Annotated in this window: 46 protein-coding genes and 1 pseudogene (2 of these 47 cut by a window edge); 25 read left to right on the top strand and 22 right to left on the bottom strand. The window is 71.6% G+C overall.

Annotation, left to right across the window (positions count from 1 at the left end; all coding sequences use genetic code 11):
• From WMF36_RS15835 to WMF36_RS15845, 3 genes are all read right to left on the bottom strand, one after another.
• Window positions 1-428, bottom strand: the 5' portion of a protein-coding gene (locus tag WMF36_RS15835) for a hypothetical protein (protein ID WP_437580439.1). 301 nt of this gene lie to the left of the window's left edge; the window shows 428 of its 729 coding nt (coding positions 1-428); it begins with the start codon at window positions 426-428; its stop codon lies beyond the left edge, outside the window.
• 224 nt (window positions 429-652) lie between these two features.
• Complete coding sequence (locus tag WMF36_RS15840) at window positions 653-1,987, bottom strand: NAD(P)/FAD-dependent oxidoreductase (RefSeq protein ID WP_437580440.1); 1,335 nt, start codon at window positions 1,985-1,987, stop codon at window positions 653-655.
• 232 nt (window positions 1,988-2,219) lie between these two features.
• A complete protein-coding gene (locus tag WMF36_RS15845; RefSeq protein ID WP_437580441.1) occupies window positions 2,220-2,726 on the bottom strand; it encodes a DUF2505 domain-containing protein in 507 nt (168 codons plus the stop codon).
• A gap of 349 nt (window positions 2,727-3,075) precedes the next feature.
• Between WMF36_RS15845 and WMF36_RS15850 the strand changes: the two genes are divergently transcribed.
• Window positions 3,076-3,546, top strand: coding sequence for a response regulator (locus WMF36_RS15850; protein ID WP_437580442.1), 471 nt, complete (start codon window positions 3,076-3,078; stop codon window positions 3,544-3,546).
• A 91-nt stretch (window positions 3,547-3,637) separates the two neighbouring features.
• Here WMF36_RS15850 and WMF36_RS15855 read toward each other — a convergent pair whose 3' ends face one another.
• From WMF36_RS15855 to WMF36_RS15865, 3 genes are all read right to left on the bottom strand, one after another.
• Window positions 3,638-5,815: a protein kinase domain-containing protein gene (locus WMF36_RS15855; RefSeq protein ID WP_437580443.1), complete on the bottom strand. Its 2,178-nt coding sequence runs from the start codon at window positions 5,813-5,815 to the stop codon at window positions 3,638-3,640.
• 90 nt (window positions 5,816-5,905) lie between these two features.
• Window positions 5,906-7,297: a pyridoxal phosphate-dependent aminotransferase gene (locus WMF36_RS15860; RefSeq protein ID WP_437580444.1), complete on the bottom strand. Its 1,392-nt coding sequence runs from the start codon at window positions 7,295-7,297 to the stop codon at window positions 5,906-5,908.
• 74 nt (window positions 7,298-7,371) lie between these two features.
• On the bottom strand, window positions 7,372-9,192 hold the full coding sequence (locus WMF36_RS15865) for a hypothetical protein (RefSeq protein WP_437580445.1): 1,821 nt from the start codon (window positions 9,190-9,192) through the stop codon (window positions 7,372-7,374).
• Between the two features lie 508 nt (window positions 9,193-9,700).
• Here WMF36_RS15865 and WMF36_RS15870 point away from each other — a divergent pair.
• From WMF36_RS15870 to aroA, 4 genes are all read left to right on the top strand, one after another.
• Window positions 9,701-10,201: a hypothetical protein gene (locus WMF36_RS15870; RefSeq protein ID WP_437491411.1), complete on the top strand. Its 501-nt coding sequence runs from the start codon at window positions 9,701-9,703 to the stop codon at window positions 10,199-10,201.
• 978 nt (window positions 10,202-11,179) lie between these two features.
• Window positions 11,180-11,731 (top strand): hypothetical protein, encoded by a 552-nt coding sequence (locus WMF36_RS15875; protein WP_437580446.1) that lies wholly within the window; start codon window positions 11,180-11,182, stop codon window positions 11,729-11,731.
• Window positions 11,732-11,787: 56 nt separating this feature from the next.
• Window positions 11,788-12,702 carry an isoaspartyl peptidase/L-asparaginase gene (locus WMF36_RS15880; RefSeq protein WP_437581919.1) on the top strand — a complete coding sequence of 305 codons (915 nt, stop codon included), beginning with the start codon at window positions 11,788-11,790 and terminating at the stop codon, window positions 12,700-12,702.
• A 73-nt stretch (window positions 12,703-12,775) separates the two neighbouring features.
• Window positions 12,776-14,074, top strand: a complete 1,299-nt coding sequence (gene aroA, locus WMF36_RS15885; RefSeq protein WP_437580447.1) for a 3-phosphoshikimate 1-carboxyvinyltransferase — start codon at window positions 12,776-12,778, stop codon at window positions 14,072-14,074.
• 112 nt (window positions 14,075-14,186) lie between these two features.
• Here aroA and WMF36_RS15890 read toward each other — a convergent pair whose 3' ends face one another.
• The 3 genes from WMF36_RS15890 to WMF36_RS15900 are packed head-to-tail and all read right to left on the bottom strand — an operon-like array spanning window position 14,187 to window position 16,333.
• A complete protein-coding gene (locus WMF36_RS15890) occupies window positions 14,187-14,558 on the bottom strand; it encodes a RidA family protein (protein WP_437580448.1) in 372 nt (123 codons plus the stop codon).
• 33 nt (window positions 14,559-14,591) lie between these two features.
• Complete coding sequence (locus WMF36_RS15895) at window positions 14,592-15,533, bottom strand: hypothetical protein (RefSeq protein WP_437580449.1); 942 nt, start codon at window positions 15,531-15,533, stop codon at window positions 14,592-14,594.
• Between the two features lie 35 nt (window positions 15,534-15,568).
• On the bottom strand, window positions 15,569-16,333 hold the full coding sequence (locus WMF36_RS15900; protein ID WP_437580450.1) for an alpha/beta hydrolase: 765 nt from the start codon (window positions 16,331-16,333) through the stop codon (window positions 15,569-15,571).
• Between the two features lie 284 nt (window positions 16,334-16,617).
• Between WMF36_RS15900 and WMF36_RS15905 the strand changes: the two genes are divergently transcribed.
• The 6 genes from WMF36_RS15905 to WMF36_RS15930 all read left to right on the top strand — a co-directional run bounded on the left by WMF36_RS15905 (window position 16,618) and on the right by WMF36_RS15930 (window position 23,244).
• Window positions 16,618-17,448 (top strand): NADPH-dependent oxidoreductase, encoded by an 831-nt coding sequence (locus tag WMF36_RS15905; RefSeq protein WP_437580451.1) that lies wholly within the window; start codon window positions 16,618-16,620, stop codon window positions 17,446-17,448.
• Between the two features lie 251 nt (window positions 17,449-17,699).
• Window positions 17,700-19,361: an FAD-binding protein gene (locus WMF36_RS15910; RefSeq protein ID WP_437580452.1), complete on the top strand. Its 1,662-nt coding sequence runs from the start codon at window positions 17,700-17,702 to the stop codon at window positions 19,359-19,361.
• Window positions 19,358-19,693, top strand: a complete 336-nt coding sequence (locus tag WMF36_RS15915; RefSeq protein ID WP_437580453.1) for a 4Fe-4S binding protein — start codon at window positions 19,358-19,360, stop codon at window positions 19,691-19,693. The genes WMF36_RS15910 and WMF36_RS15915 overlap by 4 nt, the downstream gene beginning before the upstream one ends.
• A 656-nt stretch (window positions 19,694-20,349) precedes the next feature.
• Complete coding sequence (locus WMF36_RS15920; RefSeq protein WP_437580454.1) at window positions 20,350-20,913, top strand: RNA polymerase sigma factor; 564 nt, start codon at window positions 20,350-20,352, stop codon at window positions 20,911-20,913.
• Window positions 20,903-22,186 (top strand): FecR domain-containing protein, encoded by a 1,284-nt coding sequence (locus WMF36_RS15925; protein WP_437580455.1) that lies wholly within the window; start codon window positions 20,903-20,905, stop codon window positions 22,184-22,186. The genes WMF36_RS15920 and WMF36_RS15925 overlap by 11 nt, the downstream gene beginning before the upstream one ends.
• Window positions 22,187-22,275: 89 nt before the next feature.
• On the top strand, window positions 22,276-23,244 hold the full coding sequence (locus WMF36_RS15930; RefSeq protein ID WP_437580456.1) for a hypothetical protein: 969 nt from the start codon (window positions 22,276-22,278) through the stop codon (window positions 23,242-23,244).
• A 139-nt stretch (window positions 23,245-23,383) separates the two neighbouring features.
• Here the strand turns inward: WMF36_RS15930 and WMF36_RS15935 are convergent, their stop codons facing one another.
• A complete protein-coding gene (locus WMF36_RS15935) occupies window positions 23,384-24,688 on the bottom strand; it encodes an RICIN domain-containing protein (protein ID WP_437580457.1) in 1,305 nt (434 codons plus the stop codon).
• A 272-nt stretch (window positions 24,689-24,960) separates the two neighbouring features.
• Here WMF36_RS15935 and WMF36_RS15940 point away from each other — a divergent pair, with 272 nt between their 5' ends.
• Window positions 24,961-27,000 carry a rhamnogalacturonan lyase gene (locus tag WMF36_RS15940; protein ID WP_437580458.1) on the top strand — a complete coding sequence of 680 codons (2,040 nt, stop codon included), beginning with the start codon at window positions 24,961-24,963 and terminating at the stop codon, window positions 26,998-27,000.
• A 121-nt stretch (window positions 27,001-27,121) separates the two neighbouring features.
• Here the strand turns inward: WMF36_RS15940 and WMF36_RS15945 are convergent, their stop codons facing one another.
• From WMF36_RS15945 to WMF36_RS15960, 4 genes are all read right to left on the bottom strand, one after another.
• The gene (locus tag WMF36_RS15945; RefSeq protein ID WP_437580459.1) at window positions 27,122-27,892 is read right to left on the bottom strand and encodes a hypothetical protein; all 771 of its coding nucleotides are present in this window, start codon (window positions 27,890-27,892) and stop codon (window positions 27,122-27,124) included.
• 98 nt (window positions 27,893-27,990) lie between these two features.
• Window positions 27,991-29,337: a DUF1552 domain-containing protein gene (locus tag WMF36_RS15950; RefSeq protein WP_437581920.1), complete on the bottom strand. Its 1,347-nt coding sequence runs from the start codon at window positions 29,335-29,337 to the stop codon at window positions 27,991-27,993.
• A gap of 41 nt (window positions 29,338-29,378) precedes the next feature.
• Entirely contained in the window at window positions 29,379-30,995 is a 1,617-nt protein-coding gene (locus tag WMF36_RS15955) for a DUF1592 domain-containing protein (RefSeq protein ID WP_437580460.1), read from the bottom strand.
• Between the two features lie 850 nt (window positions 30,996-31,845).
• Entirely contained in the window at window positions 31,846-33,015 is a 1,170-nt protein-coding gene (locus tag WMF36_RS15960; protein WP_437580461.1) for a hypothetical protein, read from the bottom strand.
• 413 nt (window positions 33,016-33,428) lie between these two features.
• On the opposite strand from WMF36_RS15960, the gene WMF36_RS15965 reads away from it, so the two are divergent.
• Complete coding sequence (locus tag WMF36_RS15965; protein ID WP_437580462.1) at window positions 33,429-34,004, top strand: c-type cytochrome; 576 nt, start codon at window positions 33,429-33,431, stop codon at window positions 34,002-34,004.
• 141 nt (window positions 34,005-34,145) lie between these two features.
• Here WMF36_RS15965 and WMF36_RS15970 read toward each other — a convergent pair whose 3' ends face one another.
• Window positions 34,146-36,395, bottom strand: a complete 2,250-nt coding sequence (locus tag WMF36_RS15970) for a hypothetical protein (RefSeq protein WP_437580463.1) — start codon at window positions 36,393-36,395, stop codon at window positions 34,146-34,148.
• Window positions 36,392-38,197 (bottom strand): hypothetical protein, encoded by a 1,806-nt coding sequence (locus WMF36_RS15975; protein ID WP_437580464.1) that lies wholly within the window; start codon window positions 38,195-38,197, stop codon window positions 36,392-36,394. Before WMF36_RS15975 ends, WMF36_RS15970 begins: the two co-directional genes overlap by 4 nt.
• 223 nt (window positions 38,198-38,420) lie before the next feature.
• On the opposite strand from WMF36_RS15975, the gene WMF36_RS15980 reads away from it, so the two are divergent.
• Together WMF36_RS15980 and WMF36_RS15985 are read left to right on the top strand one after the other, a co-directional pair.
• Entirely contained in the window at window positions 38,421-39,584 is a 1,164-nt protein-coding gene (locus tag WMF36_RS15980) for a ferritin-like domain-containing protein (protein WP_437580465.1), read from the top strand.
• Between the two features lie 86 nt (window positions 39,585-39,670).
• Window positions 39,671-40,081 (top strand): VOC family protein, encoded by a 411-nt coding sequence (locus WMF36_RS15985; protein WP_437580466.1) that lies wholly within the window; start codon window positions 39,671-39,673, stop codon window positions 40,079-40,081.
• Between the two features lie 48 nt (window positions 40,082-40,129).
• Here the strand turns inward: WMF36_RS15985 and WMF36_RS15990 are convergent, their stop codons facing one another.
• A complete protein-coding gene (locus WMF36_RS15990) occupies window positions 40,130-40,783 on the bottom strand; it encodes a TetR/AcrR family transcriptional regulator (RefSeq protein WP_437580467.1) in 654 nt (217 codons plus the stop codon).
• Window positions 40,784-40,865: 82 nt separating this feature from the next.
• Here WMF36_RS15990 and WMF36_RS15995 point away from each other — a divergent pair, with 82 nt between their 5' ends.
• Window positions 40,866-42,407, top strand: coding sequence for an FAD-dependent oxidoreductase (locus WMF36_RS15995; RefSeq protein WP_437580468.1), 1,542 nt, complete (start codon window positions 40,866-40,868; stop codon window positions 42,405-42,407).
• A gap of 258 nt (window positions 42,408-42,665) precedes the next feature.
• On the opposite strand, the pseudogene WMF36_RS16000 reads toward WMF36_RS15995, so the two are convergent.
• The 4 genes and pseudogenes from WMF36_RS16000 to WMF36_RS16015 all read right to left on the bottom strand — a co-directional run.
• Window positions 42,666-42,812 (bottom strand): annotated as a pseudogene (locus WMF36_RS16000) (O-methyltransferase); the annotation flags it as partial.
• 15 nt (window positions 42,813-42,827) lie between these two features.
• Window positions 42,828-44,267, bottom strand: coding sequence for a cytochrome P450 (locus tag WMF36_RS16005; RefSeq protein ID WP_437580469.1), 1,440 nt, complete (start codon window positions 44,265-44,267; stop codon window positions 42,828-42,830).
• Window positions 44,268-44,339: 72 nt separating this feature from the next.
• Complete coding sequence (locus WMF36_RS16010; protein WP_437580470.1) at window positions 44,340-45,518, bottom strand: hypothetical protein; 1,179 nt, start codon at window positions 45,516-45,518, stop codon at window positions 44,340-44,342.
• Window positions 45,519-45,751: 233 nt separating this feature from the next.
• Entirely contained in the window at window positions 45,752-46,357 is a 606-nt protein-coding gene (locus WMF36_RS16015; RefSeq protein ID WP_437580471.1) for a polysaccharide biosynthesis/export family protein, read from the bottom strand.
• A 204-nt stretch (window positions 46,358-46,561) separates the two neighbouring features.
• On the opposite strand from WMF36_RS16015, the gene WMF36_RS16020 reads away from it, so the two are divergent.
• From WMF36_RS16020 to rpsD, 8 genes are all read left to right on the top strand, one after another.
• Entirely contained in the window at window positions 46,562-48,115 is a 1,554-nt protein-coding gene (locus tag WMF36_RS16020) for an O-antigen ligase family protein (RefSeq protein WP_437580472.1), read from the top strand.
• A gap of 29 nt (window positions 48,116-48,144) precedes the next feature.
• Entirely contained in the window at window positions 48,145-49,074 is a 930-nt protein-coding gene (locus WMF36_RS16025) for a Uma2 family endonuclease (protein ID WP_437580473.1), read from the top strand.
• Between the two features lie 156 nt (window positions 49,075-49,230).
• Entirely contained in the window at window positions 49,231-49,860 is a 630-nt protein-coding gene (locus tag WMF36_RS16030; RefSeq protein ID WP_437491489.1) for a glutathione S-transferase family protein, read from the top strand.
• Between the two features lie 217 nt (window positions 49,861-50,077).
• The gene (locus tag WMF36_RS16035; protein WP_437580474.1) at window positions 50,078-51,214 is read left to right on the top strand and encodes a UTP--glucose-1-phosphate uridylyltransferase; all 1,137 of its coding nucleotides are present in this window, start codon (window positions 50,078-50,080) and stop codon (window positions 51,212-51,214) included.
• A 14-nt stretch (window positions 51,215-51,228) separates the two neighbouring features.
• Window positions 51,229-51,819: a ferritin-like domain-containing protein gene (locus tag WMF36_RS16040; protein ID WP_437580475.1), complete on the top strand. Its 591-nt coding sequence runs from the start codon at window positions 51,229-51,231 to the stop codon at window positions 51,817-51,819.
• Between the two features lie 564 nt (window positions 51,820-52,383).
• The gene (locus WMF36_RS16045; RefSeq protein ID WP_437580476.1) at window positions 52,384-53,064 is read left to right on the top strand and encodes a hypothetical protein; all 681 of its coding nucleotides are present in this window, start codon (window positions 52,384-52,386) and stop codon (window positions 53,062-53,064) included.
• A 210-nt stretch (window positions 53,065-53,274) separates the two neighbouring features.
• Window positions 53,275-54,069, top strand: a complete 795-nt coding sequence (locus WMF36_RS16050) for a class I SAM-dependent methyltransferase (RefSeq protein WP_437580477.1) — start codon at window positions 53,275-53,277, stop codon at window positions 54,067-54,069.
• A 133-nt stretch (window positions 54,070-54,202) separates the two neighbouring features.
• Window positions 54,203-54,814 carry a 30S ribosomal protein S4 gene (gene rpsD, locus WMF36_RS16055; protein ID WP_437580478.1) on the top strand — a complete coding sequence of 204 codons (612 nt, stop codon included), beginning with the start codon at window positions 54,203-54,205 and terminating at the stop codon, window positions 54,812-54,814.
• A 228-nt stretch (window positions 54,815-55,042) separates the two neighbouring features.
• Here rpsD and WMF36_RS16060 read toward each other — a convergent pair whose 3' ends face one another.
• Complete coding sequence (locus WMF36_RS16060) at window positions 55,043-55,675, bottom strand: PadR family transcriptional regulator (RefSeq protein WP_437580479.1); 633 nt, start codon at window positions 55,673-55,675, stop codon at window positions 55,043-55,045.
• A 405-nt stretch (window positions 55,676-56,080) separates the two neighbouring features.
• On the opposite strand from WMF36_RS16060, the gene WMF36_RS16065 reads away from it, so the two are divergent.
• A protein-coding gene (locus WMF36_RS16065) for a hypothetical protein (RefSeq protein WP_437580480.1) crosses the window boundary here: on the top strand, window positions 56,081-57,671 show its 5' portion. 1,073 nt of this gene lie beyond the right edge of the window; 1,591 of the gene's 2,664 nt are visible here — the first part of the coding sequence; it begins with the start codon at window positions 56,081-56,083; its stop codon lies off the right edge, out of view.

The following is a 57,671-nucleotide window of genomic DNA, read 5'->3' on the forward strand; positions in this document are numbered from 1 at the left end:
GAGAGGATGTACGTGACGCCGAACGTCACGGCGCCGCCGATGATCAGGCCGCGGCGCGCCCTCTCCTCGACGCGGTAGCCCTCGGGGACCGCCTGCCCTTCCTCGTAGTTCATGATCCTCGGGCCGACGGGATACGTGCCGGAAGGCTGGGCGTAGCCGGGCGGCGGGCTATACCCAGGAGGGGGGGCGTAGCCGGGCGGCGGGTAGTAACCGGGCTGCTGCCCGTAGGGGGCGGGTGCGCCGTACGGCGGGGGAGATCCATAGGGCGCGGCCTGCGGCTGCGCTCCGGCAGGCGCGGACTCAGCCGGAGGGGGCGCCTGCGCGAAGGCGGAGGATGCGCCGAGCAGGACTGCGGCGAGAGATGCTGCGCTGGCGAAGAGGGCTCGGGATGGGTGCGCCGAGGCGCCCTGTCCGGGATAGATGTGCATGGTCTACGACGCTAACGCAGCTCGCGCGCAAAGGTCCAGACGAGCGCAGGACGCCGCTCTGCCACATATGTGCTCTCGGGCGCCGCGCGGCCTCCATCCCGAGCCCGGTCCGAGCGACGCCGCGAGCGACGCCCGGGCCCGCGGTGGTCGAGCGAGGCGCCCTGCCGGGCCTTGCGCGCGGTCGACCGGCGGAACGGGCCACGCAGCGGCGCGTCCGGCGGCGCCTACGCGCGCGTGCGCGCGTGCTCCAGCGGCTGGCTCGCGAGCGCGCCGCCGTCCTTGCGCGGATCGAGCGCCGGCGCGTGGTGGTCCTCCAGGAGCCGCGGGGTCTCTCCCGTGATCAGCCGCGAGGCGCGCTCGTAGGTCAGGTACGACAGGGCCCACGAGAACAGCACGAGGAACCGGCTGCGGAAGCCGATCAGGAACAGGACGTGGACGAAGAGCCACGCGAGCCACGCCGGGAACCCCGAGAGCTTCACCTTGCCGAAGTCGGCGACCGCCGCGGCCCGCCCGATCGTCGCCATCGAGCCCTTGTCGCGGTACCGGAACGGCAGCCGCGGCAGCCCCCGCACGGTGCGCGCGATGTTGCGCGCGGCGTGGCGGCCTGCCTGGATCGCCGCGGGCGCCACGCCCGGCACGGGCGTCCCGTCCTCCTGCTTCAGCGACGCGAGATCGCCGACGACGTAGACGTCCTCGTGGCCGGGCACGGTCAGGTCCGGCGCAACCAGCACGCGCCCTGCCCGGTCGAGCGGCACGCCGAGGCTGCGGGCGAGGGGGGACGCTGCGACGCCGGCCCCCCAGAGCACGGTCTTGGCCTCGATCCGCTTGTCGCCGATCGAGACCCCCTCGTCGTCGATCTCGGTGACGAGGCAGCGCGTATGCACCTCCACCTTGAGCGCCGCCAGCTGCTCTCGCGCCTTCTCGCCGAGCTCCGGGACGTACGATGGCAGGACCTGCCCTGCGCCCTCCACGAGGAGGATGCGCGCGTCGCGCGGGTTGATGCGCCGGAACTCGTGCACGAGCGTGTGCCGCGCGAGCTCCGAGAGGGCCCCGGCGAGCTCGACGCCCGTCGGGCCCCCGCCGACCACCACGAACGTCATCCAGGCGCGCCGCCGCGCCGGATCGGGCTCGCGCTCGGCCGCCTCGAAGGCGAGGAGGACGCGCCGGCGTATCTCCAGCGCATCCTCGACGGTCTTCAGCCCGGGCGCGAACGGCGCCCACTCGTCGTGCCCGAAGTAGGAGTGCGACGCCCCGGCCGCCATGATCAGCTTGTCGTAGCCGAGCTCGCCGTCCTCGAAGATCACCCGCTTCCGCGCCGGGTCGATCGCCGTCACCTCGGCGAGGAGCACGCTCGCGTTCTTCTGCTTGCGGAGCACGCGCCGGATGGGCGCGGCGATGTCGCTCGCGTTCAGGCCTGCGGTGGCGACCTGATACAGGAGGGGCTGGAACGTATGGTGGTTGCGCCGGTCGATCACGGTCACCCGCACCGGCTCGCGCCGGAGCGCCTTCGCCGCGTAGAGACCGCCAAAGCCGGCGCCGAGGATGACCACGTGCTCCATGCCGTGGCCCTGTTCCCTGTGAGCTGCTTCAGCAAGCGGGATTACATAAAATAGCGCGCTTTGACCTTGGACGAGCAGGTCGCGTCCATCAACCGGGCGCGGGATGGGCGGAAAGACGGCCGCTCGCGCTCCTCGCCCGGCGACATTGCCCGCCACTCGCCTGGCGGTGCTCGCTTCCGGCTGCCTGGCGGCAGGCGAGCGGGGTCCGGCCGACCGGCGGATGCCTGGGCGGCTAGATCGCTCTGCCCTGGGCGATCCACTTGTTCATGAAGACGGCGCTTTCCTCCCACCCTTGCCGCAGCTCCTTCTCGGCGCTGCTCTCGAGCAAGCCGCCGATTCCGAACACCTTCGCTTCGATGATGAGCTCGGCGATCCGACGCACCTTGCTGTCGCCGATCGCCTCGACGCGCACCACGCCCTCGTTGCGCATCTTGTCGGCCAGGGTGCTGGGCGTCAGCTTGAAGCTCCACACCTTCGTGGCTTTGTTCAGCCTGCCCTCCTCGGTATAGCGGAAGCCCGAGCCGAGCAGCTTCTCCACGGGGCCGGGCAGGTTCATCTTCGGCTTCCCGGCCGACTTCCGGATGATCTCCGTCTCCGTCTCGACCTGCTCCGTGATGGTGTACTCGGGGAAACCGAGCTCCTTCCGGTAGAGCTCCTCGTTGAAGGTCTTGTCCAGGAACAGCTTCCAAAAGGTGTCGACGTTGCAGTTGATCTCGTTCGTGACGGTGAACTTGCCCATGGATCGTTCCTTTGCGGTGCGGATGAGGTCTTGCTCCGCGTCTACCGCGGCCCGTCCGTGGCGTCCACGTCTCGCCAGGGGCCGCTGAACACAGGACATGCGATGACGAGGCGTCCGTCTTCGCTGTGCGGACCTCGCACTCACTGCATCGAGCGCGAGGTCCGGCCGAGCGTTTTCCTGCGAGCGAAGGCGCGAAGCGGACGCGGGATCCGGGTGGCGCCGAGACGACGCCGGCGACGTCCCGAATGGAGATCCGCGGCGTGCGGCCTTGTGGACGCTCGCTCCGCGCGATGCGGAGACCGGCGGCGGGCTTCCAGCGCTTCCGTATCCATGCAAACATCGTCATGCTGTGACGTGCATCCTCGTCATCGATGACGACACCGCGATCCGAGGCATGTTTGGGCGCGCGCTCCGTACGCTCGGGGACATCGAGGAGGCGAACGGCGGGGCGCCGGCGCTGCGCCGGCTCGCCGCGCGCAAATTCGATCTCGTGGTGCTCGACCTGCACATGCCGCTGGTCGATGGCTTCAGCGTGCTCGACTCGCTCTCGGCCAAGGGGGCGCTGAACCGGGACACGCCCGTCTTCGTCGTGACCGCCGATGAGTCGCAGCAGGCCCGCATCCGCGCGCTGCGGCGGCATGCGATCTTCCTGCTCTCGAAGCCGGTGAACCTCGCAATGCTTGTGTCGCTCGCGGAGTCGTCCCTGAAGAAATCTGCGTCTCGCGCCACCCCGCTGCCCGAGAAGCCGCTGCCCGAGAAGCCGCAGGCCGAGAAGCCGCAGGCCGAGAAGCCGCAGGCCGAGAGGCCGAAGAAGGACTGAGCGCGCCCGCGGCGGCGAAGCTCGCGGCGATGCACCGGTGCTGCGCGGAGGGCTGCGGAGACCGCTGCCGCACGCGGTCCGACGGCGCTCGCTACCGCGGCGCCAGGTCGAGGGGGGGCGGCGAGGCAGGCCCGGGCGAGCGCCGTGGAGCCTGGCTGGGCGCGGGGGCGCGCGGCGGAGGCGGCGGGGGGCGGGGCGGGTTCGACGGCCATCCAGGCCGCAGTACAGGCGCGCCGGTGACGGGCGGCGCCGGCAAGGGCCCCGGGACGCGCGGCACGGGGGCGATCGGGGGCGCCGGGTACGGCGTCCCCGGCGCGGGCGCGGCGCTGCCGGGCACATACGCCGGCTGTCCGCTCGGGAGAGCCGCGGCTGCGTCGGCGGGGACCGCGGCGTCGGCGCCTGCGTCGGCCGGGGTGGCCGCGTCGGCGGCCAGCTCAGCCGCGGCTGCGTCGGCCGGGGCCGCGGCGTCAGCGATGGCGTCGATCGTGGTCGTCACGGCCACGGCTGCGTCCTGCGCCGCGGCTGCGTCCTGCGTCACCCCGGCGTCGGGCGGAGCCAGCGTCGGCCCGGACGCGCCTGGACGCGCGAAGGGCAACCCCAGCGAGCCGAACGGCAGGCCGCCGGAACGCCGGACCAGCAGGAACGCTGCCGCCGCCGCCAGACCCAGAACGATCAGCGTGATCAGCGCCACGCGGACGAACGACCCCTTCGCCCAAGCCGGGCGCGCGCGCTGCTCGGGCATCGACGCGACCGTGCTCGTGGGCCCGTTCGCGTGCACCGCTGGACCCGCGTGCGCCGCCCCGACGTGCAGCGGACCGACGTGCGCCGCCGGCCGGCCCGCAGGCAGCGGCGGCGGGCCCATCGGCAGGGGCGGCAGCCCTGCCGCGAACTCGAGCGGCGAGCTCGTCGCGTCCGGATGCGACTTGCGGGTCGCGTCCGGGTTCGACTTGCGCATCGGATCCGGGTTCGAGCGGCGCGAGCTGGTCGGCCCCGACATGCGCGAGCTGGCCGGCCCCGACATGCGCGAGCTCGCGGGGCCCGACATGCGCGAGCTGGCCGGGCCCGACATGCGTGAGCTCGCGGGGCCCGCTCCGGCGGAGGGCGGCGCCGCGTCGGCCGGGTCCTCCGGCGCCTCCGGCCCGTCCTGCAGGATCGGCAGCATGGAGATGCGCCGGAGCATCACCTCGGTCGCGTCCTCGGGGCGCGCTGCCTGCGGCTTGTGCGGGTGGGCGCGCTCGGCGAGGATCCGATCGAGCTCGTCGATCGCCTGGTCGATCCGTTCCTTGCGCGCCTCGGCGACCCCGGGGAGCAGCTCGCGGACGAGCTGGCCCACCTGCTTGTCGTTGTAGCTGTTGCGGATGGCGATGCTCACCTGCTCGAGATCGCGGCGCAGCTCAGCGGCCGTCTGGTACCGCTCGTTCGGGTTCTTGGCGAGCGCCCGCATGATGATGCGATCGAGCTCCGGGTGGACCTCGGGCATGATCTCGCGCGGCGGCTGCGGGTTGCGGTTGGCGATCTGCTGCATCGCCTCGAGCGGGCCCTTGCCGCGGAACGGCGTGTGGCCCGTCACGAGCAGGTAGAGCAGCACGCCCATGGAGAACAGATCGCTGCGGCGATCGAGCGCGCCGCCCATCACCTGCTCGGGCGAGAAGTACCCCGTCTTGCCCTTGATCGCGCCGACGCGGCTGATCTGCGCGCGCGCCCGCGTCTTCGCGACGCCGAAGTCGACGACCTTGACCATGCCGTCGAAGGTCACCATCACGTTCTCGGGCGTGACGTCGCGGTGGATGAGGTTGAGCAGCTCCCCCGTGTCGTCGCGGACCTCGTGCGCGGCGTGCAGGCCGGCGCACGCGTCGATCATCACGTGGAGCACCCAGCTGAGCGGCAGGAGCGCGCGCTTCGCCTTCTGGTTCGAGAAGATCTTCGCGATCGGGGCGCCGTCGATCCACTCCATCGCGAGGTACGGCCGATCGCGGACCTCGCCGTACGCGAGGATGTGCACCACGTTCGGGTGGAGGATGCGCGACGCGGTGCACGCCTCGTCGAGGAACATCGCGCGCGCGTCGTCGTCCCCGCGCATCGCGTCCGACAGCAGCTTGACGGCGACGATCTGGACGGTGCCGTTGGGCCGCCTGAGCCGCCCAGCCCACACGGCGGCCATGCCGCCCACGGCCGCAGGAAACAGCAGCTCGTAGGGGCCGATGGTATCCCCCGGCTGGAAGTTACCGGGGTCGTCGTCGTTCCAATCACTCCACGGATCTTTGGCCACGCGCTCCCCCACCATGTCGGAAGACGTGCAGCGCGACAAGACCTGGCGCTCGGCCCCGTCTTCCCGCTCCGCTGCGCGGCGCCTCCGGTGTCAGGCCCGGCGACGCTCGCCTACCATGCGCTCGAGCCGCCCGAGCGCCCGGACGAGGACGTCCTCGCTCGGGCCGAACGAAAAGCGGACGTGGTGACGGAACCGTGACGGCCGGCCCGCCCGGCGCTTGCCCGGGTTGACGTCGAAGAACTCGCCCGGCACGACGATGATCCGCTCCCCGAGCGCCGCCCGGAAAAAGCCGTGGCCGTCCGAGAGCCCCGGCGGCAGGTCGGCGACCGAGCCCCAGACGTAGAACGTGCCCTCGGGCGCCACGTCGATGGTAACGCCGATCTTGCGCAGCCCCGCGAGCAAGAGCTCGCGCTTGCGCGAAAACGCGCCGTGGATGGCCGTCGTCTCGGCGCGGGTGTGCTCGATGGTAAGCAACTCTGCCGCGGCGCGCTGCATCGGCTTCGAGCCGCCGCCGTCGAGGAAGCTGCCGGCGCTCGCCACCGCCTCGATGACCTCGCGCGGCCCCAGGGTCCAGGTGACGCGCCAGCCGGGGTAGCGCCAGTTCTTCGTCAGGCCGTCGAAGAGCACCACCGGATCGCGGTCGACCTCCTCGACGTAGCGCGCGGCGCTCTCCATCGGGGCGACGTCGCCCATCCCGTAGACGTAGTGCGAGTAGAACTCGTCGAGCAAGAGCGCGCAATCGAGCTCCTTCGCGGTGCGGACCCAGGCGGCGAGCTCCTCGCCGCGCACGTGCTTTCCGGTCGGGTTGCATGGGTTCGAGGCGAGGATCGCGCTCAGGCCGCGGCCGAGGATCTCGCGCCGGAGGTCGCCGACCGAGAACGAGTAGCCCCGCTCGCCCTCGAGCAGGATCGGGATCGGTGAGAACAGCCGGAAGACGTCGAGCAGCTCCTCGTACGCGGTGTAGTCGGGCAGGAAGTGGCCGAGGTTGATCTGGCCGAGCGCGGCCGCGGCGCGGGTGAGGGCGATGCGGCCCCCGCCCGACACGGCGACGTTCTCGGCCGTGTAGCGCGACGGCATGCCTCGCCGGTACGCACGGTTGTACAGCGAGGCGACCGCCTCGCGCAGCTCCCACAGCCCGGCCACCGGCGCGTACTCCTGGTCGTCGCCGGCGATCGGCACCGCCGAGCAGCGCTCGGGCGCGCCAGGCAGCGGCCCCGTCTCCGGCTGACCTTGCCCGAGGTTGCACCAGCCGTCCGCCGCCCCCTCGTCGACGCCCGGCTTGAACCCGAGGCGCGCGGCCTCGGTCGTAACGTAGATGACGCCCGTCCGCGGGACCTTCCGGAAGGCGTGGACCGCCCGCTCCTCGCCGCGCTGGGGGGGCCTGTGCTCCCGTTCCGCCGGCGCCCCGGGGTCGCTCGGGCGGGCCTCGTCTCCCTGGATGTCGCCGGGCTCTTCAGGATGCTCTCGCTCTACGTCCGTCATCGTTCGCTTCCAGGCGTCTCTCCAGGCATCGTTGGGGGCGGTGTCGAGGGGGGGCAGCGCGGGCGGGCGGCGCCTCAGGCCTTCTGGGCCGCCGGCTTCGCCTCGTCGACGCTCGCCGGCTCGTGGCGCCGCGCCCACGGCATCGGCTTACCCGAGAAGAGGCAGAGCAGGTAACAGCAGAAGGCGAGTGAGACCGCGGTGAGCGCCGTGTACTTGTCGTCGTTGTAGTGGAACGTGATCCAGATGAACTGGCTGAGCGCTGCCAGGCCGAACAGGGGCACCTCGATCTGCCGTTTCAGCCGCGTGAGCGGCGCGCTCAGGATCATGAACGAATAGTAATAACAGGTGAGCTGCGAGAGCAGAATGACGAAGATCTGGGCCAGGCACTGGGCCACCCACAGCGAGCGGATCCGCCGGCACACGTACACGAAGCCGGCGAAGCTGGCGGCGATGATCCCGTAGGCGATCCACCGGTATTTCGCGTAGCGCTCGTTGCGCATCCGCTTCCAGACCTCGAACGGATCGACGAGCTTCGTGTCCTTCGTGTACTTCATCCGGCCGGACTCGACGCCGGTCCCGGGCTTGTGGCCGACGAGGACGCGGAGGCCCATGTGGTTCGTCAGCGGCGTCTGGTCGTGCACCTTGAGGGTGTGCTCGTAGAACTGCACGTACGAGTCCTTGCCGGAGACCTTCATGCTCACCGGGATGAGCACGGCGGCCGCGAGGACGCCGCCGATCAGGACCTGCACGTGCGATCGCGCCATCCGCTTGTGGCGGACGAGGTAAATCCCCGCGACGGTCAGCCAGCCGATCACGGGCAGGCCGGGGAAGATGCGCAGGAGGCCGGCGTAGACCATGCTCGCGCCGGCGAGCTTGAAGTAGCGCTTGCGGATGAGGCAGGCCGAGAGGACGAGGTAGAAGAGCCAGTCCTGCCGGAGGAACGCGCCGCCGGTCCAGTAGAACGGCGCCGACGACTGGCAGCCCCAGAAGATCGCCGCGACGGCGAAGACCCGCCACCCGAAGGCCCAGTAGATGGCGGCGAACATGCCGAGCAGGTAGAAAATATCGAAGCTGGCGAGGAACTGGAGGTAGCCGGTGCTGGCCGGCTGGAGGTCCCCCCAGAATTTGCCCATGATCGTCCAGACCGGCGGCGGGTTGTAGCCGTGGTCCTTCTGCATGTCCTCCCAGTAGCCCTTGTCGGAGGACGTCCGGAAGAACTGCACGTCGGCCTTGAACTTCTCCCAGCGCTCCGGGGCGAAGTGCGCCTTGCAGATCTCGGGTTGGCCGAGCACCTCGCTCGCCGGCATGAGGAGGTTGTCGCCGCCGAGGTTCCGGATCTTCTTGTCCGGGTGGCGGACCTCCTTCGCCATGTCCAGCTTGACAGGCCGCCCGGTGTCCTCGTTCGTGTACGTGACGAGCCCGAGCTCGTCCTGCGCGATCAGCGCGCACTTGTAGAGGCCGTCGTACCCCATCTCGGGGAAGTACTTGGCCCCCATGTAGTAATGGAACTGATCCCATCGGTGGTAATACTTGGCATAGCCGAAGCGGAAGCCGTTGAAGTAGGCGACGATGGCGGCGACCCCGAGGGCCACGCCGACGTACCGCTTCCAGCGCTCCGCGATCGGCCGGCGCATCCCCTCGCGCTGCGTCTCGTAGAAGACGCAGAGCGCGGCGCCCATCGCGATCAGCACCTTCGCCAGGTCCACGGCGCGGGCGTGCTCGTCGATGTACCGGTGCAGGCCATAGAAGAACAGCGCGACGCCAGCGGCGACCGCGCCGTACCGCGCGAGCACGCGAAGGCGAGGCGGCGCGAAGGCGTTGAGCGCGTACGCGGCGCCGAAGTAGGCGCAGAACGCGGTGACGATCTCGATGATTTCTTGTGACGTGAGCTTCATTGCCTGCGGTTCGGGATCGGGATCGAGGTGACGTGGGGGGCGCGCCGGCGGGCCTCTGCGCCGGCCTGCCGCGACAGCGCGCCCGGCGACGAGCGCTGCTGCCGCCGCCCCGACCCGCCGCTGCGGGCTGGAGCCCGTCGGCCGGGGCGACGCCGTAGGTGCAGAACGCACCCCGTCCCGGACGGGCTCCACGGGGGAGGCGGGGGCCACCTTAGCCGAAATCCAGGGAGTGTGGCGTTCTCGTTGTGGGAACCGTGCCAGGGGAGGGAAGCGCAGGAATCCGACGGGAAGCAGGGGAAGCACGGGAGGCGATGGGAAGCAGGGGAAGCACGGGAGGCGATGGGAAGCAGGGCAAGCACGGGAGGTGATGGGAAGCAGGGGAAGCAAAGGGAGGCGGTGAGCGCACCCAGGCGCCGCGTGTGACCTGGGCGGAGCCTTGGCGGTTCGACGTGCTGCGCAATTGAGCGGGCTTCCTCCGCCGAGCAGAGCTCGTGTATCGTCTCCCTTCGTGTCGAACGACAGTTTCTCTTCCGCTTCTTCGGGGGGCTCCGAGCGAGAGGGGGCTCGCGGCCCCTACGGTTTCCTCGTCCGGGTGGACGGCGCGCCGCCGCTCTGGTGCCGGGAGGTGCGGGGCTTCCACCGCGCCGCGGTGGCCGCGGCCGATCCCGACGCGATGCCCCCCGCTCAGCTCGTGCTCGTCGGCCTCGACGAAGCGACGCGCGCGTGGCTCGCGTCGTGGGCCGAGGACAGCGAGCGCGTGCGGCGCACGATGACGATCCGCAGGCTGCTCGACGACCGGGAAGCCACCGCGGTCGTGACGCTGGCGTCCTACGGTTACGGGGTCGAGACGGCGCTCGCCGTCGAGTCGGTCGTGGTGCCGGCGGGCGAGGGGCCCGCGGCCATCCTGCGCAGCGGCGTGCATACGAAGGAAGAGATCGACGCGATGCTCGCGGTCCTCGCCACGGCGCTGCCGGAGGCCGAGGAGCCGAGCTGGTTCATGCACGTCTAGCCGGCGCGCGCTGGAGCCACGCGCGCACCGCGGCGCCTCCGGCGAGCTCGCCGCGCGCCGCGCCCACGCCCGCCGCTGCCGTCCGCGCTGCTGTTCCGCTCCGCCGGGACACGTTCCGTCGGATGTGCTCCCGTGTTCGGACGCGCTCCGTCCGCTGCTCGCCCGCGCTCTGCGCGTAGCCCCCCGGAAGCACGCTTTGCGCCGTGCGCCTTGCGCCGTGCGCCGTGTGCCTTGCGCCATGCGACGACGGGCGCTGCGCCTTGTCCGGCCTGGTCGCTCCGAGCGCTCTGCGCGCTGCGCCGGCGCGCGAAGCGAGGAATGAATGGAAGCGAATCGCTTTCGATGTTTCGGTGCGTGAGCCCCTTGCTCGCCTGAACAGCGGTGATAGGCTGGTCCTCGGCCTCGGACGGAGCATCAGCTCCAGGATGGTCCTGCCGTGGAGCACCACGGTGCTGGGGTCGACACCAGATCGGCGGGCTCTCCGCTGATCCGCATCGAACACCCTTGCCATGCCGGACGATCTCTTTCGATCCGGCGCGGGGTGCCGGCACGCCGGAGGAGGGATGGACACCATGCACAGTACCAGTGGCTCTTCTATACCGGAGGCTGGGAACAGCTGACCCTCGTGGAGCGTGACGCAGGGTCATCGGGGCCTTGCGAGACGCCTCCGCGCTCGGCCAGGTCCGGTGCCTAACAACCTGTTGATTGCCATCGCGACCTCCGCGAGACCGGCAGAGAGGGAATCGAGGGAGACTCAGGTCTTCCGGAAACGATTCTCACCGGTGCTCCGGGGTCGATCGCTCGTCGCGATGGGGCAGGGGAGGCGCCGCACAGGCGGGATCAAGCGGGGTCCAGAAGGCCTCCGGTAGAGGCCCACGGGACGGGTCGGGTGCAAGCGAAGCACCCGACCCGTTTTTTATTTCCATTGCCAGGGGCGCTTTTTTGTCCCTCGCCGCGCCCCTCTGGTAGGCGGGCTCGATGCGGATGCTGCTGCTCGCGTTGCTGCCGGCTGTGCTCCCGGCGTGCGTCGACGCCTTCGGGGACGAGACCGCGGCGCAGGGGACCGCGCTCGGCACCTTCCACGTGGTCGGGACGCAGACGGCGAACACGTGCGGTGAGGGGGCGCTCGGGGCGACGCGCCTGTGGGAGTTCGATGTCGAGCTCGCGCGCGGCGAGGGCGCGCTGTTCTGGGACAACGGCGCCAGCGTCACCGAGGGCGTCCTCGCCGAGGACAAGGTGAGCTTCTCGATCGAGGGGCGCGTGCTCGTGGACATGCGCACCGGCGACGCGCCGCCGGGGCCGCCGTGCTCCGTCGAGCGGCGCGACCGGGCGAGCGGGGAGCTCGGCGACGCCGGCGACGACGTCGCGCGGTTCAAGGCGCGGATGTCCTACGCGTTCACGCCCACGGCGGGATCGCACTGCGAGAATCTCGTGGCCGGCGAGCTCAGCTTCGCTCCGGTGTTCGCCGCGCTGCCGTGCGGGATGGACTACGATCTCACGGCCAAGAAGAGCGCGTCTCCGCCCGAGTGAGCGCCGGGTGGGCGTGGACCTCCGGGCGCGCGCCGCGGTAGGGTGCCGCGAGCGTGATGCACGTCATCCATCATCTGGGCGGGCGCGGAGGGGGGCGATCCATCCTGGTGCACGGCGGCGCGGGGAACGTCGCCCCCAAGCGGCGGCCGCTGCACGCGGCGGGGTGTCTCCGCGCGGCGCGCGAGGGGGCGCGCGTGCTCGCCGAGGGCGGGAGCGCGCTCGACGCGGTCGAGCGCGCGGTGCGCGTCCTCGAGGACGATCCGCTCTTCAACGCGGGTACGGGGGCGGTCCTCAACGAGGAGGGCCACGTCGAGCTCGACGCGTCGATCATGGAGGGCCGCGGGCTGCGGGCCGGCGCGGTCTGCGCGCTCTCGGATTTCGCCGAGCCGATCGCGATCGCGCGCGCGGCGCTGGAGGACGGCAGGCACGTGCTCTACGCCGCCCACGGCGCCGCGAGGTTCGCGCGAGCGATGGGGTTCTCGCCCGTGGGCGAGGCGGCGCTCATCACCGAGGCCGCGCGGGAGGCGCTCGCCGCGGTCCAGCAGGGCGCGGGACGCGCGACCTCCTGGGCGGGCAGCACGGTCGGCGCGGTCGCGCGCGACGCGAGCGGGCTCACCGCTGCGGCCACGAGCACGGGCGGCACGGCGAACAAGCGGGTCGGGCGGGTGGGGGACTCGCCGCTCATCGGGGCCGGGACGTACGCCGACGACGAGGCCGGGGCCGTGTCGACGACCGGCTACGGAGAGGGGATGATCCGGCTCGCGTCGGCGCACTCCGCCGTGGAGCGGATGCGCGCCGGCTGCAGCGCCGAAGAAGCCGCAAGGGGGATCATCGCGCACCTGGCAGAGCGGCTCGACGTGACCGGGGGCGTCATCGCCATCGACCGGTGCGGGCGGTTCGGGCTGGCGCGGTCGACTGAGACGATGTCGTGGGCGGCGGCCGGGGACTGGGGTGAAGAGAGCGGTGTGTAGCACGCCGGGGGATCCGAGGGCCACGCTGCCGCACGTAGCCAGCGCTGCCACGAGGATCTAGTCTGCCGGCCCCATGATCCCTGCCGGTCCCTTGCCCGTCGTCCCGCTCTCCTCGCCGCCTGACCTGATCTGGCGTGTCCCCGGCTCGAAGAGCATCACGAACCGCGCGCTCGTGCTGGCGGCGCTGGCAGAGGGCGAGAGCACGCTGGAGGGGGTGCTCCACAGCGACGACACGCGGCACATGCGGTCCGCCCTGGAAGCGATGGGGATCGGGATCCAGGACGCCGGGCCGGAGACGCTCGTGGTGCAGGGGGGGCGGCGCCGGCTGCGCGCGCCGGAGCGCGAGCTGTTCATCGGGAACAGCGGCACCACGGTGCGCTTCCTGGCGGCGCTCGCGTGCCTGGTGCCCGGCGAGGTGGTGCTGGTCGGCGACGAGCACATGGCCAAGCGCCCGATCGCCGATCTTGTCGACGGCCTGAGGCAGCTCGGCGCGGACGTGGCGTGCGCGACCGGATGCCCGCCGCTCCGGATCCGGGGCGGCCGGCTGAAGGGCGGCACCCTGACGATGCGCGGGGACCGCTCCAGCCAGTACTTCTCGGCGGTGATGATGGCCGGCCCCTTCGCCGAATCCGCCATCGATCTGCGCATCGCCGGCGAGCTGGTGAGCCGCCCGTACGTCGAGATCACGCGCCGCATGGTCGCGGATTTCGGCGGTCGAATCGACGAGGCCACGGGCGGGTTCACCGTCCATCCCTCCAGCGGGTACCGCCCGCGGAGGTACCCGATCGAGCCTGACGCGTCGTCCGCGAGCTACCCGTTCGCGCTCGCCGCGGCCGCGGGCGGCGCCATCACCGTGCCCGGCCTCGGGGAGGGGGCGCTGCAAGGGGACTACCGGTTCGTCGAGCTCCTGGAGCAGGCCGGCGCGCGCGTGAGCCAGCAGGCGGATGCCACCACGGTGCGCAGCGACGGGCGCCTGCGCGGCATCGACGTCGACATGCACCACATCTCGGACACGGTGATGACGCTGGCGGCGATCGCGCCGCTCTTCGAGGGGCCGACGACGATCCGGAACGTGGCGAACATCCGGATCAAGGAGACGGACCGCCTCGCCGCCACGGTCGCGGAGCTCCGCCGCCTGGGGCAGGAGGTGACCCACGGCGACGACTGGCTCCGAATCGAGCCGCGCCCGCTGACGCCCGCGCTGGTGCATAGCTACAGCGACCACCGCATGGCGATGAGCTTCGCGATCCTGGGGCTGTGCCGGCCCGGGATCACGATCGAGAACCCGGCCTGCGTCGCGAAGACGTATCCGACGTTCTGGGAGGACGTCGAGCGGTGCCGCGGCGCGGTCGACGCGGCGCCTCGGGGATAATCGCTGGATCACGGGCCCTCGCCTCACCGGTTTGGCCGAGGAGCCTCAGCGTGCGCGTGGGCTGCAGCGGCTCGATGCGCGGGAGGATCGAGCAGAAGCCGGAGCCTGGAGCTCACGAGATTGCGAGCACGGCCTCCACCTCGATCCTCAGATCCGAGGAGAAAAGCCCAGCCACTCGGACCAAGGAGCTGGCCGGCAGCGCGGCGCCATAGATCCGAAACAGCGTTTCTCTCAGCGCCGCGATGTCGTCGAAGCTCGTGACGAAGATCGTCACCTTGGCTATCGCCTCCAGGCTGACCTGCTCGGCGCGCGCGATGCTCGCGATCTGCGAGAAGATCGCCTCTGCCTGCTCGGCGACGCTGCCCTTCTGAGCGGGTGAGCCGAACGCCGTCAGCCCTGAAAGGAACAGAAAGCCGTTGTGCTTGACGGCATGAACGTACGGCCCCACCGGGTCACCCAGCGCAGAATAGTTCTTTCTCTCCACAGCGGCTCTCCTCGTCCACCGGCGGCCTGACCCTCATTCTCCGGCCCTGGATTGTACCGGCGGCGCCGGTTCCTTGTGAAACATCCCGGCGAGGATCCGCTCGGCCGCGTCGGCCAGGATGTCGCGCGCGAGCCGGGTCTCCTCGCCGAAGAAGCGCGTGGCCACGCCGGCGTCGAGCGCGTGCGTGGCGAGGAGCGCGAACGCCTCCGCCTCGTCGAACGTCGCCTCGGCGGTCAGCACGCGCTTCCCCGGCCGGAGGCCCTCCTGGTCGAAGCGGCCTCGCCAGGTCTCTCCCAGGGTGACCGAGAAGTACTGCGCGGCCACGTTCCCCGGGCGGGCCATGTGCGAGACCGCGACCACGGCCCGGAGCCGCTCGCGCTCCTCGGGGGTCATGTCCCGCTTCCAGGCCTCGACCGTGGCATGCATCGTCTCGATCTGGTCGCGCGCCGCGTCCTCGGCGTTGAGGAGGACGTCCGGGGTCTGCGCGCGGGTGAAGGCGGACAGCGCCTCGGGCGCGACGCTGCCCGCCGCGCTCGCCTCGTCGAGGAGCGCGAGCGACGCGTCGAGGATCCGGCGCTGGCGGGCGAGCTGCTCCGGGGTGAAGCCGCGGCCGTCGAGGTCGGCCGCGGCCGCGGCGATGCGCTGCCGGAGCTCGGCCAGCCGGCCCTGCGCGTCGCCGTCGAGCGCGCCTCGCCGGCCCGAGAGGAGCGTGTGGACGGCGAGCGGGGCGTGGGCGACCACCTTGAGCTCGTGGTAGCGCCGGGTGCGCGCGGGGCCCTCGAACCGCTGGCCGCCGCGCCGCAGGATGAGGCTGTCGTCGATCTGGGCGATGATCGGCTCGATGCTGGCGAGGACGGCCTCCCGGCGCGCGGCGTAGGCGTCGAGGAAGGCCTGGTTGAGGGCGCCGAGCGGGTCGGTGGGGGCCAGCGCCGCGCTCACCTCCCGCGGCGCCCCGGAGGACGCGCGCTCGACCATTGCGCGAGCTCCATAGCACCCGCGCGGGCCCGATCTCAGGGGCGTGGCCGCGCGTTCGCGTCGAGCGCGTCGAGCCAGTCGAGCGCCTCATCCATGACCCGCTCGGCGTCCGGCATCTCTCCGTGGCGCGCTCCGGGCATCTCCCGATAGACCGCCGGGATCTTCGCCGCCATGAGGCCGCCCGCGCCCTCCTTCATGCGGTACCTCGCGTCGAGCTCGCCGCTGATCATCACCGCCCCCCGGATGTCCCGGAGGCGAGCGGCCGAGGGCGTCGTGGGCGCGCCGAGCAGCACGAGCCGCGCGTACCGCTCCGGCCAGCGCTCCGCGAGCCGCTCGGCGATGTAGGCCCCCTGCGAGTAGCCGATGACGACGAGGTCCTCCGCCTCGCCCCCGCACGCTGCCAGCGCGTTCCGGATGCGCCGGTCCTGCGCCTCGGGGTCGGGCGAGTACTTGCTGAACACGCCGTCGCCTCCGCAGGGCACGTCGCCCTGGAGCCCGAGCACCCCGCCGTGCTCGCGCGCCGCGCCCTGGAACGCCTGCACGTAGCCGAGCCCGTGCCCGCACATGCCGTGGAGGAAGACCATCCGCGGGCACGCGCCGCCCCGTCCGGTGACCACGAACGCCGGCAGATCGCCGGGCACGGCCATCTCGGTCGCCACGAGCGGCGGATCGACCGCGCGCGGATCCATGGCCGTCGCCTGCTCCGGGCGCTCCTGCGCGAGCGCACGCTCCTCCTTCCCACACCCCGCCGCGAGCACGGCGAGGCTCAGCCCTGCGATGGCTACAGAGGAAAATTTCATAAATCTGGCGTTGTGCCAGGACCGGCCGACCGCAAGAGGTCCACCGCGAAGCGGTTGACATGTCTGTTTTAACGGATTATTTATCCGTTTTATTGGATTTGGCTGGCTGGTCGCGTTCCCACGAGCGTCACGCCATCGGGGCGCGCCCGGGGCTCGCCGGCAGCGCCTGGGGCGCCTCGAGGTCGAGGGGGGATTCTCCGCTTCAACCTGTTGTGCACGCTCTTGTGCACGGAGTTGCACGGAGCGCGCCCGGAGAGATCGATGGGACAGGAGGAGCACGATCGATGAGCAACCGCGCCCTGGAGTACTTTGGCGAGCGATACGGCAGCGAGGGGGCGGCGCCCCGCTTCGCGCAGTGGAACGAGGTAATCGAGAGCCTGCTCGGGCACCGCTCGGTGCGCCGGTACGCGCAGCGGCCGCTCCCGGAGGGCACGCTCGAGCTCCTCGTGGCCGCCGCGCAGTCGGCGCCGAGCTCCTCGAACCTCCAGCTCTGGAGCGTGCTCTCGGTGCAGGATGCCGAGCGGCGGAGGCGCCTCGCGGAGCTCGCCGGCGGCCAGGCGCACGTGCGCGACTGCGGGCTGTTCCTTGTCTGGCTCGCCGACCTGCGGCGGCTCGGCGACCTCGCGGAGCGCCGCGGCGTCGGGCACGAGGGGCTCGACTACCTCGAGATGTTCGTCATGGCGGTGGTCGACGCGGCGCTCGCCGCCCAGAACGCGCTCGTCGCGGCCGAGTCGCTCGGCCTCGGCACGGTCTACATCGGCGCGCTGCGGAACCACCCGGAGGCGGTCGCGGCCGAGCTCGGCCTGCCTCCCCAGGTGTTCGCGACGTTCGGCCTGTGCGTGGGCTGGCCCGACCCGGCAGCCCAGGCGAGCATCAAGCCGCGGCTCCCGCAGGAGGTCGTCCTGCACCACGAGCAGTACGGCGCGTTCGAGCGAAGGGTAGGCGCCCTCGACGCCTACGATCAGCTCATGGAGCGCTTCTACGCGAGGGAGCGCATGGGCGTGCAGGGGAGCTGGAGCCACCACTCGGCCGCGCGCGTCGCGTCGGCCCAGGCGCTGCGCGGGCGCGACCTGCTGCGCGCTGCGCTCTCCGCGATGGGGTTCCGGCTGCAGTAGCCGGTGCCCCGGCGATCGCGCTCGGCGGCGGAGATGCACCAGGAGCAGCACCCGCGCAGCAGGCCCTGATGCGCCGCCAGCAACGACGGCGCCGCCCGCCGGATCGCGGCGGAGAAACGGGCCGTGGCATGTCGGCTGCAATTCAGAGCGGATGGCCGAGCGCTCGGCAGAGCGATGGGCCGAGCGCTCGGCAGAGCGATGGGCCGAGCCTTCGGCAGAGCAGCTGACCTGAGCAAGGGAGTCGTCCAATCATGAGCGAGGTACGGGAGCCAGAGGGAGAGGTCGGGCGCGCCCTCGACGGGAGCGACACGCTGGCGCTGGAGGCCGACGTCCTGGTGCTGGGCGGCGGTCCAGCCGGGGCCTGGGCGGCGCTCGCCGCATCGGCGAAGGGCGCGCGCGTGGTGCTCGCGGACAAGGGCTATTGCGGCAGCAGCGGCGCCACCGCGCCGTCCGGGGTCGGCGTGTGGTACGTGCCCCCGGTCCCCGAGATGCGCGAGGCGGCCAAGGCCAGCCGGGAAGGCCTCGGCGGCCACCTGGCCGACCGGGGCTGGATGGACCGCGTGCTCGACCGGACCTGGGCCAGCGTGAACGACCTCGCGACCTGGGGTTATCCGTTTCCGGTGGACGACGGCGGGCAGCCCGTCCGCCGCAGCCTGCAAGGCCCCGAGTACATGCGCCTCATGCGCAACCGGGTGAAGCTCGCGGGCGTCCGCATCCTCGATCACAGCCCCGCGATCGAGCTCCTGGTCGACGCGAGCGGCGCGGTCGCCGGCGCGGCCGGCATTTGCCGGCAGCTCGGGCACAGGTGGGTGGTGAGGGCCGGGGCCGTGGTCATCGCCACCGGCGGTTGCGCGTTCCTGAGCAAGGCCCTCGGGACCAACGTCCTCACCGGCGACGGCGGTCTCATGGCCGCCGAGGCAGGCGCCGAGATGTCAGGGATGGAGTTCTCGAACGCCTATGCGATCGCCCCGGCCTTCGCGTCGGTCACGAAGACCCTCTTCTACAACTGGGCGACGTTCTACTACGAGGACGGGCGCGTCATCGAGGGGGCCGGCTCGCAGCGCGGCCGGTCCGTGATCGCGGAGACGTTGCTCGCGCAGCCGGTCTACGCCCAGCTCGACAAGGCCGACGAGGCGCTGGAGGCGTGGATGCGCAAGGCCCAGCCGAACTTCTTCCTGCCCTTCGACCGCGCCGGCATCGATCCGTTCAGGCAGCGGTTTCCCGTCACGCTGCGGCTCGAGGGCACCGTGCGCGGCACGGGCGGGATCCGCATCACGAGCCATGCCTGCGCCACGTCGGCGCCGGGGCTCTACGCCGCCGGAGACGCCGCCACGCGAGAGCTCATCTGCGGCGGGTTCACGGGCGGCGGCAGCCACAACGCCGCGTGGGCCATCTCCTCGGGGCAGTGGGCCGGCGAGGGAGCCGCCGTCTTCGCGCGCAGCGTCGGCGCCCGCGCCGGCCAGCGCGCGGCCCGGGGGGTCGGCCGCGCGGCGCTCCCGGCGTCGGGCGGGACGAGGCAGCTCGACGCGGAGGAGGTGATCCGGTCGGTGCAGGACGAGGTGTTCCCCTACGACAAGAACCTGTTCCGCACCGAGCGGGGGCTCGCTGTCTCGCTCGACCGGCTCGATGCGCTGTGGCGGGACGTGCGGCAGGCCCGGCCGGCGGCGGAGGTGCGCGAAGCCGTGCGGGCGCGCGAGAGCGCGGCCATGGTGGCCACCGCGCGGTGGATGTTCAACGCGGCGCGCGCGCGCACCGAGACGCGCGGGATGCATAAGCACAAGGACCATCCCGGGCTCGATCCGGCGCAGCAACGGCGGCTGATCACCGGCGGGCTCGATCACGTGTGGGTGCGCCCCGAATCGCCTGCTCCGGCCTCGCTCGGCGCGGCCGCCGCGGAGGCGCCCGCGCCATGATCGAGCTCGTCAGCGATGCCCGCTGCATCGGGTGCGATCTCTGCGTCGAGGTCTGCCCAACGAACGTGTTCGATCGCGTCCCGGGCGGCGCGCCGGTCATCGCCCGGCAGCGCGACTGCCAGACGTGCTTCATGTGCGAGGCCTATTGCCCGGTGGACGCGCTCTATGTGGCCCCGGACGCCGAGCAGCCGGTCCCGGTCGACGAGCAGCAGCTCTCGGCGTCCGGGCTCCTCGGCAGCTACCGGGCCGCCGTCGGGTGGGGGAGCCGGCGCAGGCCGGGCGCCGCCGCCGACGAGACGTTCCGTGTGCTCGAGGTCGCGCGCCGCGGCTGACGCCTGCGCCGCGCGCTCCTCTCCTCCCGCGCCGCGCCGCGCCGTTTCCGCCTTCCGACGGGAATCTTCCGTCCCCGCGCTATTTGCTCTCGTGGTGAGCCGGTTCGAGGGCGCGCCGCTACTGCCTGACAGACGTGCGCTTGGCTGGCTGGGTCGAAGTAGCCACCGAGATCCTTGCGACCTCCGCGGACATCCGTGGTGGTCGCCGTGCCGGGCATCCGGGCAACGCAGCTCGGGAGCGTCCGAAGCGATGTCGACTTCACTCAAGGTTATCTGGTGGGCCGTTGCCGCAGTCCGGGTGTACAGGGATCTCGCTGCCGGCTGCCTCGCGCGGCTCGCGAGCTCTACCGCGCGAGCCGCGCGCTGGAGGGGTTGAGGCGGCGCCCGCACCACCGTCGCAGAGCAGATATCTCCGGAACTCACCGGCCTGCGCGCCCTGGTGCCCCACCGCGCCGATAGCCGCTCTCGCCCTGGTTGCCGGAGCGACCTCCCCGGCCGTGCGCGCTGACCGCCTTGCGCCGGGAACCTCGGCTCGGTACTGTGCTCGCTCATCACGACCGATCTGCGAAGTCACGAGCCCTCGGAGCGATGACGTTGTGCGTAGAGCCAGCCTTGCCATCGCTCCGTCAGCGCGTGGCGGTACTGACGAAAGTGACGTGGTGCGCGCGCTCATGGCAGGAGAGCCGTGGGCGGCAGCCGCGGTGTGGAACGCGCATGCGCCCAAGGTGTTCCGGATCGTCGCGCGCGTGCTCGGGCCCGGCGCCGACGCAGAGGACGTCACCCAGGAGGTCTTTGTTCGCGTGTTCTCCAGAGTATCGGGGCTGAGAGACCCCGATGCGCTGGGGAGCTTCGTGTTCTCGGTGACCGTTCGACTCCTGAAGTGGGAGCTCCGCCGCAGGCGCGTGAGGCGCATCCTCCAGCTCGCGGACACTGCCGAGCTCCCGGAGCAGGCGGTCGACCCGGCGGACAGCGAGGCGCGCGAGGCGCTGGGCCGCCTTTATGCGATCCTCGACACGCTGAGCGCAGACGACCGGACCGCGTTCGTGCTCCGCCACATGGAGGGGATGAGCCTGCCGGAGATCGCGGAGGCAACCGGGATATCGCTGGCCACCGTGAAGCGCAGGCTCAGCCGGGCAACGGAGCGCGTGTCGTCCCAGGTCGAGAAGGACATGTCCCTCGCCGCTTACTGCACGAGAGGGGAGGCGCGGGATGATGCTTGACGAGGAGAAGGACCCGGCGCTCAGCCCGAACGCCGCGCGCGCGGTCGAGCTCGCTCGCCTGTCGCTCGGCATGATGTCTCCCCAGCAGCGTGTCCAGGGGCTGCTCCGCCTGACGGAGCGGACGGCGAGGCGCCCGGGCTTCCGGCTGTCGCCCCTCCGGGTCGGAGCGCTCGCGCTCGCCGTGGCCGCCGCGGTCCTGCTCGGCGTCAACGGGTGGCAGCGAGGAACGCGCTCCGATCGGCTCTCCGATCGGCTCTCCTACGAGGTGGAGGGCGGCGCCGTGCAGCAGGACGGCTCCGTCCAGGCGGACACATCGAGCCGTCCGAAGGTCCGGTTCTCCGACGGCACCGAGGTTCAACTCGCCGAGATGGCGCGCGCGCACATCGTGTCGGTGAACGAGCAGGGCGCCAGGGTCGCCCTCGACCGGGGAGAGGTCCACGCGCGCGTGGTCCATCGGTCGGAGGCGCAGTGGCTGTTCGATGCGGGGCCGTTCCTCGTGACCGTGACCGGGACAGCCTTCGCGCTCTCCTGGGCGCCGGAGGACGAGCGCCTCGATCTGCGGCTCGAGAATGGCGCCGTCGTCGTCAGCGGGCCGCTGTCCGGCGAGCCGATCGCGGTGCGCGCCGGGCAATGGCTGACCCTGCGGCAGCGCACGGGAGAGGTGCTCCTGCGCGATCTCGATCTTCAGCAGGGCGCCGCGGCGTCGCCGGCGCCCGCCCCGTCGTCGTCCGACCACGCCGAGGAGCCCAGCGCAGCGCCGGTTCCGGACCCGCCCGGGACGCCCGCGGCGGCGCCCGCGGCCGAGCCGAGGCGCGACTGGGCCGGGAAGCTCGCGGCCGGGAAGCTCGACGTCATCGTCGACGAGGCGCAGCGCCGCGGGCTCGACGCCTCGTTCGCGGAGAGCAGCAACGAGGAGCTCTCGGCCCTCGCGGACGCGGCGCGTTACACGCGGCGGAACGACATCGCGCGGCGGGCGCTCCTCGCCCAGCGCCGGCGCTTTCCGGCGACGCAACGGGGCAAGGAGGCGGCGTTCTTGCTCGGCCGCCTCGCGGAGACCCAGGAGGGAGGCGCCGCGGCGCTCGCCTGGTTCGAGACCTATCTCAAGGAGGCTCCGCAGGGGGCTTACGCCTCCGAAGCGCTCGGGCGCAAGATGGTGATCGTGCAGCGGCTCCATGGCGACGCGCAGGCCGAGACCGTCGCGCGGGCGTACCTGCGCCGGTTCCCGGGCGGAACCTACACGCAGGCAGCGCGGGCCCTCGCTCGGACGCCGTGAGGTTCGCGCGGGCGCAGGCGCTGGCCGGGGCCCTCACGCTCCTCCTCCTCTGCGCGGCGAGCCCCGCGGCGTCGGGGGAGCCTGCGCGTGTGGTCCTCGTGCGGCCCGGCGCCGCCGATCCGTCGATCTCCGAGGCGCTGATCCGCATCCGCGGGGAGCTCGTCGCCGATGGATTCGACGTGGAGCTCCTCGATGCGCAGTCGGCCTCCGCCCCCCGGCCGACGATGGACGACGCCGGGCAGCAGGCCGGCTCCGCGGCCCTGATCGGGCTGTTCCTGGCGCCGGATGGTCAGGCCGCCGAGCTCTGGGTGGTCGACCCGCGGACGAACGAGACGCTCGTGCGGCAGATCGACACGCGCGGCGAGGCGCGGGAGCATATCGTCGAGGTGCTCGCGGTGCGCGCCGTCGAGCTGCTCCGCGCGAGCCTGCTCGAGCTCCTGATGTCCTCGCGGCGCTCCGCGGCGCCCGCTGCCGCGCCGCCCCCGAGCGAGGTGAGCCGGCAGGTGCCTCGACGGGCAGAGCGGTCGCTCGACCCGCCGCGCCGATCGATGTGGGGCGTCGAGCTGGGGGGCGGGCTCCTCGCGAGCCCGGGCGGCATCGGCCCGGCGCTGCTCCTCATCGCGCGTCTGCGTGTCGCGCCGCCCGGTCCGATCGAGGGGCGCCTCTCGCTCGCCGGGCTCGGGACGGCGCCGCGCGTCGCTGGGCCGCAGGGCAGCGCGACCGTGCAGCAGCGGTTCGGGCTCGTCGAGCTCGCGGCGCTCCCCTGGCCCGAGCTGCGCTTACGCCCGAGGTTCTCGGTGGGCCTCGGGGCGCTCCACGTCGCCGTCGACGGCGAGGCATCGTGGCCGTACCGGGGGGTCCACAGCGCGCAGTGGGCGTTCGCCGCGGACGCCGGCGCCGGCGTCGAGTTCGGGATCGTGAGGCGGCTCGACGTCGTCGTCGAGGCGCACGCGCTCGTCGCGCACCCCTATCCGGTGGTCCGCTTCGTCGAGACCGAGGCGGCGCGCGGCGCGCGCCCGGCGCTGCTCGGCAGCCTCAGCCTCGTGGGGTGGCTGTGATCGGAGGACGAGCGGTGTCGCGCCGCGCGCCCGGCGGGAGATCTTCCAAGGCGTTGTCGCCCGCGCCGCCCGCCGCCGCGCGCACAGGCTGTCGATGTAGCCGAGAGCAGCCTTCACGCCTGCGGAGAGGCGCCGGGCGTCACGGCTCCGGGCCGCCGGTGGCGCCCGTGCCGGTGTCGGCTCCGACCGGGTTCAGCCTGAACTGCTGGCTGGTGCCGCCGTTGGAAGGCCTCTGGACGAGGGCGGTGCCGTCGGCGGGCGGGGAGCCATAAGCGTCGATGACCTTGCCGCTGAGACGCGATGTGATGCGGACGGCGCCGCCGCTGAGATAGGTGACGGACCATTGCTGGTTGGGGTTGCCGTGGCAGGTGTACTGGACGATGGCGGCGCCGTCGGCGGTCGACCCGCCGCGGAGGTCGAGGCACTTGTCGCTGCTGACGTTGCGGATCCGGTAATACCCGCCGTCCACCGCCTCGAAGCGAAACTGCTGGTTGGTGCCGCCGTTGCAATCCCAGAGATGCAGGACGAGGTCGTCGGCCGTGGATACGGCGGCGTCGACGTCCACGCAGCGCCCGCTCTGGACGCCGACCAGGGTGTAGGTGGTGCCCGTCGAGATGTCCGCCTCGACCTCCGCCGGGACGGAGTGCTGCGAGAGCTCGGCGATCTCCGCCGGAACGAGCGCTCGGCTGTAGATCGCGATGTCGTCGACGTCCCCGACGAGGAGCCGACCCTCCTGCGGCCATCGACCGACGTAGAGGCTGGTAGGGCCGGGCGAGATCGTCCTCTCGATGGGCTCGGTGCGGTAGAGGCGCCCATCGATGTAGAGGCTCATGGAGAGCCCCTCGCCGTCGACGACCCCGGCGGCGTGCGTCCACCGCTGGAGCTCCAGGCAGGAACACAGGATGTGGTGGTAGTCGCTGATTTCGGGCCCCTTCCAGAACCCGAAGTGGATGCCCCGCGCCTCGCCGTCGTAGTCGACGTTGAGCTCCCATCCGCCGGTGTTCTCCGTGCTGATCACGGTCCTCAGGGTGTCGTCGGCAGGGGGCGCGTCGGTCAGCACGCGAACCCACGCCGAGACGGTCCAGCTCGAGGTGGCGTTCGGGAATTCGCCCACCGTCATGAACTCGCCCTCATCGAAGTGCAGCGCCCGCCCAAAGCGGCCGTCCTCCACCCACGTGCCGCCGGTGAGCTCGCCGTCGCGCCGGTTGCCGGACCGATCGGTCACGACCGTCCCTTCGCCCTCGTCGAACGTCCAGTATGCGACCATGCCCTGGGTCAACGTCGTCGGCGTCAGCTCGACGGCGTCGATCGGCCCCTGCTCGCAGGCCGCGAGCCCGAGCGACGCGACCGCGGCCAGGCAGCGGGGCGCCGCGCGTCCGCCCGCCATTGCCGTTGCGCTGAGCGTCCTGGTGATGGCGCGGTGCGGCGTGCGCGACGGCTGCATGTCAGGCCTTCTTGCGTACCCCAAACTTCTACGGTTCACCATAAAACTGCGCTGGCATGCCAATTGGCCCCGCGGTGTTGCTCGGAGCACAGCCGCGTTCTCGCGAGGGGTGTTCAAATTTCCAGCCCACCGAGAAAACGCATGACCTGAGCGTTCGAGGTGATTGAGTTTGCGCTGATGTCACAACCTAGGCCAGCAACCAAATCATCATGCCGCTCACGGCCTGGAGGCGAACCGCCGACCGGAGGAGGAGCGGCAACGCGAGGTCACTTATGAGGCGCGCTGTTCTCTTGATCTGTTTCTCGCTCGCTGCCGGGCTCGTGGCATGCGGGTCGGGCGATACCGGCGCGGGCGGCGCCGGTGGCGGCGATACGGGCACGGGCGGCGGCGGCGCGACCGGCACGGCGTCCGGAGGCGGCGCGACCGGCACGGCGTCCGGAGGCGGCGCGACCGGCACGGCGTCCGGAGGCGGCGCTGCGTCGGGCAGCGGCGGCGCGGGCGCAGGCCCCGGCACGGGTGGCGGCGGGGGCGCGCCCGCGCCGACGGGGTTCGCGCAGATGGAGGATCTCGACCGCGGCGTCGTGGCCGTTCCCACGGACGGCGGCATCTACGTGGGCTTTCGCCTCTTTGGCTACGATCCCGACGACATCGCCTTCAACGTCTACCGGGATGGCACCAAGGTCAACGACGCGCCGATCGCGGATTCCACCAACTTCGTCGACCGCGGCGGCTCTCCGAGCTCGGTCTACACGGTGCGTCCGGTCGTCGGCGGCGTCGAGCAAGGCGAGTCGGAGGCCGCGTCCGTGTGGAAGGATGGATACCTCTCCATCCCAACGATGGCGCCGCCCGCCGGGGACGGAACCACGTACTCGAGCGGCGACGGCAGCGTGGGAGACCTGGACGGCGACGGGCGGTACGAGATCGTCGTCAAGTGGGATCCGTCGAACCTCCAGGACAACTCGAAGGCTGGCCGCACCGGCAAGACCTACCTGGACGCCTACACGCTCGACGGCGAGCGGCTCTGGCGCATCGATCTCGGCGTGAACATCCGCGCCGGGGCGCACTACTCGCCGTTCCTCGTCTACGATCTCGACGGCGACGGGAAGGCCGAGGTGGCGGTCAAGACCGCGCCGGGGACGCTTGACGGGAGGGGCGAGCCGCTGAGCCTTGGGCCCGCGGCGAGCGACGACGATTCCAGGGATTACCGCAACAACGACGGCTACATCCTCACCGGCCCGGAGTATCTCACCGTGTTCTCCGGAGAGACCGGCGCCGAGCTCGCCACGACCGAGTTCGAGGTGGGGCGCGACGACCCGTGCAGCTGGGGCAACAACGAGTGTTACGGCAACCGCGTCGACCGCTTCGTCGGCACGATCGCGTTCCTCGACGACACCGGCCGCCCGAGCGCGGTGTTCGGTCGCGGCTACTACGCGCGCACCACGCTCTCGGCCTGGAACTACCGCGACGGCAAGCTCACGAACCACTGGACGTTCGACTCCAGCTCGAGCCGCGACAACGGGGCGTACGGCGGCAAGGGCGCCCACTCCATCAGCGTCGCGAACGTGGACGACGACCCGCAGCAGGAGATCATCAACGGCGGTGCAACGTTCGACCACGACGGCAAGGGCCTCTGCACGGTGGACTACTATGCTCACGGCGACGCGCTGCACGTCACGGATCACATCCCGTCGCGCCCCGGCCTCGAGGTGTTCATGCCGTACGAGAGCGGGGACGTGGCCGCCTACGCCATGCGCGACGCCCGCACGTGCGAGGTGATCTGGAAGGGGCCGGACAACGGCGGCGAGGAGGGCCCCGGCCGGGGCGTGGCGGCGGACGTCGACCCGCGCAACCCCGGCAGCGAGGCGTGGGTCAACAGCAGCCAGCTGCTGAGCGGCGCGGACGGCAAGAACGTCGGGAGCCGCCCCTCGTCGTCCAATTTCCTCATCTGGTGGGACGCGGATCTCAGCCGGGAGCTCCTCGACGGCAACGGCATCCGCCAGCACGACGGCGAGGGCGGCAACTTCACGGCCGACGGATGCGCCGCGAACAACGGCACGAAGAGCAGCCCGACCCTCAGCGCCGATATCCTGGGCGACTGGCGTGAGGAGGTGATTTTCCGCTGCGGCAACTCGATCCGTATCTTCACGACCAGCCAGGTCGCGAAGAACCGGATCCACACCCTGATGCACGATCCGCAGTACCGCGTCGCCATCTCGTGGCAGAACGGCGCCTACAACCAGCCGCCGCACCCGAGCTTCCACATCGGAGAGGGGATGGTCCCGGTGCCGAAGCCGGACATCCACGTCCGCTGAGGCACCCAGGTCGTCCAGCATCACCAGACCGGTCGGCACCCCCGTCGCGCACTGGCGCGACGGGGGTGCCGTGCGGGGGCCTGCGCCTTTCCTGAGCAGCTGCCAGCGTCACGGAGCGCGGTCAGGGCTGCGCGATCTCGACGGACTGCACGTCGAGCTGTATGAACTGACCGACATAAGGCTCGGGCGCCGGGGGGACGTCGTCCACGACCAGATGCTTGAAGTTGGCGATCTGTATACCATTCTGGCCATCGCCGAGGAAAGACACGGTGGCTCCACCTCGGACTGAAATGGTCTTCGTATGATCGATGATAAACGTGTCATGACCCACGTCGGGGCTGTCGTTGAGGTAATAGACCTCCGGTGGGTCAGAGACAGTGAAACTGTAGATATTGTATGTCGCGTTGTCGGGCGTGCCGCCCACGCGAAAGTGCATGCCGTCGGGCGTGCCGCCCCGGTACTTCATCGTCTCGACGACGCCGCGTAGTCGGACAGTCACTTGATAGGTCGTGTCGGGCGAGCCGCCGAACGTCCTGGTCTCGTCGACCTGCGCGGACGTCGAACACTCGTCGCTGCCGCCCGGGTCGTGATCGCACGGCATCTCCCAGCGAAAGCCGTCGATGCTGGCGGCCGCGGCGCGCGGGTCTTCGCTGCCGCCACCGCCACCGCTGCCGCCGCCGCCGCCGCTACCGCCGGCCCCACCGCTGCCGCCGGGCCCGCCGGAGCTCGCGCTGCTGGAGGCGCTCGTGCTGGTGGCCGCCTCGGCTCCCCCGCCCGAACCGCCAGCGCCCGCCGAGCTGGAGGTGCCCTGGTCTGTCGGAGGCGGGTCGGCATCGGAGCCGCAGGCCAGAGCGACCATCATCACCGGGATCGTAAGAAGATATACTCTCATATCATACCACTCCGGCGTGAGCGCCGGTGTAGAAGCTGGAGCTGCCGGACGTCGTCTCGTTCCTATCGAAGCAGCTGGTGTCCCGCCCCCCGGGATGGCTACGTCAGGTTCGTGAGCGGCCCGGTGCAGTGCCGCGGGTCGCCGAACGTTGTCCGGTCGTCGCCGAACAGATTCAAGATCGAGACGAGCAGATCGTTGTGCGGGCGGTTCGGGTACCGGACCCAGCGTCCGGTGCGCAGGCCTCCGCCGCCGCCGGCCAGCAGGAACGGCATGTTCGTTTTGGTGTGACTCGGCGGATCCGAGAGCTCGGACCCGAAGAAGACGACGCTCTCGTCAAGCAGCGAGTGTCCACCCATGTCGACCTTCTCCATCTCCTGCAGGAGGTAGAGGTGCTGTTTCGAATACCAGTTGCAAATGCGCTCGCACTCGTCCGGCCTGAAGCCGCCGTCGTGCTGGTAGAAATGGTGGTGCTCGGTCAAGTTGAGCCAGGGGAAGGTGTGCTTCGCCTCGGTGTCGCTCCACTGCAGCGTGCCGACCGCGGTGATGTCGCAGGCGAGCGACATCACCAGCATGTCCATCATGAGCTTACCGACCTTGGGGATCGCCGCGTCGGTCGAGGTGTCCTTGATCGAGCCGTCCATGGCGGAGTTGAGCCCCGTGCGCGGGTTGTAGTCGGACGTGTCGACCCTGTCCGGCGCCTTGCACGCGCTCGTCTCGACCGGCACGTTGTTGAGGCTCATCTCGATCTCGCGGATCTTCGTCAGGTGCTGGTCGATCTTCTGCCTGTCGGCGGCGCCGAGCCGCGCGGACAGGGCGGAGTAGCGCCCGTCGAGGAAGTCGAGGATCGATTTCTTTCGCGCGAGGCGGCGGGCGGCTTCGTTGCCGGCGCTGGGATCCAGCGAGCCGAAGAGCTCGGTGAAGATCTCCATCGGATCGAGGCGCGGCGGGATGGGCTTGAACGGCGCGGCGTTCTCGAAGTTGGCGGCGTTCATCGGCGACAGCAGGCCGTGGGACTTGCCCGTCGCCCAGCGCACCGCGATCTGGATGCTCGCCTTCGCCTTGATACCGGCGGAGATCTGGGAGGCGATCACCTGATCGACGGACGGCCCGTTCCCGTAACCGCCGTTCGGGGAGCCCTCCTGAGGGCTGCCCGTGAGCCAGGCGATGATCCCGCTCTGGTGCTGCTCACCGCGCGCGCTCTTCATGTCGAGGCCGTCGACGACGAGCAGCCGGTCCTGCACCGGCGCGAGCGGCGACAGGATGGGGCCCAGGGTGAAGCTCGTCTCGCTGCCGGTCGGCCGCCAGCGATCGATCACGGTCCCGCCCGGCGTGTAGATGGCAAGGAAACGCTTGGCGGGGGCGGGTTGCGCGCGCGCCGTGCGTTCGGGGCCCATGATCTCCAGCCAGGGGAGCGCGATGGCGATGGCACCAGCACCGCGCAGCATGGCACGTCGGCTCAAACGAAAGTTGGACATGACCATCCCTCCTAGCGGGCAACCGTGATGTAGTGGAAAGCATCCGTCTGTGTGAGCTCGATGAGGAGCTGCTTCACGTTGTACCCGGACGCCTTGAACGCGGTCGATATCGCCTGCTTTGTGCAAACGTCCTCGGCGCGCAGGGTGAGACCGTAGCCGTACTCGGCCCAGCGCGTCGCGAAGCAGCCATGCACCTGCTCGGCCTCGGCGAGCTTCTTCACCAGCTCGGTCGGACCGCTCACCGTGCCCGGCGTGCCCGGGAGCGAGCCGCTCGCGTCGATCGTGACGTCGTTCTCTGTCGTGCGGAACAGCCCGACAGCGTCGTAGTTCTCGAACGTGAAGCCTACCGGATCCATGTACTGGTGGCACGTCACGCAGACCGGATCCTGGCTGTGCTGGCTGAAGCGCTCCCGCGCCGTCGCGCCGGTGTACGGATCCGGCGGCTTCACCCGCTCCAGGATGTCGCCGGTGGGGAGCGGGATCTTCTCACACATCAGCTTCTGGAGCACGAACGAGCCGCGGACCACGGGGTTCGTCGTGTTCGAATGCGTTGTCCCGGCCATCACCCCCGCCTGGGTGAGGAGCCCGAGGCGCTGGGTCGTGTCGAGCTGCACCTGCTGGAACTCGTCGCCCGTCACGCCGGAGACGCCGTAGAACGCCGCGAGCGGTCCATTCATGAACGTGTACGGGGCCGTCAGGATGGATGCCCAGGTGCCGGTCCCCTCGAAGATCTCGTGCTCGAGGAACCGCTGCGTCTCCTCACGCATGAGCGCGCCGATCGTTCGAGAGAAGGTCGGGAACGCCTCCGCGTTCCGCTCGAGATCCGCGAGGTTGCTGATGGGGAGCAGGTTGTCGAAGAAGAACCGGATGGTGGTCCGAGCCCGGGGGTCTTCGAGCATGTGCTCGGCTTGCGCGCGCACGCCTTCCTTCGTCGAGAGCTCACCTGCCCGCGCCGCGATGCGTAGCTCCTCGTCCGGCATCGTGCCCCAGAGCAGGTACGAGAGCCGCGTCGCCATCTCGTCGCCCGTGGGCCGGCGAAGCTCAGGGTGCTCCGGGTCGGAGGTGCCCCATTCGATGCGGTAGAGAAAATCTGGCGATTGGAGCAGCGCCTCGATCACCGTCGCGATGCCGACGTCGAACGTCGCATCCGTGCGCCCGACGCTGTACAGCGCGAGGAGCTCGTCCGCCTCGCCGGCGGCGAGCGGCCTTCGATAAGCGAGCGGCGCGATCCGCTCGACGAGGGTGCGCGCGCACGCTTCCTCGCTCTCCGTCGTCACATTGCCCGCGCAATCGGCGAGCTTCGCGAGCGCCTCCCGGGAGGCGGTCGCGCGCCGGGCGACGCCCTCCGCGACGGTGCTCAGCTGCTCGGCCAGCAGGCTCGAGACCGACAGCGCGTCGGCGTCATTGCCAAAGCCGTTTCCGACATCCTCGCTCGGCAGCGAAAAGGCTGGCTCGGTCGTGTCACCGAAGAGGTCGCGAACCGTCTTGTTGTACTCGAAGCGCGTCAGCCGCCGCAGCGGCGCTCGCCCGGGGTGCACCGCGCCGTCCTCGCAAGCGCGCGGGTCCACCGTGGTGGGATTCTCTGCGCCAGGCTCGCCCACGTCGCCCGCGTTGCCCGCGTTGCCCACGTTTCCAGTGCAACCGCTGGCCACGATCAACGCGATCGGGACAGCTGACCGAAGGCCTCTGAGAGGACGCGCCTGATCATGGTTCAAGGATTTGTACATCGATGTCGCTCTTCGCCCGCTCTGGGCGCGCTGAAGTCCCATTATCGAACAACAGTATTTATTTATAATTATAAATTATCGTGCAGCCTCAGGAGGGGCCCTGCTACTGTGTAGGACGTGCCGGAGCTGTTCTGGTTGATCCATGCTCCAGTGAAAAAAATCAGGGAATCATCTTGAGGGACGTGCTGTGTTCCGGCGGGCGCGCCATCGCCGATCTGCCCTCAACGAACTGGGACGCGCCGCCCCCTGGCGGCGGACTGATGGGGAGGGATCAGCGAAAGCAAGATCCAGCGAAGCACCCGTCAGGCAGTAGCGGATCGCCCTCGGATCGGCTCACCGCGAGAGCGAATATCGCGGAGATGAATTTTTGCTTTGGGAGCGTAACCCTGCTCGCCGCGCCGTTGACGCTCAGGTTGGAATCTGGTTCGCGGCGTAGCCGACCCACAGGCCGGGCACCGTTGGGCGACGCGCGCTCATCCACACGACCCTCTGGCATGCTCCCACGCCGTCTCCACGGCAGCATTCGCCCGCGCGATCTGAGGATCCAGTGCTTCGAGCACCTGCGTGAATGGCTCGAACAGGCTGCGTTTGCGGCAGGATCTTGCGACGGGACGGCGGCCATGGAGGTCGCAGGCGCCGTTCGGGCTGCCTCATCGCATCTAGTTCGTCCCTGGTTCCGGAAGAGGGTAGGCCCGGGCAGCTCGGGGAGACCTCCCGCCCAACCAGGGGCGAATCGGGGCGACGCAGTACTCTAGGGCCCGGGGGGCGGGTAGCCGGTCCCCTCCTTCATGCCCAGGATCCAGCTCGTGACCAGCTGCACGCCGGTGTCGTCGACCTTGCGGGTCCCGATGCGCGGCATCTGCCCCTCGAAGTCGCGGAGCTCCTGGCGGGCGACAAGCAGGCTGCGCGCCGGGTCCCCTGGACGGATGGCGTACCAGTTGGCGGGGTCGGGGTTCGTCAACCCCTCGTACTTCGCGTTCTCCGCCGGGCGCTTGTTCATGCCCGTCCGGACGGCGTCCGTCGCGGCCACGCTGCCAAGCTCGCTCGCTTCGAGCCTGAGGTACAGGCCCGTTTCCTGGGCCGCCGCCTCGGGGTGATCGTTGTGGCAGCTCACGCCGCAGTTCGCGTGCAGGTAGCCGAGCGCCTGGCGCTCCACGTCATCGCCCGGAATCGACAGCGCGAGCGCGCTCCCGTCCTCGATCACCCCGAGCGTGACAAGCGACTCGCGCGTGACCCCCTCGGCGCCCGGGCCGAGCATCAGCGCGTCCCAGCCGAGGACGAAATCGACGCGCCCGACGTGGCACTCCTTGCATTGATCGCGCGTCGGCACCGCGTGGCCGGTGCCATAGAGATCGGGCACGCCGAAGTCGTTCTGCATCTGGATCGCCTGCCGCTCGTCCTCGGACCAGACATAGCTCGTGTAGACCCAGCCGGCGGCCGTCTTGCGCAGGAGGCGCGTCTCGCCGAGGCGCGACGCGCCGCCTGCGCCCTGCACGCGGAACTCCTTCCAGAACTGTGTCCCCTCGGGGTACACGAAGGAGTCCGGATTGCTCACGTCCACCCGCTGTCCCTTCGGGATCGAGACGAAGCGCCGCTTCTCGGCGCCGTCGCTCCAGAGCTCCACGGCAGGCTTGTACTCGAGCACGCCGCACGCGAGCTCGCGCTGGTCGAAATCGCCGTAAAGGCCTGTGCAGCGCAGGTCCACCGGCAGCACGCCGTCGATCGGCGCCGCGCAGTCCGCGTCGGTGGGCATCGCGAACTCCACGCACGCCGGCTCCACCGGGCCGTCCGGCTGCGCGTCCGGCCCGGCGTCGGGCATCGACGCGTCCGGCCCCGGCTGGACGTCGGGCGGCCCCTCGCCGCCGCCAGAGCTACACCCCGACGCCAACAGCAGCGCACCGACGACAGAACCTCTCCTCACGACATGATGAAGCATGCGCGCATGGTGCCACAGGAAAGGAGCGCAGGGGAGCGAGGTTTCACCCGTTTCATGCCGCATCGCATCGCCTCGCGAGCCTCATCCGGCCATCGGAAGATGCGCGCGCCGACCGATGAAGCGAACTGCGCAGCAGCTCGCTCGACAGCGCCTGATGCCGGCAGTGCGCTCTCATGTAAAAATAAACCAACGACAGCGACCGCGCGTCGGCTCGGCGTGCGCGTGGTGGAGCCCGCGATGGGACCGCACGCCCCGAGCTCCCGCCCGACGTAGATCTCGACACGCGGCGCCATCGGGGCCCAGTTTCGGGGGCGCAGCGCCGGCGCCAGCGGCGGCCGCCGGATGGGGACTTGACGGCGGGGATCGCGTGCGCTTCATCTGCGGCGGAGGAATGCCCCGTGAGTGAAACCGGCAAGCGCGATGACGCTCGAAACGGAGAGCAGAACACGGCCCACGTCGTGGTGATCATGCTGATCGTGGCCTTCGGCGTGCTCGCGTTGCCGTGGATGGTCCTGCGGAAGCTGGACGCCCGGAACCAGGTCCGCAGCGAGGTGGCCTCCGGCGTCACGGACGCGGATCTCGCGCAGGGTGGCAAGATCTATTACCGCTCGTGCACAAGCTGTCATCAGGCGAGGGGGGAGGGGAAGCCCGGGCGGTATCCGCCCCTCATCGGCACGTCATGGCTGCTCGAGGACAAGGAGACGCCGATCCGGCTCACGCTGCTCGGCGCCGCCGGCCCGATGGAGGTGAACGGCGCGATGTACAACGACGTGATGCCCAACCTCGGCGTGACGCTGTCGGACGAGGAGATCGCGCTGGTGCTCACCTATGTCCGGTCGAGCTGGGGGAACAGCGCGCCCGCCATCACGAAGGACGAGGTGGCGAAGGTGCGCGCCTCGCTGGGAGACCGGGTGGAGCCGTGGGCCGGCGGCGCGGCGCTCGTCGAGGCCCGGGCGACGCGCGTCCTGCGCTGAGGCGCGCAGTCCGCTTCGTTCAACGGAGGTCACCGCCGCCGAGCTGCCCCGGGAGACCGTTTCCGGTGTCGAGGAGGCAGCCGAGCTGCCCGGTGGGACCGTTCCCGGTCCCCCGGAGCTACCCGACCTGCTCCGCGACGGTCACTCCCGCACCGGCTCCTGCAGGTCCACCCCGAAGTGCTCGCGGTATCCCCGCCGCGCGGCCTCGCGCAGCGCGTCGTCGCCGCGGCTCACCTGCTCCTCGAACGCCCGCGCGTACGCCTCTGGATCGACCTCGCGCGCGCCGAGCCGCAGGTTCTTCCCGGAGAGCGTCTCCAGGAGGAGCGTGGCGACCCGGTGCTCGGCGCCGCCGCGCGCGACGACCCCGAACGGGAACAGGTGCACGAGCGTGAGCTGCGGCGGCGCGTCCCCGGCCGTCATCTCGGCGAGGTACGCCGAGAGCTCGCGGCCGACGCGGTCCTGCGCGTCGTCGGAGTAGCCGGCGAGCAGCTCGGTCACCGCGGGCGGGAGGGGCAGGTGAGGGCCGTCGATCTGGTGCTGGAGCTCGTGCCGCTCGGTGCCGGAGAGCACGGCCCGCTCCAGCGCCGCGCCGAGGCGCTCGCGCAGCCTCGCGAGCGCCGCGTCGCACCGCGACAGGGCGCCGGCGTGAGGGCCGGCCGCGCCGCCCGCGGCCGCGTGGCAGGTCTCGCCCTCCTGGCCGATGCGCTCGGCATAGGTCCGGATCTCGGAGCCGATGACGAGCGCAAAGGGGTCCTTGTCGCGCGAGAAGCCGAGGTGGACGCGGCGATCGGGCGTCATCGGCTCGACGAGGAGCGTCGCGAAGCGGTCGTCGCCGACGCGGAAGGCGCGGACCTCCTTCACCCGGTAGGGCGTCGTGTAGAACCGCCGCGTGGCGCCCTCGGCCGAGACGCCGAGGTTGACGGAGGCGTCGAGGTAGTACGCCAGCCCGGCGCGTCGCGCCGCGTCGTTCACGTCGGCGACGAGCCGGCCGAACGCGCGGCCGGAGAGCTCGAGGTCGTCCACCTGGCTGGCCAGCGCCGCCAGCGCCGCGGCGAAGTCCTTGCCGTCGGGCTGCGCCCTCGCGGCCGCGAGCAGCTCGCGGCTGTGCGCCCGGGTCAGCACCTGCGCCTCGGCGCCCGTGCCCTGCGCGCCCCGCGCGAGCGCGTCGCGCGTGATGCGCGCCCGCTCCCAGCTCGGCAAGAGCTCGCCGAAGACCTTGTCCCACTCGGCCGTGGGCGCGCCGAGCGCCCAGTCGACGCCCTTCGGCGCGGGGCGGCCGAGCACGAGCAGCGCGCCGAGCAGCACGGCGACGGCGGCCGCGGCGGCGCTGGCCGCCACGATCGGCCGCGCGCCGGCCGCGCCGGCCGGGCCGGGATCCAGCTCGGCGTCGGGCACCGTCACGCCGAGCACGAGCACCTCGATCGCGGAGGCGAGCACCGCGACGACCGCGGCGAGCAGGAGCGCGAAGAACGCGACCGTGGCCGCCTCCACGCCCCAGCCGCCCGCGAGGAACGCGCGGTACACGAAGAGCAGCATGAGGCCGGGCATGGCCCAGACGGCCGCGATCGCGAGGCCAGGGTGCTCGCGCCTGGGCACGCGACGCACGTAATCGAGGCCGAGGAGCGCGATCGCGAGCGGCCCGAGCACGAAGAGCAGGACCATGCCGTACCCGAGCTGGAAGCGCACGTCGGGCAGCGTGGCCACGAGCACGGCCGCGCGCGCGATCGTCTGCGCGGGGAGCTCGCCGCGGGACGGCCACAGGTAGAAGACGAGCGCCGCGGCGACCGACGCGACGAGCAGGGCGCCGCCGCTCCTGCGCGCCCGCGCGTGGAAGCGCAGCACCACGCCCGCCGCGGTGAACGCGAAGACGGCGAGGAACGGGGCCGGCCGCGTGATCAGGCTGTCCGGCAGCGGCAGCATGTCCCACGCCGAGCTCCGGCGGCCAAGCCACACAGCGACGTTCACGGCCACGAACGCGGCGAGCACGGCGATCGCGCGCGACGTCGGCCGCTCGATGAGCAGGCCCGCGCGGCGCTTCGTGCGCGCGCCGAGGAAGAGCAGCCACAGGCCGGCGATCGCGGGCGCGAGCGCGGCGATCTGCGCTGCGGGCGCGAGCTCGGGGAGCACGCTCCACACGAAGATGCCGTGCCCGAAGGCGACCTCGTAGGGGACGAGCGCCGACAGCGCGAGCGCGAGGCCGCCGAGGAGGCAGCGCGCGCGCAGGCGCTCGGCCGACATGCGATAGAACATCGCGGTCGCGGCGCTCTCTTCGTGGGAAGGAGCGCCGGCGCCGCCTGGTGGAGGCGCGCCGGTGCGTGCTGCCGGAGCGGCGGCGCCGGCCTGTGGCGGCTCGCCCGCGCCGTCCTGCGGAGGAAGGAGGGGCGCGCTCACGGGTCGACCGCCGCGCTCGCGATGCGCGAGAGCGACCGCTTCTGCGGGAACACCGGGTCGCGGTACCGCACCTCGAACAGCACGCGCTTGCCGTCCTCGGAGAACCACGGCGTCCGCTCCTGGGCGGAGCCCACCGTCAGCTTCTTCACCTCGCCCGTGGCGAGCGCCAGCACCGCGATGTCCGTGCCGCCGGCGCCCCGCGCCTCGAACGCGACGCGCGCGGCGTCGGGCGAGAACGTGGGCCACGACGCCCCGCCCGGGGCCGCGTACACCTTCCGGCGCCACGTCGTCGCGTCGATGACCGCGATGCCCGGCTCGTCGCCGTCGACGACGCACACGATCTTCGTCCCGTCCTTCGACGCCGCCGGGTTGCGCAGGTCCTCACCGGGCTTCGCGCGGAACGGGCGCTCGATCGAGAGCGGCTGCTTGCTCACGTCGACCACCGCGAGGTGCCGCACGTCGTCCTCCGAGGCGTCGGGCACGTAGATGAACATGAGCCTCGTCCCGTCGAGCCACGCGAACCCGCCGAGCGACTCGTTCTCGGTGTGGAGGCCGAACACCTCCTTGCCGCTGTCCGCGTCGAGCACCATCAGATCGGCCTGCGCGTCGGCCTCCGGGCGATCGTAGACCGCCACGAACCTGCCGCCCGGGGCGAGCTTCGGGTCGACGAAGCGGTGCTCCGGGTCGACGCGCACGCGCTTGCTCTGCCCGGATCGGTCGACGATCGTGATCGTCTTCGCCCAGCCGAAGAAGTCCTCCACCAGCGCGACCCGGTCGCCGTCGCGCTGCGACGACGGATACGAGTACACGTGATAGCCCCTCCACATCGGCTTGACCGCGCCGGGGTCCGCCGTCGGGGCCGCCTGCTGATCGAGCGGCCGCCACTCCACCGTCTCCAGCACCTCGCTGCGGGCGAGGTCCTTCGACCTCGCCGAGTGGAACACCGACACGTCCGCCGTCTTCACGAAGTAGCCGCCCTCGGCGGTGCCCACGAGCAGGTCCTCCGCCGCGGCGTGCGAGAGGAACGTCACGCGCCCCTGCTCCTCGGCCTCGGCCTCCTTCGCGCGGGAGGCGTACGCGCCGGCGGCCCGGCCGAGGTTCGCGGCGCGGTCCTTCACGAACCTCCTCGCCGACGCGAGCCGCTCCAGCAGCTTGATGTCCGAGCCCTCCGTGATCTCGCGCACCGAGGGGTGGTCCATGAGCTGCGCGATCACCGCGTCGAGCGCCTGCGAGGCCATGGAGTTCGCGAGCAGGGCCATGGCCCGGTCCTTCTTGGTCGCCCCGGCGTAGCCGCGGATCCGCCCCTCGGTCGACGTGCCCTTGTCGAGGAACGTGAGCGTCACCGGCGCGTCGGTCCGGAGCTCGAAGTAACCCTCCTTGACCGGGTGCTCCACGATCTCGGGCGCGAGGCGCGCCTCGATGATGAAGCCGGCGCCGAGCGCTCTCGCGGCCTCCTTCGGGTCCTTGGCGCTCTCCAGCGCCTTCATCACCTCCGGGTCGCCGCCCTTCACCGGATCGAACCCGAGCTCGGCGAGGTGCGCGCTGAGCTCGTCGGCGAGCCGCGCCGCCGGCTGCGAGCCCTCCCACCAGTACCCGTCGAGATCGATCGCCACGAGGATGCGCAGCGGATCGGTCGCCGTGAGCGAGCGGAAGGCGAGGACGCCCGCCGCCGCGAGCGCGAGGCCGAGCACCGCGAACACCGGCCAGAGCCTGCGCTTCGGTACGAGCGCGTCGAGCGACTCCGGCGGATCGGCCTCGGGGGCGGGGGGCTGCGCGTCGGTCGGGGGTAGAGGGGCCTCCATGGAAGAGGAACTGCCCTATCCGCGAGAGGGCGTAAAGCCGCAGATTCGAGGCCTGGGCGCCGGACGGCGGCCGATGCACATGGCGCGCGGCGCCGACGAACCCATGACTTCCCGACCACACCCCGCCTGTGCGAGGACGCGCATTCGACGTGAATACGCGAGAGGCATGCGCCGTGCATGGGCGCTTTCGCAGGTCGACTCCTTGCCATCAACGAGGTGCCAGATGACGAACGCGTATTCCTTCCGCCGCACGCTTGCCCATCGTCTTTTTGCGCTGCTCGCGCTCCCCGCCGCGGGGGGTGCCACCGGCTGCATCACCGCCGGGAGCAGCTGTCCCGACGATCCCGAGCCCGTCGCCAAGGTGGCCTGTTTCGCGTGGCCGCCGGACGACGCGGGGGGCGCTGGCGGCGGGGGCGGCGCGGGCGGCGGCGGAGGGACCGGCGCGGGCGAGCCTGTCGTGTGCCCCTCGCGATCGGAAGCGCAGGAGATCCTCAATCAGCCCGGCGTCGCGTCTCACCACGTCAAGAGCGATGGAGCCTTGGAGGACGGCCAGTGCTGCTATCAGGCGGACGTCATCTCGATCTGCGAGGGGCGCCCGTACCTCGTCGACGAGGCAGCGCGGACGGCGCCGTTCGTCCGCGCCCGCGGTGGCGCCGGATGGAGCGCGGCGGAGGCGATGACGCCGCGGATCGAGCCTCTGGCCGCAGAGTTGCGGGAGACCCTGGCCGCGGCGTGGACGCGCGACGCGCTCTTCGAGCACGCCTCCGTGGCCTCGTTCGGCCGCTTCGCGCTCGAGCTGCTCGCCGCGGGCGCGCCGGCCGATCTCGTGGAGGAGGCGCACCGCGCGGCGCTCGACGAGGCCCGCCACGCGCGCCTCTGCTTCGCCCTCGCGAGCGCCTATGCGGGCGAGACGATCGCGCCCGGCGCATTTCCCTTCGACGGGCGGGTGGAGGTCGAGGCGGACCTCGCATCGATGGCGGCGCGCGCCGCGAAGGAGGGTTGCATCGGCGAGACCATCGCGGCGGTGATCGCCGCCGAGGAGCTCGGCGCCGCGGAGGACCCGGCGGTGCGGAGCGCGCTCGCGATCATCGCCGCGGACGAAGGGCGGCACGCGGAGCTCGCGTGGCGCACGGTGGCGTGGGCGATCCGCGCGGGCGGCGAGCGCGTGCGCGCGGCGGTGGAAGAGGTGTTCGCGGGGCTCGGGCGCGTGGAGGTGGCGGGAGACGACGGCGCGGAGGGCGCGCAGCTCGCGGCGCACGGGCGGTTCGGTGCTGCGGCGCGCGGCGAGGCGGCCGCGCGCGCCATCGAGGAGATCGTGCGGCCGGCGGCGAGGCTGCTCCTGGTAGGTCGCGCGGAGCGAGCGGTCCAAAGCGCGATGACGGTTTGAGCGAAGCGGCCTCTTCCGTTCGCGCCTTCGTCATCGCGTCCGCGCGCATGTTGCTTCGTGACATGCCCCGCCGCTAGGCTTGTTGGATGTCCGACCTGCTCGTCAACATCGATGTGCCGGAGCTCGAGCCCGCTATCGCGTTTTACACCCGCGCGTTCGGCCTGCGCGTCGGGAGGCGCTTTGGCGCTTCCTTCGTCGAGCTCCTCGGCGCGGCGATCCCGCTATACCTTCTGGTGAAGCCGGCCGGCATCGCGCCCGCTGCCGGCGCGTCGCCGCGCGACTACCGGCGCCACTGGACGCCGGTCCACCTCGACTTCGTCGTCGACGATCTCGAGGCCGCCGCGCGCCGCGCGCAGGAGGCAGGCGCGGTCCCCGAAGCCGATATCGAGGTGGCAGCGTGGGGGCGCATGCTCCGCCTGGCCGATCCCTTTGGCCACGGCGTCTGCCTCCTTCAGTTCAGCGGCCGCGGCTACGACGAGATCGCCACGCCCGGCTGAGGGCGCGGAGGTCACGCAGGGCAGCAGCCAGCGGCGCCCTCGACCAGATCACGTGTCCTCCCGCCCCGCGCCGGCGCGGGGCCCTGGGGCCTGCTCCCCGCGCAGGTAGCGATCGAGCAGCCGCACGAGCTCCTCGGCCAGCGCGCCGGAGCGCAGATCGTCGGGCCGCTCGACGATCGCCTGATGCACCACCGCGTGCGCCGCGGTCTGCATCATCCACCACGCGAGCTCCACGTCCGGCGCCGCGCAACCCCACGCCGGAAGGAGCTGCTTTGCCTCCTCGAGCATGAAGCCCTCGCTCGCCGCGGACCGGGGCGCCTTGATGCGCGGCATCTGCTCGAGGAACACGCGGTGCAGCTCGGGCTCCACGGCGTGGGCGGCGATGCTCGCCGCTACCATCGTCCGGAGCACCCGATCGGGCGACTGCCCCTGATGCGCGGCGAGCACCGCGCGCGCGGCCGCGCGGCCCTGCTCGATGTGCCGGCGGTGGAGCTCGGCCACGAGCGCCTCCTTGCCCGGAAAGAACTGGTAGAGCGACGCGACGTTCACCCCGGCCCGCTGGGCCACGCGGTTCGTCGTCAGCCGCGCGTACCCGTCCCGGACCAGAATGTAAGCGGTCGCCTGCAGGATCGCCTCGACCGTCGCGCGCGACCGGTCCTGCGTGGGCTGTTTCCGCGGCGTTATGGCGTCCCGCTTGCGCATGGAACCATGCTGGCAGAACGCAAGCTGACGAAGCAAGCGACAGCTTCCAAGATGGCGTGACTTCACCTGACAGGAGACAGCCATGAATCCGTCGCTGAGCACGCATGTCCTCATCGTGGGGGCAGGGCCCACCGGCCTGACCCTCGCGTGCGATCTGGCCCGCCGTGGTGTGGCGTGCCGGATCGTCGACAAGACGCCTATCCATTTCGCCGGCTCTCGCGGAAAAGGGGTGCAGCCGCGCAGCCTGGAGGTCTTCGACGATCTCGGGGTGATCGACGCGGTGATGGCCGCCGGCGCGCCTTATCCGCCGATTCGCGCCTATGACGGCGGCACGGTGCTGGGCGAGTGGGTCATGTTCGAGCGCCGCGAGCCGACTCCGGACGTGCCTTACCCGAACATCCTGCTCCTCGGGCAATGGCGGACGGAGGAGATCCTGCGCGCCCGGCTCGCCGAGCACGGCGTCCGTGTCGAGCTCGCCACCGAGCTGACCGGCTTCGAGCAAGACGGAGACGGCGTGACGGCCACGCTGGTGCACGCGGGCGAGGCCGAGCGGGTCCGCGTCGGCTATCTGGTCGGCGCGGACGGGGGGCGCAGCTTCGTGCGGCGCGCGCTCGGCGTCGGCTTCCAGGGGGAGACGATGGAGGCCGACCGGGCGCTCGTGGGCGATGTCCGCGCTGACGGGCTGGACCGCGACCGCTGGCACGCCTGGCCGAAAGCGCGCGGCGGCCCGATCGCGCTTTGCCCGCTGCCCGGCACCGATCGTTTTCAGATCCTGGTGCCGGTCCACGGCGAGGAAGCACCCGATCTGACGGTGGAGGCTGTCCAGCGGCTGTTCCAGGAGCGGACCGGGCGCGCCGACGTCCGGCTGCACGACGCGAGCTGGCTGTCGCTGTACCGGCCCAGCGTGCGGATGGTGGACCGGTACCGGGTGGGTCGGGTGTTCCTGGCCGGCGACGCCGCGCACGTGCACCCCGCGGCCGGCGGGCAGGGCCTCAACACAGGCATCCAGGACGCCTACAACCTCGGCTGGAAGCTCGGCCAGGTGCTGGCGGGGGCCCCCGATGCGCTGCTCGATACCTACGAGGAGGAGCGGCTGCCGGTCGCCGCGGCGGTGCTCGGCATCACCTCGACGCTGCATCGCCGGGCGGCGGAGGGAAGCCCGGGCGCGCTGCAGCGTGGCGCGGAGACGCAGCAGCTCGGCATCACCTACCGGGGCAGCTCGCTGGCCCGCGACGCGCCGGGCACGCCGGTGCGCGTCATGTCGGGCGACCGAGCGGCCGACGCGCCCTGTCATGACGCGGCGGGCGCCCCAGCCCGCCTGTTCGATGTGTTCCGTGGCCCGCACTTCACGCTGGTGGCCTTCGGCGCGGCCCACGCGGACACGGTCGCCCGGGTAAATGCCCGCTACGGCCCCGCCGTGCGCGCGCGGGCCGTGGTGCGGCCGGGGGAGCCGGCTGGCCGGCTCGCCCTCGTCGACACGCGTGGGCACGCCCGCGCCGGCTATGACGTCGATGGCGATGCGCTCGTGCTGGTCCGCCCCGACGGCCACATCGGGTGGCTCGCCGCTCCAGGCACGCCCGGCCAGCTCGATGACCACCTCCGCTCGCTGGGCGCCGCGGGGTAGGGAGCGCGCCCGGCGAGCAAGAGGCAAGCGGCGCGGCTCGTCTGCCGACCTCCGGTGGCCTGCGCGAAGCCGGTCAGCTGTCACGATTGCAAGCGGCGATCTCAGGATCGAAAGCTTCAGGGCTTTCCTGACAGGCAACTGCGCGAAATGCGTGCAGAAACTCCCTGGCCCGCGTCCTGCTAAAGATGCAGGGCAGAGCGCCCGTGACGGCTTCCCCCCCCGCCGTCGAATGGGCGCTCTGTTTTTTGTCCTCCGGCGCGCTCGCCCGAGGCGCAGCTCGACGAGGTCGGCCAGCCCGGCGCGCTCGAGGTTCGCGCGGGCGACCTCGGCGTGCTTCGGCTCCGACTCCGGCGTGATCAGGCGGCCGCCGAAGGGCAGCGCCCGCGCGAGCCAGATCGTGCTGTATGTGGCGCCCCGAGATCAGGCGACGGCGCGGAGGGCGCCGCGGCTGCGGGGGCGCAGGGCGAGCGGGACGCCGCCCGAGGGGCCCAGCGTGACGTTGCGCCGCACGGGCCGGGGCGGGCGCTCGTCGAGCAGGCGGAACTGCCACGCCGACAGCGCGACGCCGAGCACGATCTTCATCTCGAACATCGCGAAGGCCGCGCCGATGCAGCGGCGGTGCCCGCCGCCGAACGGCAGGTACTCGAACGGGGAGTGCTTGCGCTCCAGGAAGCGCTCGGGCCTGAACCGCGACGGCTCGGGGTAGAGCTCGGGGTGGTGGTGCACGAGCAGGATGCACGGCGCCACCCCCGTTCCCGGCGGGAGCGTGTGCTCGCCGAGGCGGAACGGCTGCGCCGAAAGGCGCGGGACCTCGGTGACGATCGGATGCAGGCGCAGCGCCTCCTTGCACACCGCGTCCAGGTAGGGGAGCCCGGCGAGGCGCTCCGGGTCGGGCTCCGGGCCGAGGGCGTCGATCTCGTCGCGCAACCGCGCGAGGACGCCGGGGTGGCGGTGCACATGGTCCAGGGCCCACGCGAGGCCGATCGCGGTGGTCTCGTGCCCGGCGAAGAGCAGCGTCCGGAGCTCGTCGAAGATGGCCTGATCGCTCATGCTCGATCCGTCGTCGTAGCGGGCCGAGACCAGGAGGCTCAGGATGTCGTCGCCCGGCGCCGCGCGCGCCCGCTCGATCTGCTCGCGGAACAGGGCCTCCAGGTGGTCGACGCGCCGGCGGAAGCGGGCGTAGGGGCCGAAGCCCCAGAGCTCACGCTGCAGGAACGGCAGGAAGGCCAGCGCCGCGGTCGTCGCGTCGGCCATCGCGACGATCGCGCGCGCGAAGGCGCTCGTTCGAGACGGCTCCTCCACCCCGAAGACGGCGCGGATGATGACGTCGAGCGAGATCGCCTGCGTGATCTCCTGGGCGACGGCGCGGGGCGCGCGCGCCGCCTCGGCGAAGCGGCGCGCGGCGACGTCCGCCATCGCCGCGGCGTAGGCGCGCATGCGATCGCCGTGGAACGGCGGGGTCAGCAGCTTCCGCTCGCGCCTGTGGCGCTCGCCCGACAGGATGAGGAGCGAGTGCTCCCCCAGGAGCGGGGCGATCGCCTTGGTGGCATACGGAACGAACGTGTCGGGCGGCGCCGTCATGACGTCCTGCACCGACGCGGGGCTGCCGGCCATCACGACGTCGCCGTTGTACATCGGGACGTTGAAGACGTCGCCGTACGTGGCGGCGCAGCGGAACAGGAACTCGGTCGGACGCGTGAGGAACTGGTAGGTCGTGAGCAGTCGGCCCTGCGGGCCTCGGGGCAATGGGCTCATGGTGCACCTCGGCAGGAGCTCGATCCCGGCGGCGCACGGCGCGTCGCCGGGGTCGATGCAATGATGGGGCTGGCGCAGCGCCGCCGCAGCGGTGTCGGGCGCCAAGTTCGCGCGAACGCGCGACGCGCGCGGTCGCCGCCAGCGCTCCGCCCCTCGGTGAGCGATGATGGATAGGCTTCACCTTTCTCCGGTGTCGCTCGGACAGGGCGCCACCCGATCCGCGCCCCAGAAGAACTCGCCCGCGAGCAGCGACCACGCCCGCGCGTTCTCCGGCGGCCCGCACTTGAACGGCGCCTTCCCGAGCCGCTCGCCGCGGAGCGCCGCCCGCTGCTCGCGGTAGTACCGGATCGCGAGCTCGGCGGCGTACTCCCCCACGCCGTTGCCCGGCTGGAACGCGTAGTACGTACCGCCCTTCACGATCGTCTCGTTGGGTGAGTACGCCGCGAGGCACGGGATCCTCGTCCCGCAGCGCGCGACGATGCCGTCATAGATCGGCGAGAGCGCCGCCTGGGACCATCCGCTGTGCGCGCTGTCGTTCAGGTGGAAGATCTCGTGGAAGAGCGTCTCTCGCACCGCGTCTGCGGAGCGATGGAGCGAGCCGGCGAGGTTGTACGCGACCGTCCAGCCCGACGCGTAGGCGGAGGGCGTCCGCGCGCGCACGGATCGGAAGTACCGCAGCGCGAGGGCGCGGTGGCGGTAGCGCAGGGGCGAGCTGGCCGCGGCCGCGAGATCCGCGAAGAACGCGTCGAAGTCGGCGAGCGCCGCGGCCGTCCACTCCAGGTGGCGGCGCTCCGCGCTCACGGGCAGCTCGGGGACGAGGTGGAGCATGCCGCGGTAGCCGCCGTCCATCAGGTGTTCCCGCTCCAGCCCGGCGATGCTGCCCGTCTGCTCGAAGAGCGCGGTCGCGCTCGCGGCGGCCCGCGGGTCGTGGTGATAGCGGAGCGCGAGCAGGCAGCGGACGCGCTCGTGCCCCGGCCGGGGGGCGGCGACCGCCCCGGCGTTCCCGCGCCGGCAGGCGTCGATGCCGTCCTGGTGCGCGGCGGCGTCTTCCGGGAACAGGAGCGCGTCGGCGTCGTCGGCCGAGATGGAGGGCGCCGGCCGGGGCGCAGCCGGGGAGGGGACATCGCCCGTCGCGCCGCCTGCCGGCGCTGCCCACGCGGACGCCGCGCTGGCAGGCACAGGGCCGCCCGGGTTGGAGGACGCGCCGGGCGCCGCGGGCACCGGTAGGGCCGGAGGCGCCGCAGCCTTGCCGGCGGGGGCCGGGCTGCCCGGGCTGGAGGGCGCACACGCGGCCGCGAGCGCCGGGAGCGCGAGGAGCAACGCGGCGAGGAGCGGCAACGCGGGGCGGGGGCGCATCCTGCCCAGGATGCCAAAATAGGCCGCGCCGATCACCAACCGAAGGCGTGTCCGGAGTTGCCGCGGAGAGGTTTCACATGAAGGCGGGAAGAGCCTTGATCTTCCGCCCGCATTCCTGCTCACAACTGGCCGCCGCCCATCCGAGGGCGCCAAGAGAACCCAGAAATGAAATTTCTCCCCTTGGCGCCCCCGGCGCGTCGGCGGTTTCTCTCCTTCTCCTCCGCGGCGATGCCCTACGGCACCACCACCGTATCGTTCGTCTGCAGCGGCAGATCCCCGCGGAGATCGCCTTTCTCGACGACCTCCTCGAACACGAACGGAATTCTGCGCTCGCCGAGCGCGTCGCGCCGGACGATCACCACGTCGTCGGGATCGGCGAAGCGCGTGAAGCCGCCGGCGAGGGCGAGCGCCTGGAGCACGGTGATCTGCGCCCTCGGCGTGAACTCGCCAGGACGCGACACCTCGCCCATCACGTAGACCCGGTAGCTGTGGAGCTCCGCCACCTCCACGCTGACGACCGGCTTCTCATGATAGAACTTGGCCACCTGGGTCGCGATCTCCTCGGCGATGCCCATGACGGTGCGCCCCGACACAAGGATATCGCCGACGAGCGGGATCGTGATGAACCCGTCTGGTCGCACCGTGACGCGGTGGCTCAGCGCCTCGTTCTTCCAGGCGCGCACCTCCAGCACGTCGCCGGGGCCGACCGCGTAGGCGCTCGTCGCCCGGCGCTCCGCCTCGAAATCGACCCGCGGGGCGCTCGCGCCGCAGCCCGAGAGCGCCACGAGGACCATGAGCGCGGAGCAGAGCAGGGCAATCCGGACACAGCGGGAGCACATGCGGTTTCCAGCCTCCTTGATGTGACCGCGCACCAGCAAGCGCCGAGCCCGCGGCCGCGCGCCGCGCCTGATCCTCGCGCGCGCACCGGCGCGCTTCCCGCGTGCCGGTCGAGCCCACGGTGCTAGATCCGTCGCGCGGAAGGGGGGAATGCGCGCCTCGCGCCTGCGCAGGGCGCCTCACCGCGGCCGTCACGAGGAGGCCGCGTGGGCGGCCCGCGCGCGGCGCTCGCGGCGCGCCACACCATGGCAGCGTGGGTCGTGTGCGCGCTGTGCGCGCTCGTCATCATCAAGCCGCAGGAGTTCATCCCCGCGCTCTCGGGGATTCCGCTCGTTCACGCGGCGTTCGGGCTCACCCTGCTCTGCGTCGCCCTCGACGTCGTGTGGCGGCGGCTGAGACCGACGCTCGCCCCTCAGGTCGTCTATGCGCTCGCGTTCCTCGCCTGGGCGGCCCTGACCACCGCGCTCAAGCGCCCGGCCGCGCTCGAGGAGCGCGGCCTGCAGCTCGCGACCGTCGCGGGCGTCTTCCTCGCCGTCTCGGTCGCCGCGGCCTCGCCGCGCGGGCTGCGCGCGCTCGCGATCACGCTCGTCGGCTGCGCCGTCCTCACCACCGCGGTCGCGATCGTGCAGGCGTTCCGGCCCTACGGCTGCATGCTCGCCGCGCCCGACGACTGGGGAGGCAAGGGCGAGCTCGAGCCCGATGGACGCCCCTGCGAGACCACCCTCGACTGCCGCAGGGACCCGCCGGTGCCCGACGGCAACTACCGTTGCGAGCGCCCGGGGCCGCTCGGCACGTCGACCATCGACGGCCGCGTCCGCTATCGCGGCTCGCTCGCCGATCCGAACGAGCTCTCCCTGATGGCCGGCATGTCGATCCCGCTCGTGATCGCGCTCGCGGAGCGGCGCGGCGGCCCGCGTCCGTCGCGCCCGCCCGGCGGCGCTGGCCCGCGCGCGCCCGCGCCGCCCTCGCGCGCGCCCGCGCCGCCCTGCGGGGCGCGCCTTGCGCCTGCGCTGCCCCTCCTGCTCACCGATCGGCTGCTCTCGCGCGCGGCCGCGGCGCTGCGCGCGCTCCCCGTGGCGGCCGTCCTCGTGGCGATCGGCGTGATGGTCGTCATGTCGCGCTCGCGCGCGGGGATCATCGTGTACCTGGCGGTCCTCGGCATCACGTTCATCCGGTGGAGCGGGACGCTGGGCGTCATCGCCGCCTGCTTCATCGGGCCGCCCATGCTCCTGCTCGGTGGCCGGAGCGGCGACGAGGCGAGCGAGAGCTCGGAGGAGCGCGTCGAGCTGCTCCGGGAGGCGTTCGAGATGATCCGGCGGACCCGGGGGATCGGCGTCGGCGCAGGGCAGTTCGGCGACGAGTCGTCGCTCGGCCTGACCGCCCACAACGCCTACCTGCTCGCCGCGTCCGAGACGGGCCTGCTCGGGATGTGCCTGTTCGCGCTCGTCCTTTACGCGTCGATCAAAGTACCGCTCTCGATCTGGCTGGGCGACGTCGAGGTCGGCCCCGCGGCGCGGCGGTTCGCGCCGGCGATCTTCGTGAGCCTGTGCGGCGCGCTGATAGGCATCTTCTTCCTGTCGTGGGCTTACAAGGACGTTCTCTACATGACGTTCGGCGCCTCCGCTGCGCTGTACGGCGCGGCGCGGGCCGAGGACGGCCGCGTCTCAGTGCGCGTGTCCGCCAGGGAGGTCGCGCTCGTGTGCGGCGGGATGTTCGCGGTGCTCGTGCTGCTCAACGTCCTGCTCCGGTTCCTCGGGTGACCGCGTCCCCGGGTGGTATGCTGGTCGGCATGTCGGCTCCCATCCGCAAGCCCGGCGATCCCACCGCGGCGCCGATCCCGGCCGAAGCGCCACGGGCCCCCACCGAGGCGCAGTGGGCGGCGATGTCGCCCGCTCAGCGAGAGCAGGCCGTTGCAGAGCTCCTCGGCTCCGAGTCGCAGGAAGAGCTCGACGAGCGCGAGGCGATGGCTGAAGGGGACCCGCACCTCGACGCCAAGATGGAGGCGCGCGACACGCTCCGCGCCTGGTTCGGCCGGCGCGGGCGGCGCATCTACATCGGCGCCGAGATCAAGGTCTACTACCCGGGCGAGAAGGGTTTCACGCCCGACGTGATCGCAGCGACCGACGTCGATCCCGGCCCGCGCGTCTGCTGGATGGTCAGCGCGGAGGGCAAGGGGATCGATCTGGCGATCGAGGTGCACTATGCCGGCGACTGGCGCAAGGACTTCGTCGATAACGTCGCGAGGTATGCGGCCCTCGGGATCCGTGAGTACTTCGTCTACGACATCCAGCGCGGGCACATCAAAGGTCACAGGCTGCCGTCCACAGGCGTGCGGCGCTATGAGGGGATTCCCTCGCGCGCCGGGCGGTACCGATCGGAGGTCCTCGAGCTGGATCTGACGGTCGAGGCCGGTCGGCTACGCTTCTATGCGGACACGGCCGAGCTGGTCACTGCCGGTGAGCTGGTAGGCAAGCTGGAGAGGATGATCGAGGCCGCCGAGGCCCGGATCGAGCAAGAGCAGGCGCGGGCGGAGCTGGCGTTGGGGCGGCTGTCGGCGGCGATCCTGATGATCCTGGGCGCGCGCGGTGTCCCAGCAAGCGAGGAGGCAAGAGCCCGGATCCTGGGAGAGACAGACCTCGGCGTCCTGGAACGATGGCTTCAGCGGGCGGCGACCGCGACGGCAGTGGAAGAGCTGTTCCGGGAGACCGCCGGCCGCTGATCGCAAGAGGCGAGCACGGTGCTTCACGCTATTTTACACGAACGGGTAGCAGGACGCGACAGATGACGAAAGCTGAAGCGGCTATCAGAACCGCGTTGTTCCAGCGGCCGAGCGGCGTCGGCTCGGCCATGGAGCGCGGCTGACATGGAGGAATGAATGAAGCTCTACGAGTTTGCCCCGACCCGATCGATCCGTGTGCGCTGGACGCTCCAGGAGCTGGGCGTGGACTTCGAAGCCATCCCGGTCAATCTCAGGGCCGGCGAGCACCGCGGCCCCGAGTTCCTCGAGATCAATCCTGCCGGTAAGGTCCCCGTGCTCGTCGACGGCGACCTCGTGCTCACCGAGTCCGTTGCCATCGTGCTCTACCTGGCCGAGAAGTACCCTGACAAGGGTCTGGTCCCCACGGACCTCGGGGGGCGAGCCCAGGTCAACCAATGGCTCCTGTTCACGGCGACCGAGCTGGAGCAGCCCCTGTGGCGCATCGTTCATCACACGACGCTGTATCCGGAGGACAAGCGTCTGCCCGGGGAGGTCGCCCTCGCCCGCCAGGACTTCAGGGCCATGGCCGACGTGCTGGAAAAGCACATGCAACAGCGGCAGTTCATCGTCGGCGACCGGGTGACGGTCGCCGATTTCGTGGCGGCCTACACGCTCGACTGGGCCAACGAGGTCCATCTGCTGGACGGCTTCCCGCAGCTGCTGGCCTACATGAAGCGGATGTACGACCGCCCGCATGCGGCTCCGCGTATCGCCCAGGCGTTCGCCAGCCTCAAGGCCAAGGCTTGATGGGGCAGCGGCCAACAGAAGAGCTCGTCCCACGTGGATGCCTGAGCTCGGCATCTCCGGATGCCCATCAGGGAGCAGCTTACGATGCATTCAGCCGGCCCCGGATCCCCACAGCGCGCGCCGCGGAACGACGCCGGTGACCGGCTCGCTGGGCGCCTGAGCCGCTGCACGATGGATGCCGTTGCCTCGCGCCGCGCATCGTGCTTTTGAAGATGCCGTGTCTTCTTCGCTCGCTCAGCAGATCGCCGCGCTCCCTGCCCCTCTGCTCGCTCGCCTCCGGGCTCGCGGGTTCGACTCCGAGCGCGTCGTCCGGTGGGCCGCGTCCATCGGCAAGGATCGGGACGCCCGCAACCGCCTCCCCGGCACGGTCGAGCCGCCGGCGCCCGGCGACGTCGTCGATCTGCCGGCCGAGGGCACGCCCGAGCTCGCCCGCTGCCGCGAGGCGGGCCTGGCCGCGCTCCGCCGCGGCGAGGTCGCGCTCTGCGTCCTCGCGGGCGGGATGGCCACCCGGATGGGCGGTGTGGTCAAGGCGCTCGTCGAGGTGCTGCCCGGCAAAACCTTCCTCGACCTGCGCCTCGCCGAGAGCGATCACCTCCGGCGCACGACGGGCGTCCCGGTGCCGCTGTGGCTGATGACCAGCGAGGCGACGAACGGTCCGATCCGCGAGGCGCTCGGCGCGCGCCTCGACGAGCCGGCTGAGCTCTGCACCACGTTCGAGCAGCATGTCTCGCTGCGTCTGACCCCGGAAGGTGGGCTGTTCCTGGACGAGGACGGCGAGCCGAGCGTCCACGCCACCGGTCACGGCGATCTGCCGGATGCGCTCCGGGAGAGCGGCGTCCTCGGCCGCTTCATCGCCCGCGGCGGCAAGACTGTGTGGATCGCCAACCTCGACAACCTCGGCGCGACGGTGGATCCGGTCATCCTCGGCTGGCACCTCGGCCACGGGGGGGCCCTCACGGTCGAGGTGGTCGACAAGGGCGGCGACAAGGGGGGCGGTCCGATGCGATGGAACGGCCGCCCGGTGATCGCGGAGGACTTCCGGCTGCCGGTCGGCTTCGATCCGAAGGTCGTGCCCGTCTTCAACTCAAATACTTTTCTGGCCAGCGCCGAGGCGCTCGGCGCGCTCGCGATGGACTGGGTCTATGTGGAGGTCGAGAAGAAGGTGGGTGATCGCAAGGCGATCCAGTTCGAGCGCATCCTGAACGAGATCACCTTCGGCCTCCCGGCCAGGTTCCTGCGCGTGCCTCGAGAGGGCCTCGCGGCCCGGTTCCTCCCCGTCAAGGATGTCGACGAGCTGGAGCGGCGGCGGCCGGCGATCGAGGCGATCGCCCGGGCGCGGGGGTTCCTGGGCTGAATTGAAGGAGGGCCATGCCGGCGCTCTCGAGGTTCGCGCTGGAGACGATGGCGGTCGGCGCCCCCGCCGAGATGCTCGCGGCCGCGCACGAGGCCGCGCGCGACGAGGTGCGCCACGCAGCGCTCTGCTTCGGGCTGGCGAGCGCGTACGCCGGCGCGGCGCTCGAGCCGGCGCCGTTCGCGTTCGGCGGTCTCGTCGAGGTCACCTCGGATCTCGCGGAGCTCGCGGCGCGCGCCGTCCGTGAAGGGTGCATCGGCGAGACGCTCGCCGCGGTGCAGGCCAGCGAGCAGCTCGCGCACGCCACCGATGGCGCGGTCCGGAGCGTCCTCGCCACGATCGCCGACGACGAGGCCCGGCACGCGGAGCTCGCGTGGCGCTTCGTGGCCTGGGCGCTTCAGACGGGCGGGGACGCGGTGCGCCGGGCGGTAGCGGCGGCCTTCGAGGCGGGCCTGGACGCGCATCCGCCGGCCACCACGGCGGCGGATGCCGCTGCCGGCGCCCTCGCCGCGCACGGGCGCCCCGACGGCGCCGTGCTGGTCGGCTCCAGGCGCCGCGCGATCGTGGACGTCGTCACGCCGGCGATACGCGCGCTGCTGTCCGCCTAGAGCGACAAACGGGTTGAAACCCCGAAAGAAGCAGAAATTTCACAGGGAGGCGAGGAGGCGGGGAGCGAGAGACGGCGAGAGGGAGAGATTCTTTTTTTTCTTCCTCCCCGCCTCCCCGCCTCCCTGTGAAATTTCTCCCGGTTTCAACATGATTGGTGTTCTAGGCGCGATCCGCGCAGCGACCGGACCCAGGTTGAGCCGACCCAGGTTGAGCCGACCCAGGTTGAGCCGACCCTAGCGACCCAACCCGGGTTGGCCCGACTTGGGTTGCGGCGTCGATCTGAGCGGCCCGAACCGGGTTGACCCGACCTGGGTTGGACCTGGGGTTGATCCAACCACGGTCAGGTCGCGCCACCCCGGTCGGGGGCCGCTCGCGAAATTTCTTGACGATTACAGCTGTACCACCGTACATTTGTTGAAAATGAAGATCATTATCAATTCGTTACGCGCTCTGGTGGATTCCGAAAGCGGGCTGGTCGCCGGCGCCATCTGGCGGCAGCTTTCGTTTCGCGGCGCAGGTTGCCGTGCATTTCGCGGCGTCGCGTGCGGTGGGGGGAGGCGGTCGTGAAGGGCCCGGCGGCGCCGGGATCGATCGGCCGCGATCGCGCGGCAGCTCTTCGGAGCTGGGGGAGCGACGACCTGCGGCTCGGCGCAGCGCGCGAGGGCTCGCTCATGGGGGGCAGGAGACCGCTCGCGCTGGCCGGACCGCCCCCTTGGCACTGCTCGCCGCGCGTTCTTCGGCTGATCGTCGCGCTCGCGCTCTCGTGCGAAGAGATCGGCGCCGTGGTGAGCGCCGTGGCGGGAGCGGAGGTCGGTGAGGCCGCGGACGAGCTGTCCGGCGAGGCGCTGCGCGTCCTCATCGACCGCGTGCTGACGAACGCTCGCGCGGCGCGCCGGCTTGCGCGCGCGCTCGACGCTGCCCTCGTGAGCGAGGCGTGCAGCTACCGCGGGCTCTGCGTCTCGGAGCTCGCGGCGCGCTGGGCGAGAGCGCGCGCGGCAGCGTCGGCGAGGGAGGCGGCGGCGATCCTGTGGACGAGCGCGCGAGCACCAGGCTCGCCGATGCGCTTCCTCGAAGAGCGCATTGCCGACGATGTCGAGCTACGCGCGATCCGGGCCATGGCAACTTCGATGAGGACGGCCGGCGCGTCGTGTTGGACCCGCCCGACGCGTCTGGCGCGCAGCGGGGGTGAACGACGGGGCGAACGAGGCCTCGGTGCGGTCGCCCTTGCTGGGAGGGGGCGGTAGCGGCGGACCCACCGTGGTTGGCGTGTCGTCCCAGGTGGCTGGCACCTCGAGGGCCAACCTGGGTGAGGTCGCGGGGTGCCGGGGGCCAACCTGGGTGAGGTTGCGGCGGGGTGCCAACCTGGGCGAGGGCCAACCTGGGTGAGGTCGCGAGGGCCAACCTGGATGGGTCACGTCTCCGTCTCCGCTTGACATAGGACGCATGCATGTGTCATGAAAATGAAAATGATTTTCAGTATCGATGCCGCCCCTTCCTTTGCTCGGCGCGAGCTCGCGGGGGTCGCCGCGTGCGCCTACGCAACCGAGGCTTTTCCAGATCACGGGTTCCACGACGACGAGGCGCGCCATCTCGCCCGCGTGCTCGACGTCGAGCGCGCGGGCTTCACGGAACAGGAGCTCCGCCCGCTCGCGGCCCGCACGCGGCTGGTGGACGACGTCGTGCACGACTTCTTCCGCCGCCACCCGGACGGGTTGGCCATCGGGCTCTTCTCCGGGCCGTGCACCCGATTCTCGCGCGTTGACAACGGGCTGCTCCACTGGGTCGAGCTCGACGTCCCCCGCGTGATCGCATGGAAGCTCCGCCGCGCCCCCCGGACGTCGCGGTACGCGCTGACCGCCGCGTCCCCTGGCTGCGATCACTGGATCGATCAGCTCTCCAAGGCACAGGGCTTCCCCACGTTGATCATCGGCCTCGGCCTCTTCTCCCAGCTCGGTCCCGAGCGGATCTCCGCCTTCTTGACCCAGGCCTCCTTGCGCCTCGCGAAGGACGTGGAGCTCCTGCTCGACGCGACACCGTGCCTCCACCTTCGCCCCGCCACGGCGAGGGGCGCGCGCCACGCGGAGCTCCGCCGACCCGGCGGCGGCGTCGAGACGTTCCCGTGGTTACGCGTCCTCGATGAAGACGATTACCCCGAGCCGCTCAACGCCCGCGTCCGGGCCGCGAACGGGCTCGCGCGCGTCCTTCGCAGATCGCACTTACCGATCCTCCGCCACCTTCGGCGCGTGTGAGCCCTCAAGAACAGGACCAGGAAAGAAGACAAAGGAGCTCGATGAACATTCAGGAACATGTTGACGCACCGGCGCCGGACGGCGCCGAGCTCGATCCTCACGCCGCGCGCGCGTCCCGGGGGAGGGCCCGGACATGAGCCGTTACACCGGACCTCGCGTCAAGGTCATGCGCGCGCTCGGGGTCGAGCTCCCCGGGCTATCGGCGAAGAAGACCGAGCGCCGACCCTACCCCCCAGGGCAGCACGGCCAGGCCCGCAAGAAGCACAGCGAGTACGCCCTGCGGCTCCGCGAGAAGCAGAAGATCCGGCTCAACTACGGCCTCACCGACACGCAGCTTCGAACGCTCATGCTCGAGGCGCGCAGGAGCAAGCTGGCCGCCGGGACGAAGCTCATCGAGCTGCTCGAGCGGCGGCTCGACAACGTCATCTTCCGCGCGGGCTTCGCGCGCACCATCCCGGCCGCGCGGCAGCTGGTGGCGCACGGGCACGTGCTCATCGGCGGAAAGCGCGTCGACATCCCCTCCTACCGCGTCAGCGCCGGAGAGACGGTGAGCGTGCGCGAGCAGCGCCGTGACCACCAGACCGTCGTGGCCGGCCTCGCGAGAGCGGACCTGGAAGCCCCCGCGTGGCTCGCGGTCGACAAGGACACCCGGCAGGCGCGTATGACCAGCCTGCCGGACGAGACGAGCATCCCGTTCCCGATCGAGGTTCAGCTCATCATCGAGTTCTACTCGCAGCGACTGTGACGAAGAGCACGCCTCTCCGCACCGGCGCCCGGTGAGGTCGCGGAGCGGGTTCGCCTGTCAGCGCGAGAGCTGCTCCCGAGCAGACGGATTGAATGCATGTGGGGTCGGTGGATGACCGGCGTCACGACATCGGATCAGCGTCGATGCCGCGACGTCATCCCGCGGCGGGCGCGACGCCGGCTGCGGCCCACGGCGCGAGCTCGGCGCGCCGGCGTCTCTGCGCGCGGATCACGGGCGCCGGCCGGCGCGCTTCTCCGGGTCCTCGTCGAGCAGCTCCTCGATCTCGGCCGCCGCCTTGTCGAGCACCTTGACGGTGCGCGCGAGCACGGCCGGCGTGAGGCGCCCGCGGCGCATCGCGTGGCGCAGCATCTTCATCAGCGTGCCGATGCGCTTCATGACGTCGCCGAAATCCTCGGCGAAGCGTTCCCACGAGCTCTCGGCGAAGCGCTCGTAGAACTCGTCGATGTACTCGCGGTTCGCCTTGAGGTCCTCGCGCCCCGCGTCGGTGATCTCGTAGACCTTGCGACCGTCGGACTCGATGACGCGCGCATGGCCGAGCTCCTCGAGCATCTGCAGCGTCGGATAGATGACGCCGGGGCTCGGCCGGTAAGCGTCGCCGCTGCGCTGCTCGATCGCCTGGATGACCTCGTAGCCGTGGCGGGCGCGCTCGGCGAGCACGTCGAGGACGAGGTAGCGCACGCCGCCGCGATCGGCGCGGAGCGGCGGTCCTCCGAACCAGTCGCCCCACCAGCCGGGCGGCCCGCCGCCGAACCCGCCCCGACCCCTCCCGAAAGGACCTCTCGGCCCGCGCGGGCCGGCGTGGTGGTGGTGCCCATGATGTTGTTCACATCCCCAGAACATAGACGCGATCCCTCTCTTGCTCGGCGGCAGACCGCCACGGCGGCGAGCACTCAGCTGCCGCGCGCGCATGGACGGACGACCCCGGCCCACGGACCCGAGTCGCGCCCGCGGCGCCCGGTCCGATACTCTAAAAGATATATCTGGACGATAGTTCTCGACCGCGGCCTGTCAAGGGAGAGCGCCGGGCCCCCCGCGCCTGTCCGCGAAGTACCTCGCGGTCGCCTGACGCGAAATGTCCACGGCGCTCGTTCTCCTCACCCCTCCACGCGGCCTCGCGCCGTCCCCTCGCGCGAGTGCGTTCTTGGGTGACGCGCGCCCGCGAGCACGCGCCTTGCCGTGTGGGCCCGGAGCGCGCCCGTTGCGCCGCACGGCGCCGGAGGCGCTGCCCACGGGGCGGGGAGCATCATGTCCAGCCTGAGCACGGAGAGCACACCCCGGGAGCGCCTGGATCGCGCGATCAGCGTTTTCGGCCGGATCCGGATGTACTGGCGCAGCGTGGCCGCGATGATCGCCGTCGGGCTCTCGATCTCCCTCGCCCTGGCGCTCGCCACGAAGCGGGTGTGGCGGAGCGAGGCCACCATCCTCTACCGCGAGACCATCCAGACCGGCCGCGATCCCCAGAGCAGCACCGCGCGCGCGGCGCGCCTCGGGCCGAAGCTCAAGGACACGCTCATCGCGCGCGGGACGCTCGCCGGCGTCATCGAGGCGTTCGGGCTGTACCCGGAGAAGTCCGCCCGCTCGATGGTCGAGGCGGTCGAGGAGATGAAGAACCACGTCGGGTTCCGCGCGCAGAGCAGCGACACGTACGTCATCTCGTTCACCCACGACGACCCGCTCGTGGCGCAGCAGGTCGCCGCCCGCCTCACGCAGATCCTTGTCGACGACTACCGCCGTGACAGCCTCGGCGCGGCGACGATGACCCGCGACTTCCTGCGGCGGGAGCTCGACGAGGCCAGCGCCAAGGTCGAGGAGGCGAGCCGCGCGCTGGCGACGTTCCTCGCCAGGAACCCGCAGTTCCAGTGGGGGCTCAACGACTCGCCGTACGCGCCGGTGCCCCAGCCGCTCGGCCCCCCCGGCGCCCCCGCGCCGGCGGCGGCCCGGGCCGTGCCCGCGCAGCCGGCCCGCCCTGCGGATCCGCAGCTCGCCGCGCTGGAGCGCCAGCTCGCCCGGGTCGAGGCGCTGCTCGGGGCCGCGCGCTCGCCCGCGGCGGCGCCGGGGGGGCCGCTGCCGCCGAGCGTCCTCGAGGCGCAGAGGGCCCGCGACGCGGCCGCCGCGGCGGTCGCGTCGGCCGAGGCGGCGCTCGCCGAGAAGCTGGCGACCGTGACCCCGATCCACCCGGACGCCATCGGCGCGAAGCGCCGGGTCGAGGCGGCCAGGAGCCAGCTCGCGGCCGCCGAGAGCGCGCTCCGGCTTGTGCGCGCGGGCCTCACCGAGGCGCCGAGCGGCGAGGCGCGCGCGCTCACGCCATCGCGGCGCGCGGCGCTGGCGGCCGAGCGGAGCGCGTTGCTCCGGCAGATCGCGGGCCTGCGCGCGCGCCATGGCGGCGGCAGGACGGCGGTGGTGGACGAGGCGCGGCGCGCGCCGGCGGGGCCGGATGGGGGCGCGGAGGAGCGCGTGATCGAGCTCGAGACCGAGTGGCACCGGCTCCGCCTCGATCTCGAGCGGGCGCGCGAGTACCTGAAGACCGTGCAGGCCAACGAGCGCGCCGCGAACCTCTCCGCGGACGCCGCCGAGAACAAGAGCGAGACCGAGCTCGACGTCCTCGATCCGGCGTACCTGCCGAGCCGCCCTGATCGCGGGCGGGGCCGTGTCTTCTTCGCGGGCGCCGCGGTGACGTTCTTCTTCGCGCTCGGCGTCGCCGGGGCCCGGGTGCTGCTCAACGACACGGTGTACGACGGGGGCGACATCCACGCGCTCGGCGGCCCCGCCCTGCTCGCCGCGATGCCGGAGCTCCCGCAGCGCCCGCCGCTCCGCGAGCGCGCGATCGTGCCGGCGT

The organism is Sorangium sp. So ce887 (assembly GCF_051521455.1).
Classification (GTDB): domain Bacteria; phylum Myxococcota_A; class Polyangia; order Polyangiales; family Polyangiaceae; genus Sorangium.

Coding starts and splice junctions, on each gene's coding strand:
- WMF36_RS15840 (WP_437580440.1), bottom strand. CDS start 1,987: ATGGAGCACGTGGTCATCCTCGGCGCCGGCTTTGGCGGTCTCTACGCG.
- WMF36_RS15845 (WP_437580441.1), bottom strand. CDS start 2,726: ATGGGCAAGTTCACCGTCACGAACGAGATCAACTGCAACGTCGACACC.
- WMF36_RS15860 (WP_437580444.1), bottom strand. CDS start 7,297: ATGACGGACGTAGAGCGAGAGCATCCTGAAGAGCCCGGCGACATCCAG.
- WMF36_RS15865 (WP_437580445.1), bottom strand. CDS start 9,192: ATGAAGCTCACGTCACAAGAAATCATCGAGATCGTCACCGCGTTCTGC.
- WMF36_RS15875 (WP_437580446.1), top strand. CDS start 11,180: ATGCGGATGCTGCTGCTCGCGTTGCTGCCGGCTGTGCTCCCGGCGTGC.
- WMF36_RS15880 (WP_437581919.1), top strand. CDS start 11,788: ATGCACGTCATCCATCATCTGGGCGGGCGCGGAGGGGGGCGATCCATC.
- aroA (WP_437580447.1), top strand. CDS start 12,776: ATGATCCCTGCCGGTCCCTTGCCCGTCGTCCCGCTCTCCTCGCCGCCT.
- WMF36_RS15895 (WP_437580449.1), bottom strand. CDS start 15,533: ATGGTCGAGCGCGCGTCCTCCGGGGCGCCGCGGGAGGTGAGCGCGGCG.
- WMF36_RS15900 (WP_437580450.1), bottom strand. CDS start 16,333: ATGAAATTTTCCTCTGTAGCCATCGCAGGGCTGAGCCTCGCCGTGCTC.
- WMF36_RS15905 (WP_437580451.1), top strand. CDS start 16,618: ATGAGCAACCGCGCCCTGGAGTACTTTGGCGAGCGATACGGCAGCGAG.
- WMF36_RS15910 (WP_437580452.1), top strand. CDS start 17,700: ATGAGCGAGGTACGGGAGCCAGAGGGAGAGGTCGGGCGCGCCCTCGAC.
- WMF36_RS15915 (WP_437580453.1), top strand. CDS start 19,358: ATGATCGAGCTCGTCAGCGATGCCCGCTGCATCGGGTGCGATCTCTGC.
- WMF36_RS15925 (WP_437580455.1), top strand. CDS start 20,903: ATGATGCTTGACGAGGAGAAGGACCCGGCGCTCAGCCCGAACGCCGCG.
- WMF36_RS15935 (WP_437580457.1), bottom strand. CDS start 24,688: ATGCAGCCGTCGCGCACGCCGCACCGCGCCATCACCAGGACGCTCAGC.
- WMF36_RS15940 (WP_437580458.1), top strand. CDS start 24,961: ATGAGGCGCGCTGTTCTCTTGATCTGTTTCTCGCTCGCTGCCGGGCTC.
- WMF36_RS15945 (WP_437580459.1), bottom strand. CDS start 27,892: ATGAGAGTATATCTTCTTACGATCCCGGTGATGATGGTCGCTCTGGCC.
- WMF36_RS15950 (WP_437581920.1), bottom strand. CDS start 29,337: ATGCTGCGCGGTGCTGGTGCCATCGCCATCGCGCTCCCCTGGCTGGAG.
- WMF36_RS15975 (WP_437580464.1), bottom strand. CDS start 38,197: ATGGAGGCCCCTCTACCCCCGACCGACGCGCAGCCCCCCGCCCCCGAG.
- WMF36_RS15980 (WP_437580465.1), top strand. CDS start 38,421: ATGACGAACGCGTATTCCTTCCGCCGCACGCTTGCCCATCGTCTTTTT.
- WMF36_RS15985 (WP_437580466.1), top strand. CDS start 39,671: ATGTCCGACCTGCTCGTCAACATCGATGTGCCGGAGCTCGAGCCCGCT.
- WMF36_RS15990 (WP_437580467.1), bottom strand. CDS start 40,783: ATGCGCAAGCGGGACGCCATAACGCCGCGGAAACAGCCCACGCAGGAC.
- WMF36_RS15995 (WP_437580468.1), top strand. CDS start 40,866: ATGAATCCGTCGCTGAGCACGCATGTCCTCATCGTGGGGGCAGGGCCC.
- WMF36_RS16010 (WP_437580470.1), bottom strand. CDS start 45,518: ATGCGCCCCCGCCCCGCGTTGCCGCTCCTCGCCGCGTTGCTCCTCGCG.
- WMF36_RS16015 (WP_437580471.1), bottom strand. CDS start 46,357: ATGTGCTCCCGCTGTGTCCGGATTGCCCTGCTCTGCTCCGCGCTCATG.
- WMF36_RS16025 (WP_437580473.1), top strand. CDS start 48,145: ATGTCGGCTCCCATCCGCAAGCCCGGCGATCCCACCGCGGCGCCGATC.
- WMF36_RS16030 (WP_437491489.1), top strand. CDS start 49,231: ATGAAGCTCTACGAGTTTGCCCCGACCCGATCGATCCGTGTGCGCTGG.
- WMF36_RS16040 (WP_437580475.1), top strand. CDS start 51,229: ATGCCGGCGCTCTCGAGGTTCGCGCTGGAGACGATGGCGGTCGGCGCC.
- WMF36_RS16050 (WP_437580477.1), top strand. CDS start 53,275: ATGAAAATGAAAATGATTTTCAGTATCGATGCCGCCCCTTCCTTTGCT.
- rpsD (WP_437580478.1), top strand. CDS start 54,203: ATGAGCCGTTACACCGGACCTCGCGTCAAGGTCATGCGCGCGCTCGGG.
- WMF36_RS16060 (WP_437580479.1), bottom strand. CDS start 55,675: ATGTTCTGGGGATGTGAACAACATCATGGGCACCACCACCACGCCGGC.